The organism is Alishewanella tabrizica (genome assembly GCF_014652375.1).
Lineage (GTDB): Bacteria > Pseudomonadota > Gammaproteobacteria > Enterobacterales > Alteromonadaceae > Alishewanella > Alishewanella tabrizica.
On the sequence record NZ_BMYR01000002.1, the window covers coordinates 230,686 to 288,356 of the forward strand.

The following is a 57,671-nucleotide window of genomic DNA, read 5'->3' on the forward strand; positions in this document are numbered from 1 at the left end:
TGAATAATACCCGCGAATTACTGGCAGGACTTATTCAACATCCAAACGCCGGTGCAGTGTTAATTCTGGGTTTAGGCTGTGAAAACAATCAACTTGCCAAGTTATTACACGCCAGCCCAAATGTGGATCAGCAGCGTATTCGCGCCTTTAATGCCCAGCAAGTTGAAGATGAGGTAGAGCAGGGTTTAGCGGCAGTTGGGGAATTACTCGCGCTCATGGCGCAAGATCAGCGTCGTCCTTGCCCGGTATCCGATTTGGTGATGGGGATGAAATGCGGTGGCTCCGATGGGTTAAGTGGCCTTACCGCTAATGCCTTAGTGGGGCGTATTGCCGATTTAGTGGCCGCGGCAAATGGCAAAGTGGTGCTAACCGAAACCCCAGAAATGTTTGGTGCCGAGCAAGTCTTTATGGCGCGAGCCGAGAACGCGCAGGTGTTCGGTGATTTAGTGACCCTTGTAAATGACTTTAAACAGTATTTTATCGACAACAACCAGCCGGTGTACGAAAACCCCAGCCCGGGCAATAAAGACGGTGGTTTAACCACGCTGGAAGAAAAGTCGCTGGGCGCCATTCAAAAAGGCGGCTCTTCAGCGGTTAAGCAAATAATCCGTTATGGAAAGCAAGCCAGTTTATCTGGCTTAACCTTGTTAGAAGGGCCGGGTAATGACGCGGTTTCGTCAACGGCGCTGACGGCGGCTGGCGCGACGTTAATTTTATTTACCACCGGGCGCGGCACCCCGCTGGGTTTCCCTGCTCCCACCGTAAAAATTTCGTCAAATTCCAATTTGGCTGGGCGTAAGCCGCAATGGATTGACTACGATGCTGGTAGCCTGCTGCGTTTAGGGCAGGATGCCAGCGAATTTACCCATGAATTCTTCCGTTATCTGGTGGCTGTGGCGTCTGGGCAGCAGACACGCAACGAAATCTCGGATAACCGGGAAATCGCCATTTGGAAAAACGGTGTGACACTTTAACGCTGTGCTTTAACTTCACGGCTAAACACTATGGTTTAACCTCACGGTTTAATTTTAAGGCATAGCGCGCAAAGATACAGCACCGACATAACGCATAAATAGGGCTGAACGCAGGTGCGGCAGCTGACTGAATACGAAACAGGATACGATACTATGGCTCAAACATTTCCTCTAGAACTGCATCCAGACCGGCTGTTTCCCGCTGATCCGGTGGTGCGAGCAATTGCCCAGCGTTTATACGCACAAATTAAAGATTTACCCATTGTGAGCCCGCATGGCCATACTGATCCACGCTGGTTTGCGGACGATGCTAATTTTGAAAACGCTACCGCGTTGTTGTTATTACCGGATCACTATGTCTTTCGTATGCTTTACAGCCAGGGCATCACCTTAGAAGCGCTGGGTATTCGCCGCAAAGATGGCGCCGTAGTTGAATCGGACTACCGTAAAATCTTCCATATTTTTGCCAAACACTATTATTTATTCCGTGGTACGCCATCACGTATCTGGTTAGACAGTGTGTTCCACGATGTCTTTGGTTTAAAAGTAACACTAACGGAAGAGACCGCTGATCTGTACTACGACACCATTAACGAACAATTGGCGAAACCAGAATTTAAACCACGCGCCTTGTTAGATCGCTTTAATATCGAATTAATTGCCACCACTGAAGGCGCCTTAAACGATTTAACACACCATGCCAAACTAAAAGGCACTGGCTTTGAACAGCGGGTGATTACCACTTTCCGCCCTGATGATGTGGTTGATGCTGATCGCGCCGACTTTGCTGCTAATGTGGCAAAATTGGGCGAGCTGACGGGCGAGGATACTCATACCTGGCAAGGCTATCTGCAAGCGTTACGCATTCGCCGCGCCTATTTCCGCGAACATGGCGCAACCGCCACCGATCATGGTCACCCGTCTGCTATTACTGCTGATTTAGCGGAAGCCGACGCCGCGGTGTTATTCCAGCGCTGTTTAGCCGGTACGGCCAGCAGCACCGAGACGGAGCTGTTCCGCGGCCAAATGCTGACCGAAATGGCCGGTATGAGCCTGCAAGATGGTATGACCATGCAAATTCACCCTGGTGCGCACCGCAACCATAACCAAGTGATTTTTGAACGCTTTGGCCCGGATAAAGGCGCGGATATTCCTAGCCCAACCGAGTTTGTTAGCAATTTAAAACCGCTGCTGCAAAAATACGGCAACGAAGCCAGCTTAAATATTATCTTGTTTACGCTAGATGAAACCACCTACGCCCGTGAACTGGCGCCGCTGGCAGGCCATTACCCGGCCTTAAAACTCGGCCCAGCTTGGTGGTTCCATGACAGCCCTGAAGGCATGCTGCGCTTTCGCCATCAGGTAACCGAAACCGCCGGTTTCTATAATACCGTAGGTTTTAACGACGATACCCGTGCGTTCTTATCGATCCCGGCACGGCATGATGTAGCACGCCGTATTGACTGCCGCTTCCTAGCTGGTCTGGTAGCAGAGCACCGTCTGACTGAGGCCGAAGCCGCGGAACTGGCTTATGAACTAACGTATGGCCTGGTGAAAAAAGCCTATCAGTTGCAATAATCAATAGGGTGTCGGGACTTATCGGTCTTAGATTAAAAAAACAAAACGTAACAGCGGGGTAGTTTGTTACTAAGCAGAGTGTCTCCAGCATGGATGCTGGAGAGGAGTCTACAGGGAAGTATTCACCACGTCTCTGCGTGTAACAAAGTACCCAAGCCCACACTGCAAGCTAGCAGGATTTTTTATGACGCATTTAAGCAACAGCACGCTCGCCAGCCTACAGGGCAAATTACCGCTACCGGCCTATCGGTTAGCCAGCAGCACACCGCAAATCGGTATCGTGCATTTGGGGCCTGGTGCCTTTTTCCGTGGTCATCAGGCCTTTTACACCGATCAGGCATTACAACATGGCGGCGACTGGGCCATTAGCGCGGTGTCGATGCGCTCCCCTGATGTTAGTCAGGCCTTAACGCCACAAGATGGCTTATATACGCTCGCGGTGCTGGACGCTGAAACCAGTTACCAAGTTATTGGCAGTGTGGCCGAAGTGCTGATTGCCAGCGAGCAATACGCTGCGGTGTTTGCTCGTTTAACGGAAGCCAGCACCCGCTATGTGACCATGACTATTACTGAAAAAGGCTACTGCTTAAATGCTGCCGGTGAGCTGGATTTACAGCACCCGCAAATTCAGCAGGACTTAACCGCAATCAGCCAGCCTGTAACGGCTATTGGTTTACTGGCCAGTGCCTTAGCCGCCCGTTATCACGCCAATATTGCGCCTTTTTGCGTCATAAGCTGCGACAACTTAACCGATAACGGCCATAAATTACGCCGTGCCTTGATTAGTTTCGCTGCGCAAAAAGATCCCGCGCTGGCAAACTGGCTGGAGCAACAACTTATCAGCCCCTGCACCATGGTCGATAGCATTACCCCCGCTACTGACGATGCGCTACGTGCTAATCTAACGGCCGAAATCGGTGTCACCGATAACTGGCCAATTAAACGCGAAGCCTTTGTGCAATGGGTTATTGAAGATATTTTACCCAGCGATCGCCCCGCTTGGCAGCAAGCTGGGGTGATCTACGCGGCGGATGTCAGTGCCTTTGAAAAAGCCAAACTGCGCTTATTAAATGCGCCGCACTCTACGCTGGCCTATACCGGTTATTTACTAGGCTATGAAACGGTATTTGATGCAATGCAAGATCCTACCGTGGTGGCGCAATTACGCCAGATGGTACAGCACGAAATTATGCCGTCTTTTATTGCCCCAGCCGAGCTGGATGTGCAGCAATACAGCACCGATATTTTTGCGCGCTTTCGTAACCCGGCCATCCGCCATTTGTTAGCGCAAATCGCCTGGGATGGCTCGCAAAAAATGCCAATGCGTATTTTACCGGTTATTAGAGATAACCTGGCTACAGGGCGCAGTATTGCTGGACTTAGCAGCTGTTTAGCGGCCTGGTTTCTATTTATTCAGCGCCGGGCCAGCGAAGGCGAAAAACTGGTTGATCCACTCGCTGAACACCTACTGGCGGTCGCGGCAAAGTGCACTGGCGATGCGGCGCATGATGTGGCGTTATTTTTAGGGGTGACGGCGGTATTTACCCCAGAGCTCAGCACCAATACTGCATTTCAGGTAGCCGTTACTGCGGCCTACCAACAATTACACAGTAAACTGGCTACCATGGCCGCAACCAATGGAGTGAAGTAATGTCGGCGTTATCTAAAGTACTGCAAGGCCCAGCCTTATTACCTATTATTCAGGCTGAAACCCCAGCAGAGGCGGTTGCCATCGCGAGCGCCATGTATCAGGGCGGCATTAGTTCGGTAGAGGTGGTATTACGCACGGCGAAAGCGTTAGATTGCATTAGTGCGATTCGCGCTAAGCTTCCCAATTTATTAGTTGGCGCCGGTACCATTTTATCTGAAGCCGATGCGCAAGCAGCCAAAAATGCCGGTTCACAGTTTTTAGTCAGCCCCGCCAGCACGCCTAAGTTGCTGCAAGCGATGCTAGATACTGACTTGCCACTCGCGCCTGGCGTCTCAACCCCCTCGGAAATTGCCATGGCGGTGGAAATGGGCATTACTGAAGTTAAATTCTTTCCGGCCAATTTGTCGGGTGGCACGCCAATGTTAAAAGCCCTGAGCAGTATCTTTCAGCAAGTGCGCTTTTGTCCTACTGGCGGTATTAGCCAGCAGAACTTAGCGGAATACCTGGCACTGAAAAATGTGTTTGTGGTGGGCGGCTCCTGGGTATCACCGGCAAAAGCGGTCGCTGAGCAAGATTGGGCACTTATCACCGAATTGTCACGCCAGGCAACCGCCCTGGCATTGCACCTAAAACAGGCTGCCTGAGGAGTAACAGAATGAGCAAACGTATTGTCATTATGGGCGAGTGCATGGTCGAACTGTTTCAGCTGGTCGAAAATGTCTACCATCAGGCTTTTGCCGGTGATGTGTTTAACACTGCGGTGTATTTAAAGCGCTGCTGTGAGCAACCGGTTGATGTACAGTTTTTTACCGCTGTCGGCACTGATTTAATTAGCGACAAGTTAGTCAGAGCGGTAGAGCGGGAAAAAATTGATACCAGCTTGATCTTTCGTTCCAAAACCGCGCGTCCTGGCCTGTATATGATCAATACCGATGCCTTTGGCGAGCGCAGCTTTGTATACTGGCGCGATACCTCCGCCGCCAAACAGGTGATGCAATTGGCGGCCGCGCAACATGCCTATGAGCAACTTGCTGGCGCCGAGATGTTTTTCTTCTCGGGTATCACTCTGGCCATTTTAAATGAACAAGATCGTGAAGACTTATTCGCCTTGGTGAGCCGTTTAAAAGCCGCCGGCAGCCACATTATTTTTGATCCTAACTACCGTCCAGCACTGTGGCCGAATGCGGAAGCGGCTAAAGCGGCCTTTGTTCGTGCCTATCAGTTAGCCGACGTGGCTATGCCAGGGCTGGATGACCACAAAGTGCTGTTTGCCGCTGAAACTACCGAAGAGGTGGTGGCGCAACTGGCCGACCTGGGTGTCAGCGAGATTATTGTGAAAAACGGCAAAGAGGGCATTAGCGGTCGCTACCAGGGGCAAGATTTTAGTGCCTTGGCCCACCCGGTGAAAAAAGTGGTGGATACCACGGCAGCGGGTGATTCGTTTAACGGCGGCTATTTGGCAGCACGGCTAGGTGGCATAGCCCCGCAGCATGCCGTTAAGTTTGCCGCGCGCTTAGCAGGGTTTGTGGTAGAGCATACCGGCGCTATTGTCGCCAAAGATCACTTTAACGGTTTTTGGGCCAAAAACAGGCCGTCGCAGTTTCAATAAAAATGATTTGGTCCATCAACTTACTATGAAGTTCTGTGTAAAAGGGCGCAAGCCCCAATAAAAGCGCTACAGCATTAACATCATCGTTAGCTTGAGAAGCGATTAGAAGATCTGATTCATCAGACGACCTCCTACAACCAAAGGGTGCCCGTGGCAACGAAAACATAATTGGGAGTAAGGTATGAGTATAACGACATTTTTTCCGCAAGCTACTGATGTTCCTGCTGAGTTTATGCAGCAGCAGGTTATAGAACAGCGCGAATATTTGCTTAATGGTGAGCTGGTCAGTTGGCCGGGGGAGCTTAGCCCGGTGATAAGTCCGGTGCAGTTTCGTTCAGGTGCTGGGGCATCCGCAGCCTTGTCTCCGGTCTTGTTGGGTTATACGCCTTTATTGGATGGCAATGCGGCCTTGCAGGCCTTAGACAGTGCAGTAAAAGCCTATAATCTTGGCCGTGGTGACTGGCCAAGCATGCCAGTATTACAACGCATTGGTCATGTTGAAACATTTTTGGGTTTGATGCAGCAACAACGTGACGAAGTAATACGTTTATTGATGTGGGAAATTGGTAAAAATTATACCGATGCCGCCAAAGAGTTCGACCGCACCTGCGATTATATCCGCGATACTATCGTGGCATTAAAACAGCAGGATCGCGCTGCCAGTCATTTTATTATTGAACAAGGTACCCTTGGCAAAATTCGCCGTGTACCCGTTGGCGTGGCGCTGTGTATGGGGCCCTTTAACTATCCGTTAAATGAAACCTTTACCACCTTAATTCCGGCCTTGATTATGGGGAACACCGTGATCTTTAAACCGGCCAAATACGGCGTGCTGTTAATTCAACCGTTGTTAAACGCCTTTCAGCAAAGCTTCCCATCCGGCGTGATCAATATTATCTATGGTCGCGGCCGCGAAACAGTTGGCGTATTAATGGAAAGCGGCAAAATCGATTTATTTGCTTTTATCGGCACGAACAAAGGTGCCAGTGATTTAAAACGGATGCATCCTAAACCACACCGTTTGCGCGCTGTGCTGGGCTTAGATGCGAAAAATCCCGGCATTATTTTTGCCGATGCCGAGATGAAGCGGACGTTGAGCGAAGTGGTATCAGGCGCGTTATCCTTTAATGGTCAGCGTTGTACCGCCTTAAAAATCCTGTTTGTCGAGCGCAGTATTGCCGATCGCTTTGTTACCGCGCTTTCAGCCGCCGTCGAAAAGTTATCCCTGGGTATGCCGTGGGAAAAAGACGTCGCAATTACCCCTTTACCTGAACCAGGTAAAACCGCGTATTTAACCGAGTTATTGCAAGATGCTATTGCTAAAGGTGCTGCTGTGCAAAATGCCAACGGCGGCGAAACGGCGGGATCGTTATTTAGACCGGCCGTGCTGTATCCAGTAACCAGCCAAATGCGTTTGTATCACGAAGAGCAATTTGGCCCCTTGGTGCCCGTTGTGCCCTTTGATCATATTGAAGACGTTATCGATTATGTGGTGAATTCTAACTTTGGTCAGCAATTGAGTATTTTTGGACAAAACGCCAAACAAGTGGGAGAGCTAGTAGACATTTTCGCTAATCAAGTTGGGCGTATTAATATCAATGCACAGTGTCAGCGTGGTCCGGATAGCTTTCCATTTAATGGTCGTAAAGATTCTGCCGAAGGCACCTTATCGGTAGTCGATGCACTGCGGCAGTTTTCAATTCCAAGCTTGGTTGCAACGAAGTATCAGGCAGGTGATGTGGCTTTTGTGAAGCAGATGATTAGCGAGCGTACATCACATTTTTTAGCGACCGATTTTTTATTTTAACGCCGTAAACGTTTAAATGCTTGCTGTGCCTGCAAGCGTTTAAACGCCCATCTGAGGCAGAAATGAGATTGTCGAAACGGCTGTGAGCTGACAAATAAAATAGACAATGCTAACGCAAGCGGAATGCCTTATTATCGGTAAATCTGTTTCACGTGGTTTTTGCCTGAGGTTTGCATGCATCCACAATTTATTGAAGGCGTAAAACGCTGTGTGCCTGCGGATCGCTATTTTGATGATCCGCTCGCAACGCTTGCCTTTGGTACTGATGCCAGCTTTTACCGTTTAATTCCCAAATTGGTTCTGCGCGTTGAAAGTGAAGCCGAAGTCACACAATTACTGATGTTAGCTAATCAGTACAAGGTCGCTCTCACATTTCGTGCCGCAGGAACCAGTCTATCCGGACAAGCGGTTACCGATTCGGTATTGTTGGTATTGGGTGAGAACTGGCAGCAGCATCAAATAGATGGATTGGGTGATAAAATTCGTTTAGCACCGGGAGTGATTGGTGCCCAAGCCAATAAATGGCTGGCGCCCTATGGCCGGAAAATCGGCCCCGATCCCGCCTCGATTAATACCTGTAAAATTGGCGGCATTGTGGCGAACAATGCCAGTGGTATGTGTTGTGGTACAGCGCAAAATAGTTTTAATACCCTAGCTGCAATGCGGGTAGTGCTTGTTGATGGTACTGTACTCGATACCGAAGATGCCGAAAATGTGGCGGCATTTCGAGAAAGTCATGCTCCCTTACTCTCGCAGCTGGCCAGCCTTGCTAGGCAGTGCCGCGCCAATCCAGAACTTAGCGAGAAAATTCGGCACAAATATCGTTTAAAAAACACGATGGGGTTTTCGCTCAATGCCTTAACCGAATTTACCGATCCGATTGATATTTTGATTCATCTTATGGTGGGTTCTGAAGGCTGTTTGGGTTTCATCAGCCGTGTTACCTACCATACAGTGCCAGAGCATCCCTACAAAGCCACCGCGCTCTGGGTATTTCCAGATATCATCAGTTGTTGTGAGGCTGTGACCTTATTAAAAACCGCGCCTGTGTCAGCGGTTGAGCTGCTTGATAGGCGCAGTTTACGCTCAGTGCAAGCGAAACCAGGTCTACCTGAGTGGGTCGCGAGCTTATCAGACGGTGCTGCCGCGTTATTAATAGAGAGCCGGGCGGCAACTGCTGCGGTATTAGCAGAGCAACTTGGCACGATAACCAGGTTGTTAGCCGGCTTTACTACGGAACAGCGGGTTGATTTCAGTACAGATCCGAAAGTCTACGAGCAATTATGGGCCATTCGCAAAGGCACTTTTCCGGCAGTTGGCGCCGTACGGAAAACGGGTACTACGGTGATAATTGAAGATGTGACCTTTCCATTAGCGCGTTTGGCAGAGGGAGTGCAGGCATTACAGCAGTTATTTGATCGCTATCACTACCACGAGGCCATTATTTTTGGTCATGCTTTAGAGGGCAATCTGCATTTTGTGTTTACCCAAGGCTTTGACGAGCCTGCTCAGATCGCGCGCTATGAGGCTTTTATGCAAGAGGTCGCGCAGCTAGTAGCGGTAGAGTTTGGCGGGGCTTTAAAAGCAGAACATGGTACAGGTCGAAACATGGCGCCTTTTGTTGAGTTAGAATGGGGCTCAGAGGCGTATCTGTTAATGTGGCAGCTAAAAAAGCTGTTAGATCCTAATACCATTCTTAATCCTGATGTGGTGCTAAGCCAGGACAAAAACATTCATTTAAAACATTTAAAAAGCTTACCTGCTACCCACGACTTAGTGGATAAATGTATTGAATGTGGATTTTGTGAGCCGGTTTGCCCATCACGTAAACTAACCTTAACACCGCGCCAACGTATTGTGGTTCAGCGCGAAATTAGTCGGTTAACGGCCAGTAACGAATCAGCAGCCGTGCTTGAAACGTTAAAAGCGGATTATGAATATCAAGGTAATGCCAGTTGTGCGGCGTGCGGTATGTGCAGCACCGCATGCCCAGTAGGGATTAATACCGGGGCTTTAACTCAACAATTACGTGCTATATCGAATAAATCCTATCAAGGGATAGCGGGATTGGCATCTCGGCATTTTCGTTTGCTTACGGCGGTGGCTAAAACCGGGCTTCGAGTCGGGCATTTTAGCCATCGGCTGCTGGGTAAAGTTACTCCTTTCTGGCATCAGGCCATGCCGTTGGCTAACACTACGCCTATTAACACTACAAGGCCCAACCAAGCACCTGGCAATAATGCAGTAACGACAGATCAGAAAGGGAAGCCCGTCATTTACTTTAGTAGCTGCAGTAATCGCGTTATGGGGCCTATGGCGGGAAGTGCCGATAATCGGAGTTTACAGCAGGTAAGCGCTAGCTTACTGGCAAAAGCGGGCTACCAGCTGATTATACCTGAAGGACTCGCGAATCAGTGCTGCGGTATGCCATTTCAATCTAAAGGCCAGTTTGCGGCGCAAGCCACACAGCTGCAACAGCTTAATGCGTGGTTATTACACCATAGCCAGAATGGTGCTATTCCTATTTTTTCTGATGCCAGCCCTTGCAGCCTAACCGTAAAAGGCAAACTGGATCCCCGTTTAAACGTGTATGACAGCATCGACTTTATTCGTGAATATGTGCTACCAACCCTGCGTATTCAAAAACAAATTACGCCAATAGCATTACATATCAGTTGTAGCGCTAGGCAATTGGGACAAGCTGACACCTTGCATGCGTTGGTAGCGGCGTGTACTGAGCACGTGATCTTACCTGAGGGCATAACGTGCTGTGGGTTTGCTGGCGATAAAGGTTTCTTTTTGCCAGAACTCAATGCGTCGGCGCTATCAGGCTTAGCGGCGCAGGTAAGTGAGTGCTCACGGGGGGTGTCCAGCAGTCGTACCTGTGAAATAGGCCTCAGTCGGCATAGTGGTATTGAGTATCAGCATCTACTCTATTTAGTCGATAGCATTAGTTCATCTGGTTAGCCGTTGTAATGAGATTAACGTTCGGGTAGGGGCTGATGAACGCTTGTTGTTAGCGGCTGAGTAAACCACTTACTGCGCAGTAAATCTGCTGCGGATAAGGGTTTACTGAAAAAATACCCCTGAAAGTGTTGGCAGTGTTCTGCACACAATAATTGCAATTGCTCCGCCGTTTCTATGCCTTCTGCGGTGATGTGTAATTGCAGTTCATGTGCTAAATGAATGATCGCTAACGTGAGACGTTTAGCTTTGGCGTTATCTAATTTATTAATAAAACTACGATCAATTTTTAAGATATCCACCGGGTAGTAATCTAAATAGCTTAACGAGGAATAGCCGGTACCAAAGTCATCTAAGGCAATGGTAAAACCGAGCATCTTTAATTGGCGTAATTGCTGATTAAGCCTCGTCGAATTTTCTAACAAAACGCTTTCGGTAATTTCAAGGATCAATGCTTGCGCGGGCAATTGGTTTTCTGTAAGTAATTGCATCAGCTCTGAAGGCAACTCTGGGTTAGTAAAGTCTGATGCACTAAAATTGACACTTAATTTTAAATGCGGTTGCTGTAAACGCCATGTTTGCAAATGTTTAAGTCCCTCTTTCAGCATTTGCCAAGTGAGTTGTTGTATTAAGCCCTCTTCTTCAAGCATCGGTATAAACACCTCGGGGCTTACCGGTCCTTGAAATTTATGCTGCCATCGGCAGAGTAGCTCAACGCTATATAGCTGATTATCTTTTGTAACAATAGGTTGAAATACCGGATAGAATTCGTGCTGCTGCAAAGCCTGTTTAATACTTTGCTGTAATTGATAGCGTTTGCTTAAATCCGTTTGCATGGTGCTATTAAAAAACTGTATTTGGTAACTCTGTTTCTCTTTTGCTTGGTGTAACGCTATGTTGGCTTGTTGAATCATCAGCTCTGAGCTCTCAGAAAAAGCGTCCGAGCTGGTGATACCGACGCTTGCAGACAAATTCAATTCAGAAATTAGGGTACCCGTGCTTTGCGTGAGTGAGATCAGTAGATTTTCAGCCAAGCGTTGGGCCGTAGTTTGCGAGGTGTTTTGTAAAAGAAGCCAAAACTCATCACCGTTTTGACGATAAAGTTGATCTTTCGTATCCAGCTGTTGCATCAGTTTCCATGCCACAGTCTGCAGCAACAAATCACCGGTCTGATGACCATAAACATCATTCACTAAATGAAATTTATTTAAATCGAGTTTAAGTAAATAAAAAGGTATTTTTTGATGTTGCATACTTTCGATATCTTTATGCAGCTGCCATAAAGTAGGTAATGCCGTCAGCGTATCTAGGTGTTGAACAAGTTCAGGTTGGCGCATTAACTTACGTTTTTGCTGATGCAATAAGCGACTACGCTTTACCCGTGCTTCAACAATCATCAGTAAGCGCCAGGGGGCAATAGGTTTGTGGACAAACTCATCACCCGCTAAACGCACGGCAGCCATTTTTTCGTCTAAGCTTTCGTCTGCCGACATAAACACTAAAGGTGTGTCTATTAATTCAACATGTTGGCGAATTATTTGGCCAAGCTCTAAACCATGACAATCGGGCATATGTAAATCAATCAGGACCAATTCCGGTTGATGTTTAAGCATGAGTGTTAAGGCATACTCTGGCTTTTGGCAGCAGAGTACTTTGTAACCTGCCATTTGTAATGTTTGCCGGTAAAACCGCAACACATCATGATCATCATCAATTAACATGACACGATAGGGATCTTGTTCAGATTTTTGATAGAGACTGCCCAGCAATTGACAGAGCTTATCGCTATCAATCGGTTTTGCCAGAAAGTGGCTACTGCCTGCACGAATGGCCGCCAATCGACTGGTAAAATTATCATGTGCTGAAATAAACAACACAGGAAACGTCACGCCTTGTTGTTGCCTCACTTGGATTAAATACTCAGCGCCTGCGGTATCGCCCTCAGGAAATGCCATATCGCAAAGTAAGATTAAGGGATTATGTTTTGCTACCGTATCCGCCAGTAAGCGGATATCTTGCACCGCTATTACCTCATAGCCTGCTTTTTCTAAGGTATCACTGAGAAAGTTAAGTAGATCAGCGTCATCATCGGCAATCACTATTTTTCGTTTTGTGGATGAGGATTCGACAATATCAGCCTGCTGATGACTAATCGAAGACGGTAATGCTTTAACATGCTCAAGCTCAAGCAATAACTCACTTAAGGATAATTTAATCGTCAAAAAAGATGTGTGTTCCGTCGACTTAAGTAAGTTATTCAAGACTTGCGCTAAGCGAGATATTTCCGGAAATCCATAGATGGCGCCTGAACCCGCCAATTGATGACATAATTGACGAAGTTCGTCTAATTGGGTTGATTGGTCTTCGTGGGGAATGTTGTTGTAAAGATTTTGCAAGCGCTCCGCTTTATAGCTGAGATTTTGGCGATATTTTATCTGCATGGCACGCCATTTGTTGCTATCCATAGAGTAATTGCCATCTAAAATTTAACGCTATGAATATTACATTAGCAAAAGAAACACATTTTGCATCCTAAACATTGTATATATTTTTGGTAAAGAACTTGTGCTATGGTAAATAGTATTGGACGCATCTTTTAAAGAATTAATCTGGATTTCTCTGGGTTAATGGCAAGTCATGGAAAGAAAAAATGAAAAAAATACTCAAGAAGCTTTTTATCCATAAGTTTTTTTTCTTACTGGCTTTTGTGGTAGTTTTTATCTTTGTTTTCACCAACATTTACACGCAAACCAATCGAAAACAATATTCGCAGGCCCTGATCGCCGATATTTATCGGGTCCAGCAAACCAAACAGCAATTATTGCAGCAACAAGCCGAACGCCATCTCAAACTGGCTGTTAATTTAATTGCTACTGACCAACAATTAAGCGCGTTAATTTACCAAGCTGCCACGCGTTATCAACAAGCAGGTATTAATGCTGATCTCGTTGAATTGCGTGAAGCAATACAACCTATTTTAAATGCCTATTGGCGACAACTCGAACCATTTGGTGCCAGCCAGCTGCATCTACATTTAGCACCAGATGCCTTTACGTTACTACGAGCGCATCGACCAGACCGGCATAGCGATATCCTCAAAGATATTAGGCCGATGATTGTTACTAGTTTAACTCAGGCGCAACCTATTACTGCGACAGAGCTGGGGCGGCATGGTTTAGGTTTACGTTCTGTTGTGCCCTTGCTTGATCACGCTGGCAACGCTATTGCGGCAATCGAAGTGGGGTTTAATTTACAAAATGTATTTACCCAAAATACAGGGCATGCTTCTGTTAAATTTGGTGCTGACCAAGTTGTTGCAGAACATATCGAATTACTCGTGATGCCTAAGGTAACGGCAGTGTTGCATCAAGATACTCAAGCAAGTTGGTATGTTAGCCAATATTGGCATGCTCCTAAGCCATCCGAGATGTTAATTTTTTGGTTGGAGAATGATCTGATTCCTGCGGAAATCAGCGAAGCGACGCAATTAATACTGCCTTATGAAGATCGAATGTTTGCATTATCACTGCTCCCTTGGCCACTTTGGGGGTCTAACGAACCTAATGCTTTACTGGTGAGTTTAAGTTGGCAAGACATTAGTCAACAAATAAGCGCGCAACATCAAGTAGATCGTACCATAGAATTAACATGGCTAATTACGTTAATTGCCGTTGTTCTTATTAGTCTTTCACTTATGGCTTATTTCCGCCGACAAGCTAAGCAAGAAATGAACGAGCAGCAATTGCTGGTGAAAAAGTCAGAGCAAAAACTATCAGCTTTGTATCAATTATCACCACTGCCTATTTTACTAAATCGGTTTTCTGACGGGGCCTTTGTTGAGGCGAATCCAGCCATGGAAACGTTAATTGGGTACACTCCTGAGGAGTTAAGTCGTCTAAGTTATTGGGATTTAACGCCAGAATGTTATGCACAAGCAGAGCAACTTCAGCTTAAATCACTAACAGATACGGGGCGTTATGGTCCATATTTCAAACAATACAAGCACAAAAATGGCGAACTTATTGATATTGAGCTGAATGGGGTATTGTTTAACGATGGAACAGGTGAAAGTTACATTTGGACCATCATCAAAGATATTCGAGATATTAAGCGCGTTGAACGACTAAAAGATGATTTTGTATCAACAGTGAGCCACGAATTAAGAACCCCATTAACCTCGATTGCAGGATCACTAGGTTTAGTATTGGGAGGTGCTGGGGGAGAGTTAAGCCCGAAGGCCGAAAAATTATTAAGCATTGCGCACAAAAACAGCCAGCGTTTAAATTTATTGATCAATGATTTGCTGGATATCGATAAGCTTATGGCGGGTAAAATGCGGTTTAGTCAGGAGTTGGTCTCTTTGCCTAAGTTGCTGGAAGATACGCTTGAACAAAACCAGCCTTATGCTCGACAGCATCAAGTAACACTCAATCTTATCGCTTCGCCGAGACTGTATTTATGGATAGACAGTGCCCGTATCCAACAAGTGTTAGCAAATTTTATTTCTAATGCCATTAAATTTTCTCCGATAAATGATGTTGTGGTGATTAGTGCAGAACAAATAGATGATCGTGTTCGGATAGCGATAAAAGACAATGGTCCGGGCATTAAGCTACTTGATCAGCATCGCTTATTTAAACGCTTTTCACAGTTAGAACAATATGAACAATCAAAAGGGGGAACAGGGCTTGGCTTAGCCATTAGCCGCGAGATTATTATCCATTCTGGTGGCGATGTTGGCGTAAACTCGGTATGTGGTGAGGGCGCGACGTTTTGGTTTGAATTACCGATTCATCAACTACGCGCTAATAGCTTAACAACCGGAACTATACTGGTTGTGGAAGATGATAAAGATACCGCCGAGTTGTTATGTGATTTACTAAAAGCGCAACAATATGCTGCAGAGTGGGTTGCTGATGGAAAGTCAGCGTGGCAAAAGCTGCAAGTGCAGAAATTTGCGGCCATCACCCTCGATTTAAAACTCAAAGATGAAAGTGGCGCCGATTTTTTTCTTAAATTACGAGATAATCCGGCGACGGCAGATATCCCAGTATTAATTATTTCGGCGTTCATTGAAAAAGGTAAATTACAATTATCGGCTCTGGCGAATGCGCTAGATTGGATTGAGAAACCGGTTTCTGCAGAATTACTGGGGTTAAAATTAAGTCAATTATTAAATCAACTGCCACGGCTTGATCGTTATCATAAAATCTTACATATTGAAGATGATAATGACATAGTTACTATTATGCGGATGCAGCTAGAAGGCCTTTGTGAATATCATGCAGTGGCCAGCTTAAGTGAAGCCAGAATAGCCTTGTCGAAAGATCGATTTGAACTAGTATTGTTAGATCTAGGCTTACCTGATGGTGATGGTATGAGCTTGTTACCCTCCATTGTCGAATGCCAGGGTGAGATCCCGGTGGTGATATTTTCAGCACAGGATGTGAGTTTAGCTGATTGGGCTAAAGTAAACGCAGTATTCAGTAAAAGTCGTATCAATACAGATTTACTTGCGCGGTATCTTCGAAAAATACTTGAAAACAGCACATCCAAATCATAAATGAGAGGTTAACATGACATTAACGCGCATTATGCATGTAGAAGACGACGAATCTATTCGCGCAGTAGCAGAAATTGCGCTGGTGGATGTAGCGGGGTTTGAATTATTAAGTTGTGATGGTGGATATAGTGCATTAGCGCAGGTGGAGGCTTTTAAACCACAGTTAATTTTGTTAGACGTGATGATGCCGCAAATGGATGGTTTGCAAACGTTTGCTGCGATAAAACAAATACCCAGTCAGGCAAAGGTTCCCGTGGTGTTTATGACCGCAAAAATTCAGCAAGCTGAAAAGCAACAGTATGTGGATGCTGGCGCACTGGCGGTAATAGATAAGCCTTTTGATCCTATGTTGTTGGGGGAAACATTGGAAAGTTTGTACGACGCTTTCTTACGCCAGAACCCTACTACCTAGATTTTTCAAACAATGAATAATCCTTCTCGTGAGTTTACAGGCGCTACTAGCCGTTTTGGACAACCACATTCTAAAAGCGTTTGGGTAGGGTTTTTAATACTTTTTTGTATCAGTGCAATAACACTAAATTATATTCGGATCCCGCTTTTTTTTGGGGTTGAATTCATTTTTGGTTCTAGTCTAGCGGTTTTGGCATTGGTTATTTTAGGGTACAAAGGCGCGCTAATTGTTGCCGCCTCGGCTGCTTTATTAACGTGGTTTTTATGGGAGCACCCTTACGCGTTTGTTATTTTTACGTTAGAAATGGTGTGGTTAGGTTGGCGGTGGTCTACACGTAAAAATACCCATCTGGTGATTCAAGATATTATATTTTGGTTACTCATGGGGTTGCCCATGGTGCTTATTTTTTATGTTTATTTTGTCGAGGTAAGTTTTCAGACTGCTAGTAATATATGGTTAAAACAGATGACTAATGGTGTATTTAATACGTTAGTTGCTGCAGTTTTGATTATGCTTATTCAAGCACAACCTGTGTTATCGAAACGTTTTGATTTGCCCCCCCTCGCACTGAAACAAATTTTATTTAATAGTTTAATGGCATTAACGTTTTTAGCCGGTGCGGTACCTTTGTTCTCTAATGCTAGACAATTGCAATCTGAGTATGAGGCAGCTATAGCGCAACGGTTACTGCTTATTGCCGAAATTACTGCAAGACATCTTAACAGCGGCGTTGCTTCTGAAGCACTGATACCAGCCTATTTAACCGCATTACTACCCGACCAAAACAGCGGTATTGCTATTTTTGACGATGCGCAAAATCTTAAATTTTCTGTAGGTACTATTACCAAAAAAAATACCGAAAAAAATACCGAAAAAAATGACGTCATACTCCCAATGCAGTTAGGGTTTAGCCGTTGGCAACCCGAGGAAGCTATTACGCTAGATCGTTTAAAAGCGACCCGTTATTTTTATATTCTGTCAATGGACGCTCTTGAACGTAAATGGTTTATAAAAGTTGAGCAAGGCTCAGCAGAGGCGCTGGCAAAATTACAACGCGATAGTACTGCGCAGTTATCGCTTTTGGTGGGATTTATGTTTTTTGCGGTGCTATTAAGTGTTTTTCTCAGCCGACTGATAAGTGCGCCCTTTCAGCATTTAACGCAAGCCAGTAAAACGTTTAAAAACCTGATCTCAGGCAACGAAACACTGCATATACCTCAAAGTAATTTAGCGGAATATAATGCGCTAGCGGATGTATTACGCAGTGCAAGTATCGATATAAGCCAAGCGTTTAACGAGGGTAAAACGTTACAAGCGGGTTTATCAGAAGAACTGATTCAGCGTAATAATGAGTTACACCATGCGAACAGTCAATTAGAAGCCATATTAACTGCAGCGTCAGACTTTTCTATTATTGCTACCGATCAAGAGGGATTGATTAGTTATTTTAGCCCTGGTGCAGAAAAGCTCACTGGTTATACTGCAGCTGAGATGGTTCAACTACAAACGCCTGCGATCTTACATCTGAACACTGAGGTTGATGCACGCGCGGCTGAGTTAAGTCAGGAATATCAACAATTAATCATTGGTTTTAAAGCGTTTGTTATCGTTGCAGAGCAACAGGGTAGCGAATCTCGAGAGTGGCATTATGTACGAAAAGACAGGCAACAGATTCTCGTATCATTAACTGTTACTCCTATACAAGATAATGCGGGGATGATTCGAGGTTACCTGGGTATCGCTAAAGATATTTCTGAGCGTCATCGTAATGAAAAACTAAAAAATGAATTTATTTCAACGGTCAGCCATGAATTGCGCACACCGCTTACCTCAATCTATGGTGCGTTAAGATTAGTTAATTCAGGTACGTTAGCCGAATTACCCCCTAAAGTGGCTAAGTTGTTGCGGGTAGCTGAAGAAAATAGTCAGCGATTGTCTGTTTTGATTAATGATCTGCTGGACATTGAGAAACTGTTGGCAGGCAAGATGCAGTTATCGCTGCAAGTGATGGCTATTGTTCCAATCGTAGAAGATGCTATTCAAACAATTAGCAGCTATGCAGAGCAGTTTAATGTAAAAATTGAAGCGATTTATCCCACTAAAACACTTTACGCAAACGTGGACAGCATGCGGTTGATGCAAGTTATCCATAATTTGTTATCCAATGCGATTAAGTTTTCTGCCGCGGGTAATCATGTCACCGTGAAAGTCTCTGAAGATCATACTAGTATTAAGCTTGAAGTCATTGATCAAGGGATGGGTATTCCAGAAGAGTTTAAAGCCCGTATTTTTGAACGTTTTACGCAGAGTGATGCTGCGAGCACCCGTAAACAAGGTGGAACTGGTTTAGGCTTAGCGATAAGTAAAGAATTAACCCTGAAAATGGGCGGAGATATTGGTTTTGTTTCTGAACTTCGTCATGGCACTACGTTTTGGTTAACCTTCCCTTTAGTGCTTTCTAAAGATGAAGACCAATAATAGGCTTTATTAATAAAGTTAATAACGGATGTCTCTATGCAGTTACCTGATATACCTAACAGTGAACCCCTTCGTTTAGCTGCTTTAGCGAATACATCGTTAATCGACACAGAAGACGAGCCACGTTTTGACAGCATTACACACTTAGTAAAACAGTGTTTTAACGTGGAAATGGTATTGATCTCACTGGTAGATGACAAACGGCAATGGTTTAAATCTCGTCAAGGAATTGCGGCTTGTGAAACATCAAGAGATATCTCATTTTGCGGTCATGCTATTTTACAAACGGACGTTTTCGAGATTGTTGATGCCTGTAAAGATCCTCGCTTTAATGATAATCCATTAGTTGCTTCTGCGCCTTTTATCCGTTTTTATGCCGGTGTACCACTTCGCTTCGAAGGGCAAAATATCGGGACACTCTGTATTATTGACAAAATGCCGCGTCAATTAACCGAACGTGATCGGCAAATTTTATGTGGCTTTGCTGAGTTGGTTGAACAAGAAATCGAGGATCGGTTACAAGAACACGCTCATCAAAAATTACTGGCTAGTGAATTAATGTATCGCTCAGTATTAGAAGGTACAAGAATTGGTACTTGGCAGTGGAATGTTCAAACAGGTGCTACGCTTTTTAACGCGCGTTGGGCTGAGATGATTGGTTACTCCTTAGAAGAGCTTGAACCAATAGATATTAATACGTGGCTGTCATTTGTGCATCCTGATGATTTAGCCAGTTCAAGTAAATTGTTACAGCAACATTTTTCAGGCGAGTTGCCTTTTTACGATTGTAAATGCCGGATGAAACACAAGGCGGGGCATTGGATTTGGGTACATGATCGAGGGCAAGTGGTAAGTTGGACCGCTGAGGGTAAACCTTTAATGATGTATGGTACCCATGCTGATATCACGGAGCAAATTAAAACCGAACAAAAATTGACAGAACAACGCCAATTGTATGAACAAATACTTGAGCAAAGTATGGCCGGTTACTGGGACTGGTATATTCCGCAGAATACGGAGTATCTAAGTCCTGGCTTTAAAAGTATGTTTGGCTATGCTGATCATGAGATGGAGAACGCACCTGAATCTTGGCAACAAATTATTTTCCAAGAGGATCTGCCCGCAGTACTAGACAGCTTTCGGCAGCATATTTCCTCCAAAGGTTTAATACCTTTTGATAATACAGTGCGATATAACCATAAAAATGGTTCAACGGTGTGGGTGCGCTGTGTAGGTAAGGTTATTGAATGGGATGATGATCAGCAACCGTTGCGAATGGTGGGTTGCCACATAAATTTAACCAAAGAAATGACCATTCGCTCTGAGCTTCAGGATAGTCGTGATCAATTCCAAGCCTTGGTTACCAATATCCCCGGTATTACCTATCGTTGTAAGGCAGACAAAGCTTGGACCATGATTTATATGAGTGGCAGTATCGATCCTTTATCAGGCTATCCAGCAAGTGACTTTATTAATAATAGTGTACGAAGCTATGCGAGTGTTATTCATCCGGGAGATCACGATCGCCTAGAACAAGCCGTTGCTAAAGCGATTAACGAGCACAGTAACTGGTTATTAGAATATCGTATTATTCATAAATCTGGCGAGATTCGATGGGTAGAAGAGCGAGGTCGTGCCGAGTATGCTGATCAGCAGGTGACCTTTTTAGACGGCTTTATTTTAGATATTACCGAAGAAAAAACCTTGAAACAGCAATTGTTAAATTTAACCCGACAATTGCCTGGGATGGTTTATCAATACCAACAATGGCCAGATGGTCGTATTGCCTTTCCTTATGTGAGCGATAACATTAACAAGATTTACGGCGTAACGCCCGAACAAGTTAAAAGTGACGCAAACTTTATTTTTAATAAAATTTATCCTGATGATCTCCCTGATCTGGCAAAAAGTATTGAGGAGTCAGCCGTTAATTTATCCATCTGGCAACACCAGTATCGTGTTTGGTTAGATAAGGAATATCCAATTTGGTTGTCAGGCAGAGCTGCGCCAGAACGTATGCCCGATGGTAGTACATTATGGCACGGTTATCTGGAAGATATTACCAGCAGTAAACTGCATTATTTAGAATTAGAGCGTGTTAACCAAGCGCTAAAACTCAGTCAACAACGCTTGGAGCTAGCCAGCGAAACAGCATTGATCGGTTTCTGGCAGGCATCATTAGTAACAGGGGAGCTACTTTGGTCGCCAGTCATTTATCAGATATTTGGTATAGATGATAATGTGGTTCCCAGTGTTGCTTTGTTTAAAAGTACACTGCATCCAGATGATAGGCATTTAGTCGCTGAAAGCGAGCAACGAGCATTGGCAACGGGATTGCATGATGTCGTGCATCGTATTATTCGACCTGATGGCACTATTCGTTGGGTTCACGAATTAGCGCGTATGCTGCCACTAGAGGATAATCCAGAACAAATTCTCATAGGATCGGTACAAGACGTGACAGATCGTATGGTTTTGCAGCAAATGAAAGATGCTTTTATTTCAACTGTCAGTCATGAATTACGTACACCGGTAACTGCAATTAGTGGCGCACTGGCGTTGCTGAATTCGGGTAAGTTGGGGGATGTACCCGCATTTATGCTTAAGTTGCTTAATGTGGCAGAGAATAATAGTAAGCGCTTAAATCAATTAATTAACGACTTGTTAGATATCGAAAAACTAACTGCTGGCAAAATGCCTTTTGATATTAAACCATTAAATATAGCTACGGAGCTGATGCAGGCGGTTGATAATATTCAACCGTTTGCAAATCAACATCGGGTTTTTATTGAATCCCAAATTGCACCTGGCACGGATATTGTGCTTGCAGATACGCTTAGATTGCAGCAAGTACTCACCAATCTACTTTCTAATGCGATTAAATTTTCTCCAAAGGAGAGTACCGTCTTGTTAACTGCAAAGACAAAGGGTGATAATATTGTCATAGCTGTTTCAGATAGTGGCCAAGGTATTTCAGCAGACTTTCAAAACCGAGTATTTCAGCGTTTTGCCCAAGCTGACAATTCCAATTTGCGCCAAAATGGTGGAACGGGTTTAGGCTTAGCGATTTGTAAAGAGTTGATCGTTCAGATGGGTGGGGATATTTATTTTGAGAGTGAATTAGGTAAAGGCACCACATTTTTTGCCAATTTACCGAGCTTGAAACCCGTTGATAAACATGAATAGGACATTTGTGAAAGAAAAAAACCAGTCTGATTTAAATGCAGCTTTTAGTGGTTTAAGACGCCGATTTGAGCAAAGTATTCCCGAACGGGCAATGCAAATGGTACAGGCTACTGCTGACGGTGATGCATTAGACTTAAGTTATTTATTAGCAGAAGCTCATAAATTGGCTGGTGCATGTGGAACCTTTGGCTATTATGAGCTTGGCGTTGCCGCCAGACAAATTGAACAACTGGTAAAAGATGTCCTTGATAAGCCCACACTAGAACAACAACAAGTTTTGCCTCTCTTAAAGCAAGCTGTAACAGATTTTCAGACAGCAGTGTTATCCGCTGTGCATGAAGGAAAAACCGGCAACATCCAGCGCACTCAGCCCAATGTTAAACCAAGCAGTATTTGGATCCTCTTACCCGATGAAAGCTTTGTCACAGATTTGATAACGCAGCTTGTCGCTTATGGACATCATGTGCTGCGGTTACAAAGCTATCATGAGTGTTTTGAAAAATTACAAACGCAGACACCAGCAATAATATTTAGTGACGTATTGGTTGCAGGCCTCGATTTTTTTAATCAAAGTGCCCTACTAAAACGCATCAGCGAGCAGCAAGTGCGCTTAGTGATGTATTCTGTACAAGATGATTTTTCTCTTAGAATCAAAGCCGCACAGCAGCGCGCTGAAGCTTTTTTTATTTTGCCCATCGTAATACCACAGGTTATTACCACGTTAATTGAACTGATAGATAAAGAAACAAGCAATGTGGGGCGCGTGGCCATTGTTGAAGATGATCAATTGCTAGCAGAACATTATGCGTTGGTGCTTAACAGTGTTGGCATTAAAACGCATATCGTGCAGCATATTACGAATATTGTCAGCGAGTTGATGCAATTTCAACCCGATTTGCTGTTAATGGATTTATATATGCCGGAATATTCAGGTCCTGAAATTGCCGGGTTACTTAGACAATATCAAGCATTTAAACGCTTACCTATTGTGTTTTTGTCATCAGAGATGAATAAAACGCTGCAAATACAGGCGCTTTCGCATGGTGGCGATGATTTTCTAACGAAGCCAATTGATGATGTTTTGCTAGCGCAGTCGGTGAAAGTACGTTTAGCCAGAAGTTTAGAGATTAAAAATCTGATTGAAAAAGACAGCCTGACAAATTTAATCAAGCACAGTGCCATCAAACAAGTCGCCGATCTTGAGTTTGAGCGAGCTCTGCGACATGGAACGCCATTAAGTATCGTAATGCTAGATATCGACTTTTTTAAACGTGTTAACGATAACTATGGGCATGCCACTGGAGATGTTGTGATTACGGCCTTAGCCACTTTACTCAGTAAACGCATTAGAAAAACGGATAAAGCAGGTCGCTATGGTGGTGAGGAGTTTATGCTTGTGTTACCGGATTGCACAGCAGCACAAGCTCGGATATTGGTTAACAGCATCTTAGATAGCTTTAGCCAGTTGCGTTTCAATTTTCAAGATGATCATTTCAGTTGTACTTTTTCGGCTGGGGTTGCTTCAACCAGCGATAATAGTTTTAGCCGTTCTGCACAGTTAGTTGAAACCGCCGATGCAGCGTTGTACAAAGCAAAGCAAGCTGGGCGCAATCAGGTGGTCTAACGACCAAAACACGCCTCTTCCAAACCTATGTTGCTGTCGTGAAAATTGAGGTGATATGTCTCGTAGCGGCTTGAAAGCTGGCGCGGCATAACACGAAACAGGCGCTTAAAAAGAAAAAGGACTTATAATTAGTCCTTTTTCACTATTTCCTGTATCACGCTTATTTTCTATTGTGATGTGAACACCAATTATACGTGATGTATGTCGTGTTCACGGCAGTGTCATAGCGTCTTTAACACTTCTGCGGGTAACGCAAGCTCGTCATTGCGGTTAACGCCAACGCCACGGCTTAAAATGTTTTGGGCAATTTGCTTGGCTTCATCAAGTGAATGCATTTGCGCTGTGCCACATTGATAAATGTTTAGCTCAGGGATATCGTGTTGACTGGCAACGTGCAATACGTCGTCCATTGCTGCTTGCCAAGCTTTAGCCACGCGTTGCTCGTCGGGTGTGCCAATAAGGCTCATGTAAAAACCGGTACGACAGCCCATAGGCGAAATATCAATTATTTCAACATCATTTGCATTTAAATGATCACGCATGAAGCCTGCAAACAAATGCTCTAAAGTATGAATGCCTTTCTCCGATAAAATCTCTTCGTTTGGCACACAAAACCGTAAATCGTAGACAGTAATGGCGTCGCCCTTAGGCGTATTCATCTTTTTAGCGATACGAACGGCAGGGGCTTTCATAATGGTATGGTCTACGGTAAAGCTATCAAGTAATGGCATAACACATCCAGTTAGCGAAAAAAAGATACATTGATTATAACGCTGTCACGGCGAAGAAGTTAATGGCTTTTGCTTTTTAGGTGCAATTAAACACTTTTTAACCACTTAACATAAAAAATTACGGGGTATAACCTTGAATAGATCAGGGCTAATCCCCACTAATCGGTCATCGCAATGTTGTATTGTTCAGAATATTAGGTGGAGAGTAGTTATGGGTAGAATCATTGGTATTGACTTAGGTACAACCAACTCATGTGTGGCCATTTTAGATGGTGACAAGCCAAGAGTATTAGAAAACGCCGAAGGCACGCGTACCACGCCTTCTATTATTGCTTATGCAGAAGATGGCGAAGTATTGGTTGGTCAACCGGCAAAGCGTCAAGCGGTGACAAACCCGAAAAATACGCTGTTTGCAATTAAGCGCTTAATTGGTCGTCGTTTTGAAGACGAAGAAGTACAGCGCGACATTAAAATTATGCCTTACCAAATTGTAAAGGCTGATAATGGTGATGCGTGGGTAGAAGTAAAAGGCAAAAAATTAGCTGCACCGCAAATTTCTGCTGAAGTACTGAAAAAAATGAAGAAAACAGCAGAAGATTATTTGGGTGAGCCCGTTACTGCTGCCGTTATCACCGTACCTGCTTACTTCAACGATGCGCAGCGTCAAGCAACGAAAGATGCTGGCCGTATTGCGGGTTTAGATGTAAAACGTATTATCAACGAACCAACCGCTGCCGCTCTGGCCTATGGTATGGATAAAAAGAAAGGCGACACCAAAGTTGCAGTATATGACTTAGGTGGTGGTACTTTCGATATCTCTATCATTGAAATTGATGATGTAGATGGCGAGCAAACGTTTGAAGTATTAGCGACTAACGGTGATACTCACTTAGGTGGCGAAGACTTTGACAACCGCGTTATCAATTACTTGGTTGACGAGTTTAAGAAAGAGCAAGGCATGGATCTGCGTAACGATCCTTTGGCCATGCAGCGTTTAAAAGAAGCCGGTGAAAAAGCGAAGATTGAATTATCTTCAGCCTCACAAACCGAGGTTAACCTGCCTTATATTACGGCCGATGCTTCAGGTCCTAAGCACCTGAACATCAAGGTAACTCGCGCTAAATTAGAGTCTTTAGTGGACGATTTAGTACAGCGTACCTTAGAACCGCTAAGAAAGGCCTTAGCTGATGCTGATTTAAGCGTGGGGGAAATCGACGAGATCATTATGGTTGGCGGTCAAACCCGTATGCCAAAAGTGCAAGAAGCAGTAACGGCATTCTTTGGCAAAGAGCCACGTAAAGACGTTAACCCAGATGAAGCGGTTGCAGTCGGTGCGGCGATTCAAGGTGCGGTATTATCGGGCGATGTTAAAGACGTTCTGCTGTTAGACGTAACACCATTGTCTCTGGGTATCGAAACTATGGGCAGCGTGATGACAGCGCTAATTGAGAAAAACACCACTATCCCGACGAAAAAGTCGCAAGTGTTCTCAACAGCAGATGATAATCAGGCTGCAGTAACCATTCATGTGTTACAAGGTGAACGTAAACGTGCTTCAGACAACAAATCTCTGGGTCAATTTAACCTAGAAGGGATCCGTCCAGGTCGTCGTGGCGAACCGCAAATTGAAGTAACCTTTGATTTGGATGCCGATGGTATTTTACATGTGTCTGCCAAAGATAAAGACACCGGTAAAGAGCAAAAGATCACCATTAAAGCGTCTTCAGGTTTAAGCGAAGAAGAAATCGCTAAAATGGTTCGTGACGCCGAATTAAATGCGGAAGAAGACAAAAAGTTTGAAGAAATGGTGCAAACCCGTAATCAAGCCGATGCTATGGTGCATGCAACACGCAAGCAACTGGAAGAAGTGGGTTCAGCCTTAGCCGCTAACGATAAAGACGCGGTAGAAGCGGCCATTAGTGAGCTTGAGAAAGCGATCAAAGGTAGCGATAAAGCAGAAATTGAGGCGAAAACGCAGGCCTTGATCCAAGCATCGCAAAAACTGATGGAAGCTGCGCAAGCCAAAGGCCAACAAGGCGGTGCGGATAGCGCTCAACAAGCCGGTGCTGGCGATGATGTTGTCGATGCCGAGTTTGAAGAAGTAAAAGACGATAAGAAGTAATTAACGCTAATATGAGCTGCAGGGTATACTGCAGCTCTTTTACTGAGAAATAAGCACAGATCTATGTCCAAGCGTGACTATTATGAAGTGTTAGGTGTCGCAAAAGGCGCCGACGATAAAGACATCAAAAAGGCTTACAAACGCCTCGCCATGAAGTTTCACCCTGACAGAACGCAGGGTGATAAAGCGATGGAAGAGAAGTTTAAAGAAGTACAGGAAGCCTATGAGGTTTTGTCTGACGAGCAAAAACGTGCTGCCTACGATCGTTTCGGCCATGCCGGGGTAGATCCCAACCGCGGTGGTGGTGGGGGCGCAGGTGGTGCCGATTTTGGCGATATTTTTGGTGATGTATTTGGTGATATCTTTGGTGGTGGCGGCCGTCGTGGCCAATCGCGCGCGCAGCGCGGTTCCGACTTACGCTACAATCTCGAATTAACTCTAGAAGAAGCCGTTAAAGGCAAATCTGTCGACATCAAAGTGCCAACGATGGTTGGCTGTGATAGCTGTGATGGCTCGGGCGCTAAAAAAGGCACCTCAGCAAAAAGCTGTCCTACTTGTAATGGTGCGGGCCAAGTTACGATGCGTCAGGGCTTTTTTGCGGTTCAGCAAACCTGCCCAACGTGTAATGGGCGTGGCAAGATTATTCCTGATCCGTGTACGAAGTGTCATGGCGAAGGTCGCATCGAAAAAACCAAAACCTTGGCGGTTAAAATTCCTGCAGGCGTGGACACCGGTGATCGTATTCGTTTAACCGGTGAAGGCGAAGCGGGCATGCATGGCGCTCCAGCGGGCGATTTATACGTACAGGTAAGCGTGAAAGCGCATCCTATCTTCCAGCGTGATGGTAATAATTTGTACTGCGAAGTGCCGATGAGTTTTGCCACAGCGGCGTTAGGGGGCGAAATAGATGTGCCTACTTTAGATGGCCGCGTGAAGCTGAAAATTCCACCCGAAACGCAAACGGACAAAATGTTCCGATTACGTGGCAAAGGTGTGCAATCGGTTCGTGGTGGTGGTGTAGGTGACTTAGTGTGTAAAGTCGTTATCGAAACCCCAGTGAAGTTATCTGAGCGGCAAAAAGAATTGTTGCGTCAACTAGATGACAGCATGACGGGAGAAAGTGAAGCGACTCACCGGCCTAAATCGAAAGGCTTTTTTGACGGCGTCAAAAAGTTCTTTGATGATTTAACCAGCTAAGCGCGTCTTGCTAACAGAAACCACCCTCAATGGGTGGTTTTTTTATGCCAGCGGGGTACACTAGTTTACTGGGAAAGAAGTTCAAGGAGTTCATATGTTGAAAAAGCTATTAGTTACAGCGGTGTGTTCCGTATTAATTGCCGCGTGTGCGCAGTCGCCTACTGGCAGACGCCAAGTTATGCTGTTTGATAATAATCAGCTTAATACCATGGGTGCGCAAACCTTTGAACAAATGAAAACCGAAGAAAAGATCACGACCAATGCAGCTACCAACCGCTATGTACAATGTGTGGCTAATGCGTTATTGGCGGTGACACCTGATGAGTATCGCAAACAAAACTGGGAAGTCGTGGTATTTGACAGTGAGCAAGTAAACGCCTTCGCCTTACCGGGTGGCAAAATTGGCGTGTATACGGGCTTATTAAATGTGGCGAAAACCCCTGCGCAACTCGCGGCAGTGGTAGGACACGAAATTGGCCATGTAATGGCGGGGCATAGCAACGAACGTTTATCGACTAACCAGTTTTTACAAGCGGGTTTAGCGCTAGCGGATGCCGGTTCAAAAGCTTACGGTGTGCAGTATCAGCAACAATTAATGGCGGCGTTAGGCTTAGGGGCACAAGTCGGCGTGGCTTTACCGTTTAGCCGCACGCACGAAACCGAAGCGGATATTATTGGGTTAGAATTAATGGCGAAAGCGGGCTTTGATCCAGAAGACGCTGTGGTATTATGGCGTAATATGGCAGCGGCAAGTGGTGCCAGTGGCCCGCAGTTTCTCTCTAGCCACCCCGTGCCCGATACGCGTATTCGAACATTGCAGCAAACTATGCCACAAGCTGCTACACTGTTTACGAATCGCAAAGCGCAAGGTGCATTACCAAATTGTCGCAGAAACTAAGCGGTTGCTGTCAGATTTTTTTACAACTGGCCTGATACTTTTGGGCTAGATAAAAGCAAATATTAAGCAGATCAGGCACTCTACGTTAGTGGATCGATTTTTGCATACTTGTAGAAATTAAATGTAGAAGTAAATTTGTTTGTAACCCAAGCATCAAACTCATAACTTGTTGGAAGCGCATTATGCAAGGAAATAACCTGAAAGACCAAGACGCGTCAAAATTAAACCGCCGTAAGTTTTTAACTAAAACCGGCGCGAGTTTTTTTATCGCTTCCATGCCAGCAAAATCCGTGTGGGGTGCTTGTTCTGTTTCGGGAGCCTTATCTGGTAATTTATCTCAAAACAATGACCGTCATGACTGCGAAATGCCAAGAATAGTGGGCGGTCGTTCTCCTGGTGGTTGGAAAAATTATGAGTCTGGTAATAATAGGCCGGGCAAGGTTAAAGCTTTTTTTGCTAATTCTACTGACTTAACATTCACTTGTTATGACAAAGAAGTTAAATTAGTCAAGAGTTTTATCCTACCCCTACCTGCCGATTTAGTGAGTGGTGTTAGAACTATTGAGGATGGTTTAAAATTTAACGGCACTGGTGATAATAATATCTTATGTCACCTATCTGCCGTATACCTAAATGCTTATTTTGGTTTTTATACGGATGTTTCAAAATCTCAAGCTGCTGAGTTAGTAAAAAAAATCTTTACGGCTTGGTATGTTAGGAATATAACTTTGAATATGAACGATAATGTTGATAATTATTTCAAGTATTATGATGAAATTGCGTCCAATTATAGGAGTGTTTGTAAGTAATTATGATTTTTTTTTGTTTTGAAAAGTACGTTTACTTGCATTTTTTTCGTGATAAAAGTGGTTTTGCAGTTTTTAATGGCTGCTCGGGTGATACATTTTTTGTTAAGTCTTTATCATCCGAGACATCGCAACTATACACCTTACAGCACCTGTTACGTTTTACAGCAGCCGAGTTTTCACAAGCTTTAGGTATTGATGACAACGAAGCTGCCCAAACGTTAGATTTTTTATTAGTTAATAAACTGGTTGTCAACGTTAGTGAGATTTGAATGCTTATAAACTGTGGTTTATACAGTTTTTATTTATCTACAAAAATTCCCGCTGTAATTCATAATACCCAATTAATTTATGGTGATTCGAGTTCTGTTGAGGTTGTGGCAGATTTTAATTTGTCGTTAACATCAACGTCATTGCTACGTAGGTTTTTTAAACCTCAAGTCAGCTTTCATTGTGATCAACACTCTCCATTTAAACCGCTACCGCAAAGTCAGGCTTATGCACTTTTGGAGTGGGGAATGAACTGGTGTGTAGCTGCACATGATTTCTCACATTTTTTGTTACATGCGGCTGTGCTTGTAAAAAACAATAAAGCTATTTTGTGCCCTGCTTCCCCTGGTTCTGGCAAAAGCACATTAAGTGCTTTTCTTGGCCTAAGTGGTTGGTTCGTTTACAGTGATGAAATGGCAATTATTGATATTGATAGTCAAAACGTTAAACCTATGTTTCGCCCTGTCTGTTTAAAAAACGACAGTATAGAGTTAATGAAAAACTGGCATCCAAGTGCAATTATCACTCCAGTATGCCGAGACACTCAAAAAGGTGATGTAGCTCATGTAAAGGTCTTGTCGTGGCAGCAATATCAGCAATTAACACCTGTACCAATAACTGCTTTGGTTTTCCCTAAATTCAAAACAGGCTCTGAGTTAAAGCTTTATAAGTTAGATCAGTTAGATGCCTTTAGTCAGCTTAGTAGAAATGCTTTTAATTATAATGTTTTAGGTAAGACGGCATTTACTCTTTCGGCTGACATAGTTAGTAGGGCAGGTATATATCAAGCTGAATATAGTGACTTGACACAATTGGCAACATTTTTTGATGAGTTGGTACAGGCTTAATGTTAACAATATCACCACAGCAGTTGTTACTTTATCTTGCACAGCCTGAGCGTTGTCTGACTTTGTCTTTAAATAATTGGCAGCAAATTATTTTACTATTTCGAGAAGCGAAGTTATTGGCTTCTCTTGCTGCAGTATTAGAGCGACATAATTTGTTAGTTTCGTTGCCTGAGTTTGCAAAACGCCATTTAATATCTTCATTAGTTTACGCCGATAGGCAAGCACAGCAAATTAAGTTTGAGTGTCGGGAACTACAAGACACATTTATAAAAGCGGGTATAGAGCCAATCTACCTTAAAGGAGCTGCTTATACTTTGGCAAATACCCAAAATAGTCGTGGGCGAATTTGCAATGATTTAGATGTATTAGTAGCGAAAGCTGAACTTGGTGCATCAGAAGCTTTACTCAAGCAGCATAGATGGAAGACGGATAAGCTCAACTCCTACGATGAGCGATATTATCGCAAATGGAGCCACGAGATCCCGCCAATGGTGCATTTATTGAGAGGGACGGTTTTAGATTTGCACCACAATTTATATCTGCCGATAAGTGGTCGTGCTGCTGATATGTCAATTTTTTTTAATCTAGTGATTAAAACAACATCTGGAGCAACGGTTTTAAACCCTGAGGCGATGGTACTACACAGTATAATCCATCTTTTTATGAACGAGGAAACACAAAGTGCTATGCGTGACTTGTGGGACCTTCATTTACTTATTTCAGAGTTCAACTCGACAGATTTTTGGCAGAAGTTGCATAAGCTTGCTGATTCAACAGGTTTCAATCTTGAGTTAAAATATTGTTTGGCAGCGTTACATCACTATTTAGGTCCAGCGTTAGATCCAATGTTAAGAAGTTACTACGAGGTAAATGCTTGCAATAAGCTTTGGGTTCGAAACATTTTAATACCTGCACTTATTCCCGATCATCCTCTTGTTTGTAATTGGCAGCATCGTTGGGCGAAACGCCTTATATATTTTCGAGGGCACTGGTTGAAAATGCCCACGCATATTTTGATCAGTCATTTCGTGGTAAAAAGTTTTTTTGGCTGTAGAGATGCGTTATTTGGCAAATATCATTTTAACTCTAAAGGGCCTGATTAGTTGTACGCCGTAACACAACAACCCCTAACGCCACAGCCAATAGCACCATACAATAGTAGTTATGAGTAATGGCTTGCCAAGGGGAAATATCAAAGCTGGCACCCAGTAACAACGCTTGTGCACCATAGGGTACAAGGCCTTGGCTGATACAGGCAAAAATATCGAGTAAGCTGGCGCTGCGTTTTGGGCTTATCTGATGCTGCTGCGCTAAATTACGGCTAACATCACCGGTTAACACTATCGCTACCGTGTTGTTAGCAATACACAAATTGCTGATAAAGGCTAAGGCTGCTATCGCCAATTGCTGCGCTTTATTCCCTGCCAGTTTTAAACGGTTAGTGGCTTGCTGGACTTTTGACGAGATCCAGAGCAGTCCACCTTGTTGTTTTATAAACTCACTCAGCGAGCTGACTAACATGGCCAGTAAGAAAATCTCTTGCACATTAGCAAAACCGGTTGCGATATCTTGCCCAAGATTACGTAAAGCGTAATCAGCAACAAAGCTCCCTTGTAGCGCGGCCAATGCGATACCCAGCAGCAATACCACAAAAACATTCAGTCCCATTACCGCTAATACTAAGATTGCTGCATAAGGTAACACGGCGGTCCAGCTAAAGGCCTCAACGGTTACAGCACTGGTTGGCGTTGTTAACAAACCGTAGAGGATCAGCGTAACAAGTGCAGCTGGCAGCGCGATCTTAATATTTTCTTTAAATTTATCTGACATATTGGCCCCTTGCGTGCGTGTAGCAGCAATGGTTGTGTCAGAAATAATCGATAAGTTATCACCAAACATGGCGCCGCTTAACAATACACCGGCTACCACTGCGGGGTTTAAATCGGCTTGATTGGCCAAGCCCACTGCGATGGGCGCTAAAGCGCCAATGGTGCCCATTGAGGTTCCCATTGCGGTAGACACCAACGCTGCAATGACAAACAGACCCGGTAAAATAAACTGTGCAGGTATTACGCTAAGGCCGGCATTGACCACGGCATCTACGCCGCCTGTGGCAGTCGCCACACTGGCAAACGCGCCTGCCAGTAAGTAGATTAAACACATGGTAATAATATTGCTATTACCCGCGCCTTTTACGATCACGTCTATAGATTGCGTCAGCGGTGCACGATGCAGCCAAACTGCTAATATCAGTGCCGGTAAAATCGCCACATGGCCTGGTAATTGATAAAACGCATAATCTACATTTTGGCTTTGAAAATACAGGCCGCTGCCAAGAAACAGCAACACAAACAGCAATAGCGGAATAAGCGAGCGCCGAGCGCCGCTGGTGACAGCATAATTCATGATAGCAACCTCATAAAATGGCAGCGCACTATATAGATGGCCAGACGTCTTGTCAATTAATGGCCGCTGCTCAGCAGTAATAGGGTCTGCATAATCATCACCCCAACAGGTGAACGTGTTATGGATAAAAATACGCTTACAGGCCGCTATGTTTTTGGCTACTGGAAACTGTGCAACGTTAGTGTACTATGGATAAAAAGTCACATACGTTAATGTAATAACTTATATTCCTATTTTGATATTTCACTGCTGCAGGGAGCCCGTATGGCTACAGGACCTAAACTGATGTCAACACGCTTTATCCCCTTTTTCTTTACTCAAGCTTTGGGGGCCTTTAACGACAACGTGTTCAAAAATTCGCTAATGCTCCTGCTCACCTTTACCGCTGCCAGTGCTATGCCTTGGAGCGTTGATGTGAGTATGAATTTAGCTGCCGGCTTATTTATTCTCCCTTTCCTGTTATTTTCAGCCACCGCAGGTACCTTGGCTGATAGTGTGTGTAAAACCACCCTGATCCAACGTTTAAAGCTAGTAGAAATTGCGTTAATGTTGCTAGCGGCTGCCGCGTTTTTGTTTGAGCAGTATCTGTGTTTATTGCTGTTGTTATTTTTGATGGGAACACAATCTGCGTTTTTTGGGCCGGTAAAATACGCGATTTTGCCGCAACTTTTAACGGATAGACAATTGTTAGCGGGTAATGCGTGGGTAGAGATGGGCACCTTTATCGCCATTTTACTCGGGACCATTGTTGGCGGTTTGTTGGTAGGTATCGATAATGCCTTGCCATGGATTGCCGGGTTAGTCGTCGTATTTGCTGTGTTGGGGTATCTGACGAGTAAAGCGATCCCTAAAGTCGGCGCCGTTGCTGGCGGGCCACGTTTTCAGTTCGCTCCTTGGCGGCAAAGTGTTGAAACCGTCAAAATCAGTTATCAAAATCGTACCTTGTACTTAGCCATTATGGCCATTAGCTGGTTTTGGTTTTTAGGTGCCAGCTATCTCACGCAATTTCCAAATTTCACCAAAACGGTATTGGGTGGTGATAACACGGTCGTCACCGCGTTATTGGTGGCCTTCTCAGTGGGTGTAGGAATCGGTTCTCTTTTGTGCGAGCGCTTATCAGGCGAAAAAGTGGAACTTGGCCTGGTGCCTATAGGCTCTATTGGCTTAACTGTATTTGGTATCAGTTTATATGTGAGTTCTCCCCAGCAGCTTGCCACGGAGTTAATGACGTTACCGGTATTTTTAAGTTCGGCTTTTGGTTGGTGGGTGTTAGTGGATTTGCTGTTAATCGGGGTATTTGGCGGGCTTTTTATTGTGCCATTATATGCCATGTTGCAACAACGGGCACAGCCTGAGCAGCGCGCTAGAATGATTGCCGCCAATAATATTTTTAATGCGCTCTTTATGGTGGTCAGTGCTGCTGCGGGTATTCTGTTTTTAAGTGTATTTGCCTTAAGTATCCCGCAGTATTTTTTGGTGCTGGCACTGATGAATGCCGTTGTGGCCATTTATGTTTATACCCGAGTTCCTGAATTTGTTTTACGGTTCGTTATTTACTTGCTAAGCCACACCTTTTACCGGGTAAATGCCAAGGGCTTAGCCCATATTCCCGACGAGGGGCCGGCAGTATTAGTGGCAAACCATGTTAGTTATGTAGATGCCTTAGTGATTGCAGGCGCGGTGCGCCGTCCGGTAAGGTTTGTTATGTATAAAGGCATTTATGACTTACCCATAGCAAATTGGCTATTTCGTGCTGCCAGAACAATTCCCATTTGTGGTAAGCAACAAGACGAAGCCATTTACGAAGCGGCTTTTGCCGCGATTAAGCGCGAGTTAGCTGATGGCAATTTAGTGTGTATCTTTCCCGAAGGCCGCTTAACACAAACAGGTGACATTGACAGTTTTCGCCCCGGCATCGAGCGTATCATTGCCGAAAGTCCTGTACCGGTAGTGCCGATGGCCTTAAAAGGCCTCTGGGGTTCTTTCTTTAGTCATTATGGCAAAGGGGCATTTCGGTTTAAAGGGCGGTTATGGTCTAAAGTTGCGCTTGAAGCCAGCCCAGCTGTGGCGCCAGAGCTGGTTAGTGCGGTGCAACTAGAGCAGCAAGTACGGCAATTACGAGGTGATGAGCGCTAGTGTATAAATTAACACGCTGTATTATGGTAAAAGACCATCCGTCGCGATTTAGCGACTGTTTAGCGCCGTATGCTTGATCCAAAGATGATGCAGCCCCATAGAGTAGTTAGTGAAACTTAAACGCTTAAGCCTGCGTGTTTATAATCGGTTTTTACGCTTTATTTGCTAAATCCCAATTTGCTTGGCTGCTAAGCTAACGCATTGTGGGGTTTACGTTTTTTTCTATACTGGAGCAGCATAATGTTAAACTTTTCCTACCAAAATCCAACGCGTATTATTTTTGGGCGTGAGCAAATTGCTCAGCTGAGCAGCCTCGTGAAACCAGATCAAAAAGTGTTGTTGATTTATGGTGGTGGCTCAATTAAAAAAAATGGCGTTTATGATCAAGTAACTCAGGCATTAGCGGGCAGTACTTTTATTGAGTTCTCTGGTGTAGAGCCAAATCCAAGCTTTGAAACCTTAATGCGGGCAACGGATATTGTCAGACGCGAAAAAATTGATCTGATTTTGGCCGTTGGTGGAGGCAGTGTTATTGACGGTGCCAAGTTTGTTGCTGCGGCCGCGTTATTTAAAGGTGATGCTTGGGATATTTTGGCTAAAGGTGCCAAAATTACTGAAGCTGTGGCACTTGGCTGTGTATTAACCTTGCCTGCGACAGGCACCGAAAGTAATGGCAACTCTGTGGTGACCCGTTACGAAACGCAAGAGAAATTAGCTTTTTCAAGTCCACTAGTGTATCCGCAGTTTGCTATTTTAGATCCTACGGTAACTTTTAGCTTACCTCCGAAGCAAGCTGCAAACGGCGTTGTTGATGCGTTTGTGCATGTGATGGAACAATATTTAACCTATCCGGTAAATGCGCCAGTACAAGATCGTTTTGCGGAAGGCTTATTGCTGACCTTAATTGAAGAAGGCCCCAAAGTGTTAGCGGAGCCTGATGATTACGAGGTACGTGCTAACGTAATGTGGGCTGCAACGATGGCGTTAAACGGCTTGATTGGTCAAGGCGTACCCCAAGATTGGGCTACACATATGATTGGTCATGAAATTACCGCATTATATGGCTTAGATCACGCGCAAACGTTGGCCATCGTATTGCCTTCATTGATGCAGCAACAGCGGCAACAAAAGCGTGCCAAACTATTGCAGTTTGGTCAGCGGGTTTGGCAATTACAGCACCAAGACGAAGAGCGCTTAATTGATGAAACCATTAGCCATACGCGTCAATTTTTTGAGCGCATGGGCGTACCTACACGGTTAACCGATTATGGATTAAAAGCCGATGTGGTCGATAAGCTGGTAGATAAACTGGTACAGCATAAAATGGTTAAGTTGGGTGAGCATGGTGATATTACGCCAGAGGTAAGCCGTACTATTTTACAACACGCCTTATAACGCTGGGCGCGAGGTAACTGCTTCTAAAGCAGCATAAGCCAGCGTAAAGTTTAGCGCGACTGAGCCAGAACGCATTTGGTATTCTGGCGCGCGTGTCACCTCCTTCAAACAGCCGTTTTTACTTAAAGACGGCTGTTTTGCTTTTTTATCGGCGTTGCTTTTGTTTTAATAGCGCTATTTTTCAATAAGGCAAAATTATGATGACTAGCATTGGGATCTTTGGCGCGAATGGTCGAATGGGACGCGCGCTACTTAATGTTGCTAAAGAGCAGGCATTAACCGTTACCGCCGCCACCGTGCGTTCCGGTTCAACCTTGGTGGGGGTTGACGCGGGCGAGTTGGCTGGCTGTGGCACCTTTGGTTTGCCCCTAGCGGAAACAAGTGTAGATGCCGTGCGTAACGCCGCGGTATGGATTGATTTTACGATGCCAGAACCGATGCTATCGCACTTACAGTTGTGTGTGGCAGAAGGCAAGGCCATGATTATTGGTGTAACGGGGCTTACGGATGCGCAATATGCTGAAATCCAAGCGGCCAGTAAACATATTCCTATTGTATGGGCGCCCAATATGAGTGTGGGTGTAAATTTGATGCTGCATTTAGCCCAAACAGCGGCCAAAGTGATGGGCAATACTGCCGATATTGAAATTATAGAGGCGCATCATCGCTTTAAAAAAGATTCGCCTTCTGGAACGGCGATGGCTATTGGTGCCAGTATTGCGCGAAGCGTAAATCGTGATCTGAATGAGGTTGCGGTTTATGGCCGGGAAGGCATGATTGGCGAGCGGCCACAGCATACTATTGGCTTTGCTACGGTACGTGGCGGCGACATTATTGGCGATCATACAGCGCTTTTTGCCGATCTGGGTGAAAGACTAGAAATCACCCATAAAGCGTCGAGTCGAAACACCTTTGCGCAAGGTGCACTGCGCGCTGCTTTGTGGTTGCAAAATAAACAGCCGGGACTTTATACCATGCAACAAGTGCTGGGTTTACCCGAGTTAGCGTAAACTTTTGCGGCATTTAACTAAAAATCGTGTTAAAGCCGCTATTTATGTAAATAAAGAAAAAAGTCATAGCCAAAAAGACACTAATCACCTAGAATAGTCAGGTTTGCCCGTACGCCGTAACGTTGCCTGGTTTGTTTCACTAAAACCGGGAACTGTTTGCGCACGGCAAATATGGGTATCAGAATTTTAGGTCAAAACGGGTTGTAAAACGCCAATTGTTTTCGCCCGTTTTTTGCTGTTTGGAGGTTATTTTGACTAAGTCCGCCCTGCTCGTACTGGAAGACGGCACCGTATTTCGCGGTACAGCCATTGGCGCCGAGGGAATTTCTGTAGGTGAGGTGGTATTCAACACCTCAATGACCGGGTATCAGGAAATTTTAACTGATCCCTCGTATGCAGAACAAATAGTTACACTTACTTACCCTCATATTGGAAACACCGGAACGAATGAGGAAGATGAGGAATCCGGCAAAATTTGGGCGAAAGGCCTAATAATCCGTGACCTCCCTCTGTTAGCCAGCAATTTCCGTAATCAACTCTCTCTTAGTCAATATCTACAAAACAATCATATTCTCGGCATCGCCGACATCGATACCCGCAAACTTACCCGAATTCTCCGCGAAAAAGGCGCCCAAAATGGCTGCTTAATGGCGGGCGATAATCTTGACGAAGCCAAAGCGTTAGAACTTGCCAAAGGTTTCCCTGGGTTATCGGGTATGGATTTGGCGAAAGAGGTTACGGTTAGCGAAGCTTATCAGTGGACTGAGGGAAGTTGGCAATTGGGCGAAGGCCATCAAGCTGCCCCGGCCTCTCAATTTCACGTAGTGGCTTACGACTTTGGCGTAAAGCGCAATATCTTACGCATGTTAGCAGATCGCGGCTGTAAATTAACGGTAGTGCCAGCGCAAACACCGGCTGCCGAAGTACTAGCCTTAAATCCAGATGGTATTTTTCTTTCCAATGGCCCTGGCGATCCAGCACCTTGTACTTATGCTATCGAAGCCATTAAAGCCTTTTTAGAGACCGATATTCCTATTTTTGGTATCTGTTTAGGTCACCAGTTACTGGCACTGGCCAGTGGCGCTAAGACGGTAAAAATGGCCTTAGGTCATCACGGTGGTAACCATCCGGTGCAAAACTTGGATACCAAGCGCGTATTGATTACGGCGCAAAACCACGGTTTTGCTGTAGAAGAAGCGAGCTTACCGGCTAATTTACGTGCAACTCATAAATCGTTATTCGACGGCACCCTGCAAGGGATCCACCGTACTGATAAACCGGCATTCAGTTTTCAAGGCCATCCAGAAGCGAGCCCCGGCCCGCACGAAGCCTCTGAGCTGTTCGACCATTTTATCGCATTAATGCAAAAGGCCTAAGTCTATACCCAAAATCATTGTAGATACGGGTAGGCGGCAACTGAGCGCCCCCCGTATCTTCAAGGATGAAGGGGATAAGCATAGAAAGAATTACGGAGAGTTACTGCAATGCCAAAACGTACCGACCTTAAAAGTATTCTGATCTTAGGCGCTGGCCCAATTGTTATCGGCCAGGCCTGTGAATTTGACTATTCAGGCGCCCAAGCTTGTAAAGCCTTAAAAGAAGAAGGCTTTCGCGTTATTCTGGTGAACTCTAATCCAGCGACCATTATGACCGATCCAGAAATGGCCGATGCCACCTATATCGAGCCGATTCACTGGCAAGTAGTGGAAAAAATTATTGAAAAAGAGCGGCCGTGTGCCGTGTTGCCTACCATGGGTGGCCAGACCGCACTGAACTGTGCACTAGAGCTGGAACGCCATGGTGTGTTGGCTAAATACAATGTCGAGATGATTGGTGCGACCGCCGATGCTATTGATAAAGCCGAAGATCGCAGCCGCTTTGATAAAGCCATGCGCTCAATTGGTTTGGCTTGTCCACGCGCAGGTTTAGCCCACTCGATGGAAGAAGCCTATCAGGTTTTAGAAAGTATTGGTTTCCCTTGTATTATCCGCCCGTCGTTCACCATGGGTGGCTCAGGCGGCGGTATTGCCTATAACCGTGAAGAGTTTGAAGAGATCTGTACCCGAGGTTTAGATCTGTCGCCAACCAAAGAACTGCTTATCGATGAGTCGTTGATTGGTTGGAAAGAGTACGAGATGGAAGTGGTACGCGATAAAAACGATAACTGTATTATCGTCTGTGCCATTGAAAACTTTGATCCGATGGGTGTGCATACCGGTGACTCTATTACCGTAGCACCTGCGCAAACGCTGACTGACAAAGAATACCAGATTATGCGTAATGCCTCTTTGGCGGTACTGCGTGAAATTGGCGTTGAAACCGGTGGGTCTAACGTGCAGTTTGGTATTAACCCAGAAGATGGCCGTATGGTCATTATCGAAATGAACCCACGGGTATCGCGTTCTTCAGCGCTAGCTTCTAAAGCAACGGGTTTCCCGATCGCCAAGGTTGCGGCAAAGTTAGCGATTGGCTACACCTTAGATGAATTGGCGAATGATATTACTGGCGGCGTAACGCCTGCGTCATTTGAGCCAAGCATCGATTATGTTGTGACCAAAGTGCCGCGCTTTAACTTTGAAAAGTTCGCGGGTGCCAATGATCGTTTAACCACGCAAATGAAGTCGGTAGGCGAGGTGATGGCGATTGGTCGTAACCAGCAAGAGTCGATGCAAAAAGCCCTACGTGGCTTAGAAATTGGCGTATCCGGTTTAGATCCGATCATTGATATCAATGCGCCTGAAGCCAAAGAAAAGATCATTCGTGAATTGCGTGAACCCGGTGCTCATCGTATTTGGTACATTGCTGATGCCTTCCGTTTTGGCATGAGCATGGACGATATCTTTAAGCTAACGAAAGTCGATCCTTGGTTTTTAGTACAAATTGAAGATTTAGTAAAAGAAGAGCAGGCTTTAAGTGTCGATGGCTTTGCGGCTTTAGATGAAGCACGCATTGCGCGTTTAAAACGTAAAGGCTTTGCCGATGCACGTATTGCCGCGGTATTAGGTGTAAGCGAAGCCGAAGTGCGTAAAAAGCGTTACAGCTTTAATATTCACCCTGTCTACAAGCGGGTAGATACCTGTGCGGCAGAATTTGCCTCTAACACCGCTTATATGTACAGCACCTACGACGAAGAGTGTGAAGCCGCACCGACGAACCGCGATAAAATTATGATTATCGGCGGTGGCCCAAACCGCATTGGTCAGGGTATCGAGTTTGATTACTGCTGTGTGCATGCGGCTTTAGCCCTGCGCGAAGACGGTTACGAAACCATAATGGTGAACTGTAACCCAGAAACTGTTTCTACCGATTACGATACCTCGGATCGTTTGTACTTTGAACCCATTACTTTGGAAGATGTACTTGAGATTGTCCGTAAAGAAAAGCCGAAAGGCGTTATCGTACAATACGGTGGCCAGACGCCATTAAAACTGGCTCGCGCCTTAGAAGCAAACGGAGTGCCAATTATTGGTACATCGCCAGATGCGATTGATCGTGCTGAAGATCGTGAGCGCTTCCAACAAGCGGTTACCCGTTTAGGCTTAAAACAGCCGAAAAACGTCACCGTCACTAGCTTTGATGAAGCCTTAGCTAAAGCTCCAGAAATTGGTTACCCGATGGTAGTGCGCCCGTCTTATGTATTAGGCGGCCGTGCCATGGAAATTGTGTACGATGAGCAAGATTTACGTCGTTATATGAACGAAGCGGTAAGCGTATCGAATGATTCACCTGTACTGCTAGATAACTTCTTAGATGATGCCATTGAAGTCGATATCGATGCCATTTGTGATGGCAAAGAGGTGGTGATCGGCGGCATTATGGAGCACATTGAGCAAGCCGGTGTGCACTCAGGTGACTCGGCGTGTTCGCTACCACCGCATAGTTTGTCGCAGCAGATCCAAGATGTGATGCGCGAGCAGGTGAAAAAACTGGCATTAGAGCTAGGTGTTGTTGGCTTAATGAATACCCAGTTTGCGGTGAAAGATGGCGAAGTATACTTAATTGAAGTGAACCCGCGCGCAGCCCGCACCGTACCATTTGTGTCAAAAGCAACGGGTGTGGCAGTGGCTAAAGTTGGCGCGCGCTGTATGGCAGGTCGTAGTTTAGCGGATCAAGGTATAACCAAAGAAATTATCCCGCCTTTCTTCTCGGTGAAAGAAGTGGTGATCCCCTTTAACAAGTTCCCAGGTGTTGATCCTATTCTTGGCCCAGAAATGCGTTCAACCGGTGAAGTAATGGGCGTGGGTGATACCTTTGAAGAGGCCTTTGCCAAAGCCGAATTAGGATGTGGCATCTTAATTCCAACCGGTGGTCGTGCCTTGCTTTCTGTACGCGACAGCGATAAAGTGCGCGTGGTTGAGTTAGCAAAACGCATGGTAGAAACCGGATTTGAACTAGACGCCAGTGGCGGAACTGCAGCGGCTTTAGCAGCAGCAGGGATTACATGTCGTGTAGTTAATAAAGTGTTTGAAGGTCGTCCTAATATGCTTGATCGCATCAAGAACGGCGAGTACAGCTATATTGTGAATACCACCGAAGGTCGACAAGCTATTGAAGATTCAAAAATGCTACGGCGCGGTGCGTTGCAACATAAAGTTAATTACACCACCACATTAAATGCAGCTTTTGCTACGGTAAAAGCCAATGCGGCCAGTGCTTTTGCTAACGTGAATTCAGTTCAGGAATTGCATAAGAGAGTAAACGGATGAGTTTAATCCCCATGACAGTTCAGGGCGCAGAAGCATTGCGTCTTGAACTGAGTGAGTTAAAAAGTGTTAAGCGCCCGGCGGTAATTCAAGCTATCGCTGAAGCGCGCGCGCACGGTGATTTAAAAGAAAACGCTGAATACCATGCTGCACGTGAGCAACAAGGGTTTATTGAAGGGCGTATTCAGGATATCGAAGGAAAATTGTCTAATGCACAAATCATCGATATCACGAAACTGCCAAATAACGGCAAAGTGATCTTCGGCGCGACGGTAACCATTTTGAATCTGGATACAGAGGAAGAAGTGACGTACCGGATCGTGGGCGATGACGAAGCCGATATTAAAAATAACCTAATTTCCGTTAATTCACCGATTGCGCGTGGTTTAATTGGTAAAGAAGCGGATGACGTTGTGAACGTTACTACCCCAAAAGGTGTGGTAGAGTTTGAAATAACCAATGTGCAGTACAAGTAACTGCGCTTCTTACCGTTATCTAAAAACGCCGACTTTATGTCGGCGTTCTTTTTGCTTAAACAACCTTTTTCAAATCTCGTGGTAAGTGTATCGCTATAGATTTTGCTAGGTAGGGGCGCAGCCCGATATCTGTTGAAAGACAATACCTTTAGTTTTTGCCCTGTAACTCATTTCGCACTATGGCGGCGCCTGCGGCCAAGGCATTCAGCTTACCTGTGGCAATAGCGCGAGGCAGTGGCGCCATACCGCAATTAGTACAAGGATAAAGCTTATCCGCATCCACATATTGCAGTGCTTTTCTGAGCGTTGCTGCCACTTCTTCTGGCGTTTCAATGGTATCGGTTGCCACATCAATAGCGCCCACCATCACTTTTTTACCGCGAATAAGCTCTAACAGCTCAATCGGCACATGTGAGTTATGGCATTCCAACGAGATAATATCGATATTCGATTGCTGCAGTTTAGGGAAAATCGCTTCGTATTGCCGCCACTCGTTCCCTAAGGTTTTTTTCCACTCGGTATTGGCTTTAATGCCATAGCCATAGCAAATATGTACTGCGGTTTCGCATTTTAAGCCCTCAATAGCACGCTCTAAGCACTTAATGCCCCAGTCATTCACCTCATCAAAAAACACGTTAAAAGCAGGCTCATCAAACTGAATAATATCCACACCAGCGGCCTCTAATTCTTTCGCTTCTTGGTTGAGGATAATGGCAAATTCCCAGGCCAGTTGTGCTCGGCTTTTATAGTAATCATCATACAGTGTATCGATCATGGTCATTGGCCCTGGCAAGGCCCATTTTATTAGCTGCTTGGTTTGTTTGCGCAAAAATTTCGCATCATCCACAAATACCGGTTTTTGCCGCGAGACGGGGCCAACCACGGTGGGCACACTGGCATCATAACGATCACGAATTCTCACTGTTTTACGATGGATAAAATCAACACCATTTAAATGCTCAATAAAGGTGGTGACAAAGTGTTGGCGACTTTGTTCGCCATCGCTAACAATATCAATACCTGCTTGCTGTTGCTGCTGTAAGGCCAAGCTTAATGCGTCCTGCTTGCCGCTGTTGAGTGCTTCGCCCTGCAATTTCCAGGCAGACCACAGGGTTTCTGGCTCAGCCAGCCAAGCGGGTTTGGGTAAGCTGCCCGCAGTAGAGGTAGGTAATAGGGTATGTTTCATCACAAGGTTATCCGGTTGAGTTAAGTGGCGATTAGTAAAGGCATTTATGCGTAATTGGCCGACCATTGTTCTAACAGCGCCCGATAAGGCTTAATAAAATGTTCTTCGGCAAATTTGCCCTGGGCTTTGGCTAAATTGCTGCGCTCTTCCCGGTCATAAACGATGTGCGTAATAGAATGATCGGCATTTTGTAAATTCGGCTGATAGCACTGGCCTGCAACGGTGTTGGCGTTGTAAATCTCTGGCCGGTAGATCTTCTGAAACGTCTCCATGGTGCTAATGGTGCTGATCAGCTCCAGATTACTGTAATCGTTAAGCAGATCGCCAAAGAAGTAAAAAGCCAAGGGGGCAGCACTGTTGGCTGGCATAAAATAGCGAACTTGTAGCCCCATCTTGTGAAAATACTGCTCGGTTAACGACGCCTCGTTTGGCTGATATTCCACACCTAACACCGGATGCCGGTTTTCCGTGCGCTGATAGGTTTTGTTATCCGATACACTTAAACAGATCACCGGCGGCTTGTTAAAGTGCTGTTTGTAAGCTGCTGAGCTAACGAAATATTTAAACAGCTTGCCATGCAACTCACCAAAGTTATCTGGAATACTAAACTGGCTTTGCTGTTGGTTATGCTCCAGCAAGCGCACGCTAAAGTCGTAATCGCGTACATAAGACGAAAAATTGTTACCCACAATCCCTTCGAACCGCTCATGGGTTTTGTTATCTACAATATGGGTTTGCAATATTTCAATGGACGGGAAGCTATTGCCATTGCCCGCGACATCGACATCGACCGAAATAATATCCAGCTCAATGCTATAGCGATCGCCTTTCGGGTTATCCCAATTAGCTAAAGCATTAAATCGGTTGTTAATCATGGTTAAGGCATTGCGCAAATTCTGTTGGCGACGCTCACCTCTGGCCAGATTGGCAAAGTTAGTGGTAAGGCGGGTACTGTCCGACGGCTGATAATGTTCATCGAAACGAATACGTTTAATGGTAAAAGTGAAATCGTTTTTTTTCATGTCTGGCTATCCATTTTACTCATTTGCTGCAATAAAACCGGCATCTCTTGTTGGCATGTATTAGCGTTTCAAGCGTGCTAGCGGTTTTGCTCTTCAGGTATCTGCATTCTTATTACTGCATGTGTCTAGCGGCGCTCTTGATAAGCTGTAAAACCGTCTAGACGTCTAAAGTAAATGCTGTGAGTACGTTATACGCCCAAAAAAGCATGAGTAAAAATGATATTATTTCATTGAAGTATGATTTTAATTCATCATTAGGATATTAGCTGCCAGGTAAGTCAAACGGTGGGCTTATCCCAAAAACCAGCGGCCATTTTTGATCAGGCCAGCAATCAAGCCGGCAAAGCCGGCAGTCGCACCACCGAGCATACCAAACCAACACCAGAACAGGTTATTTCGATATTGCCGTTTGGCCTCTGAACCCTGTACTGCTTTTGCCAACAAGCGCGGTTTGATCGTTTGCCATACCCGAACTTGCAGATAAGCCACGCCCGCCATAAAAAGGCCAAAGGCCATTAGTGGGGCTATTGCACCGGCGGTAAATTCGTATGCTGCAGCGAGTAGTAAGCCTGAGAGGCCAACCCAAACCAAAGCCTGATTGCGATAACGCAATAAGCAACTGCGCTCGTTATCACTGGTCGCATTTTTCAGCGGGCCGCGCATCCCCAGTACTACACCGAGCATGCCGCCGAGCGCGCCAAGTAGCGCCCCACTCAATAACCAGCCAAATTTTGCCAGTCCGCTGCTCTGTGCTGCCATGACACTGGCAGTCGCGGCAGCGGCGGGTGGGCTAGCGATCAGTAAGGCGCTAAGCACTGCACTGCTAAGGCCTACCCCTGGCGCAGTGCTTAAAATCAGCTTGCCGTATCTGGCTAATAGCTGCTCTTTTAGCAATTCCCTGACCCGCTGCAGTTTTTTCCGTACATTCGCTTCAGTCAGCCCTAATAAACTGGCGACCTGTTGGCTATTTTGCTCTTCACGATAAAACAGCAGAACGATTTCCCGGCTCTCAGGCGGCAGCTCATCCAACAGGTTACGGATCAGCGTACCCTGCTCGCTGCGCAGTAATTCGTCAGGTGGGTTGCTGTCGCTGGCAAACGTCTCCAGCAAGGCTTCAGCGTCAGTACCGCGCTCGGTCTGTGCATTCCGTTGTTCACGCAGATAGCTATAGGCGCGATAACGAGTAATTTGCCGCACCCAAGGCAGAAAGCTGGCCGGATTTTGCAGGCTGCTAAGTTGCTGCCAGGCGGCAATAAATACCTGCTGGCAAACCTCTTCGCTGGCATCTAAGTCTTTTACAATGGCCAAGGCAATGCTGCTAACGCTATTTTGGCAGCGGCGGATCAAGCGGCCAAAGGCTTGCACATCGCCAGCAATAGCCGCGGTAACGTCGGGCTGCAATTGCTGTTCTAGGGGCAGTGGTAGAGTGAGTGCTGTGTTAAGGTTGGCGTTTGGCATGCTGCGGTTACTCCTGTAAGGCCAAACGGAGCTGGGCAATAAACCACTCAGGTTCATCCAGCATCATAAAATGGCGACTGTTAGTATTCATCAGTAAAGTTGCGTTAGCAATAGTGGCAAGTTGCTGCTGATAAATAGCCTCAGCCCCTGCTTGTTGTGCCTCTGGTAGCGCACCGCTGGCACCCAGCAGCCATACTTTACTTTGGATAGTGCTTACTTTTGGCCGCAAATCGGTGGTAAGTAACTCATACATGGCTTGTCCAACAGTGCGGCTGTCGGACGTACTGGCCATCTCTAACACTAGCTGTTGATGCGCTGCTGACCGAGCCTGAATAAACAAGCCCTGTTTTACGCCGGCAGTTAACTGCTCTGCGGTCATATTTTGATAGTAGTGCTTAATCTGTTCAGCTTGTGCTTGCATATCGGCAACCTGAGTAGCGGGGTTGCGGCTAAAAATAGGCGCAATATAGGGTAGGCCATCTACTGCTACCACGGTGCCAATTTGCTCGGGTGCGCTACTTGCTAGCGCAAAGGCCAAAAAAGCGCCCAGACTGTGGCCAATTACCGCCGGTTTAAGCATTTGCTGCTGTTTGATATAGGCTAATAAATCTTGCTGTACTTGGGGTAAGAACTCACCAGCTATAGCGGGCGTGCCAGCAAAACCTGCCAGGCTAATCAGGTGTAATTGGAAATCATTTTTTAAGCTTTTTACGGTGTCTTGCCAAATGCGGCTATCCGACATCAAGCCCGGAATAAGTAATACCGGTTTACCCTCGCCAATCACCTCCACCTGAAAACTGGGCACGGCTGCCACTTCAGCGGCTTTCAATTGGGGGACTATGACGCCGCCGATAAGTGTCATAATAATGGCGAAAAACGTCCAAAACCCTGGTTTTGCTTTAGCGGGTTGATTGTTTACTTGGGTATTATGGGGGTGTTGCGTGGTGTTTTGCATGGCGATATCCTTAGTTAAGTATGGGTTACCTTACTAAGTCGCAGTAGCTGGCCTGGGTGTGACAAATATTTTTAATTATTTTTAAAATAAAAAGGGTGGGAAAATAATTGTCGCAATGCGCAGAGTGGTAATTAACGAACCCCATCGAATGCGATGGGGTTAGATATCCGCAGTGTTAAATGTAAAAGCCCTCGAACTCGAGGGCTTTAGCAGCAAAACAGCAACTGATAGTAATTAACTGGATATAAAAATAAGGGGCAGGTTAGTACCGGGAATACCGCTGTCGGCCATAATGACTGATAACCAAAGCAAAATGGCCATTAAGCCTACATAGCTAAACAGGGTCACTAATATACCGGTATCGGTCATAGGCACGATATCTTTTTCGTGCTCCTCTCTATCGGATAGCAAATCAAACGTGCCTAAAATGCCAAACAGCATTAACAGATAAAAACCAAAATACCAGGCGGCCAACGTCAGGCTACCCGTTACCAACAATAATGCCGTTTTGGCTGCTTTGCCCTTACGGCTAAACGCCGCTGCTTGCATGATTCGACCGCCGTCCAATGGCACCATCGGCAACAAATTAAACAAGTTTAATAGCAAACTTATGGCTGCAAAAAGCGCCAGAGTGGAATGCTGGGTTTCCAACCACAGCAGATAAGCAATAATCGCACCCACAGTACCAAAGGCTGGGCCAGCTATGGCTATTTTAAAATCCTGCCAGCGGCTGGTTGCGCGCTCACTGACAGCAGCACCACCAATAAACGGCAATAAGTAAACCCCTTTTACTTTAAGACCAGCGCGCTTCATGGCGTACACATGACCATACTCGTGGATCAATATGGCGGCAATTAAGCCAATAGCAACCTCTAGGTTAAATAACCAGGCCCAACCAGCTAACGCGGTACCTGCCAAGGCGGCTTTAATGGCACCAGCACTTTTCGACAGTTTTAAGGCGATAACACCTAGCACTAATAAAGGTTTAAACCACTGTTTTAATAAGGAGGGAGCAGACGTCGCCGTGTCGGAAGTTTGCTGAGTAAGTGGTGGCTGATGTAGCATTTCGGTATCCTGCTGTGCAGGGGATGCCGTTTGAGCAGATTCTGCCTCAGGCGATAGCTTTTGCTCTAATTTACTAAGCCACTTTGGTGGTTTAGCGGCAGTAATACCTTCACAAAGTAAGGTATTTCCCGCTTCCAATCGATAACTGACATCGGCATTTTTTAACGACACTTTAAAGTACAACCGCAGAGGCCCATGTTTTGGGCAAAAAAAGCGGTGATCATTACTGGTACTAAAAAACGCCCGCCCTTGCGACACCAATTCGCCGTTGCGAAATAACATTTCTTTACCCAAGTTATTGGCTTTGAGCTGATAAAACACTTGGTCGTGATAAAACTCAAACAAGGTTTGCATAGTAAATGTTGATAAATAGTTAACAGTGCAAACAGTGTAACAAATTTTGAGCAAAAGTTAAGCGTGAAATAGCGGGGAAAATGACAGAGATTGGAGCGGGTGACGGGAATCGAACCCGTATCTCGAGCTTGGGAAGCTGGCATTCTACCACTGAACTACACCCGCGAGCAGACGTGCGCTACATTAAAGCAAACATTGCCACGCTGCAAGTCACTCATTCGAAAATCATAGAAAAAAACAGATATAAAGAAAAATACAAAAATTACTCATACTAATGCCTATTACGTCAAGATAAGTAAATTCCATAGCGTTAGCCGAGCTGTTCCTAAAAAAGTTTAAATCCTCAAATAATACTTTATTCCTTTCGCCAGCAAAGGTAAGGTGATTAGCAGGGATGCTAAAGTTAACAGGATGTTTAAGGTTGCACAACAATATAGAAAAACGACTTTGGTTTATTGAATTGCTGGCTTGGTGGGAAGGAAAAATTAACGCCAGCACGTTGATGAGGCAATTTTTGTTAAGTCGAGTGCAAGCGCAGCACGATATAAAACGCTATATGCATCTGCAACCAAACAATCTAACCTATTGCGCAAGCAGTAAAGGCTTTATTCCAGCAGTAAATTTTATACCACAGTTTATTAGCGGCGATGTCGTTGAATATTTAAATTGGCTGGGACAATCCGAACATGCAGATCAAACTGCCCAAGTACCCCATCATGCATTGAGCTTGCCTGCCAGAGAAGTCTCAGCCCCAGTTATTCGTATGTTGGTTAACGCTATGCGACAACAACGCAGGCTAGATGTCGACTACATTTCACTCAGCCATCCAGATAATCAGGGTCGAATTATTACGCCCCATCATTTTGTTAAAACCGGTTTACGCTGGCATCTTCGTGCTTACTGCGAAAAATCTGCAGGATATCGAGATTTTGTACTAAGCCGATTTCGAGGCATACCTGACTTACTCGATAAATCCCAACACAACACACTACAAGATCATGCGTGGAACACCGAAATTACGCTCATTTTACAACCTGATCCCCGACTAAGCCTCGCGCAGCAAAAGGTTATTGCTCAAGACTACACTATGCAAAATAACCAATTGCACATAAATACCCGCGCGTGTTTAGCCCAATATTTACTACAAGAGCTACAGGTAAACGTGCGAGAGCAATCAATAAGCCCCGAAGCACAGCAATTAGTGCTGGTAAATATTGAGGACATTAAACCTTGGTTATTTGATTATAAAACATAGGGTTACAACCAACCTATAAAGTAGCTTTGCAGGTTTTATGTACAGTGTTGTTATTTTGGGGATATGGGGTAGAGTAGACAGAGTAAACAGGAGGTTAAAGCATGGATGATTTTTCACCATCAGATCTAAAAAGCATTCTGCACTCCAAACGGGCGAATATGTACTACCTGCAGCACTGTCGCGTTTTGGTTAAAGGTGGTCGGGTTGAATATGTAACCGATGAAGGAAAGCAGTCGTTGTACTGGAATATTCCTATTGCCAATACGACATGTTTATTACTTGGAACCGGTACTTCAGTGACTCAGGCTGCAATGAGGGAGTTGGCTCGGGCAGGTGTTTTAGTTGGATTCTGCGGTGGTGGTGGCACGCCATTGTTCAGCGTAAATGATGTTGAAGTTGAAGTGGCTTGGTTTAATCCGCAAAGTGAGTACCGCCCCTGCGAATATTTGCAACAATGGTTGAAGTTTTGGCCCGACGACAACAAAAGGTTGCAGGCAGCTAAAGCCATTCAGCAGTCCAGAATTGATTTCACGTTGAAGCACTGGCTCAAAAATAAGTCGTTTATCGATAATGGCTATGTGGTCAGTGAAAGCCAATTAGATTCAGCATTGTCACGCTTTAAACAAGATGTAGATGCTGCAAATGGCACCCAGCCACTTATGTTGGCGGAAGCTCGATTGACCAAGTTACTGTATAAAATTGCCTGCAATACCTTAGCGCATGACGATAGCTTTACGCGCGCCAAAGGCGGAAGCGGTATTGACCCAGCTAATCGCTTTTTAGATCACGGTAACTATTTAGCCTACGGTTTGGGAGCAACAGCTACCTGGGTTTTAGGTTTACCGCATGGCTTTTCGGTACTACATGGTAAAACCCGCCGTGGCGGTTTGGTATTTGATGCGGCAGATCTCATTAAAGATGCGTTGGTGCTGCCACAAGCTTTTATCAGTGCGATGAATGGCGATGACGACCAAGAATTCCGGCAAAACTGTATTACCAATTTTCAGCAAGCTGAAGCGCTGGATTTCATCATCGATAGCCTGAAAGGTATCGCTGCCCTGCATGGTGGCGAACTATGAACATTATGCTGGTATCGCAGTGCTCGAAAAATGCTCTTATTGAAACACGACGGATCATAGATCAGTTCGCTGAACGGCGTGGTGACAGAACCTGGCAAACGGCAATCACTTTGCAAGGGCTTGATGTGCTGCGCAAGCTGTTGAAAAAGTCGGCACGGCGCAATACTGCTGTGGCCTGCCATTGGATCCGCAGTAAAAATCATACCGAGTTGTTATGGGTAGTGGGTAATCAGCGTAAATTCAACGTTGATGGTGCCACACCAACCAACATGACATTGCGCAATATTCTGCGTAGTGAGGATGAAAACAGCTGGCACAACGCCGAGGTTATCGCTTTATTGGCTGGTATTGCCGGTTTGTTTCATGATTTTGGTAAAGCCAATTTTCTGTTTCAGCAAAAAATAAATCCCAAAGTAAAAACGCCGGGTTATGAACCTTATCGCCATGAATGGGTATCGCTACGGCTATTTCAGGCATTTACTGCCGGTAAAACAGATAAGCAATGGCTTACTGAATTAGCCAATATTACGGCTCAGTTTGAACACAGTGTTTTAGCAAAGCTACATAAAGATGCGCCGGAACAGGGGCATCTGGAGCCATTTGCCGGTTTAGCACCAGTTGCCAGAGTAGTGGCATGGCTAATCGTATCGCATCATCGGTTACCGGTCTTTTCGCCGAAAAACTCAAATATATCGCCGTCCTTAAACACTATTACAGGTTGGCTGTCAGATAATTTTGATGTGTTATGGAATTCCGTAAACAGTGCTGAGAGTTGTGAGCAACAGCGGCGTGAGCAAAACTGGTTTTTTGTATATGGTTCGCCTTTGCTCAGTGCAACCTGGCGGCAAAAAGCCGGTGAAATTGCAACTAGAGCGCTAAATTGCAGTAGGTTATTTGAGCAAGATTGGTTTGAGCAGCGTTTTACCAGTCATACCGCACGGATGGTACTGATGTTGGCCGACCATTATTATTCGGCGCAAGAGCCTAAAACAAAATGGCAAGATGCAAGCTACAAAGCCTTTGCTAACTCTGACCCTAAAACCAAAGCGCTTAAGCAAAAGTTAGATGAGCATAATATAGGTGTTAGCCATAATGCCTATTTATTGGCCAGAAGTTTACCGACGTTAAAAAATACCTTGCCGGCCATTACCCGGCATAAAGGTTTTAAACAACGGGCCAAATTGGATAAGTTTCGCTGGCAGGATAAGGCCTATGATTTGGCTTGTTCGGTGCGGGAAAACAGTGTTGCTCAAGGTTTCTTTGGTATTAACATGGCCAGTACCGGCAAAGGTAAAACCTTTGCCAATGCCCGTATTATGTATGGTTTAGCTGACGAAAAGCTGGGATGCCGTTTTAGTGTGGCACTGGGGCTAAGAACGCTAACCTTACAAACAGGTGATGCGCTAAAACAGCGTTTGCATCTGACTGATGATGACTTGGCGGTATTAATTGGCTCAGCAGCAGTCCAGCAATTACATGACATCAGTAAGCAAGCTTTACAAGCTGAGCTGGCCGTCAGCAATAGCGCGACCGGCAGTGAGTCGCTAGCCGATCCTATCGCAGAACACCTTTACGTAAGTTACGAGGGCAGCTTGTATGATGGCCGCTTAAAAGACTGGTTAAACAGTAGCCCGAAGCTAAACCAACTGCTGAGTGCACCGGTACTGGTAAGTACTATTGATCATTTGATGCCAGCAACTGAAGGTGTGCGTGGCGGTAAGCAAATCGCGCCTATGCTGCGGTTGCTAACGGCTGATTTGGTGCTGGATGAACCCGATGATTTCGACACTGCCGATTTACCCGCGCTGTGCAGGCTGGTGAACTGGGCCGGCATGTTGGGCGCCAGAGTGTTGTTTTCATCCGCCACTTTACCGCCAGTGCTGGTGTGCGCCTTGTTTGAGGCCTACCGCACTGGCAGAGAGCACTTCAATGCAGTGAATGCTGATGGTCGGTCACAGTTGCCTGTTATCTGCGCTTGGTTTGATGAATTTACCGCAGTAAAAGCTGAGTGTGCAGATAAAAAGCATTTAATGCAGCAGCACACGTTATTTGTTGAAAAACGGGTTAAGGCGCTGGCAACTCAGCCTGTGCTGCGTAAAGCCAGTTTACTGGGGGTAACCGCCAGCAGTAAAAAATCAGATCTGATTATCAGCCAACTGGCTAGCCTGATCCAGCAGAGTATTTGTCAGTTACATAGTCAGCATCATCAAGTAGCACCTACAGGTCAAAAAGTATCAATCGGCCTGGTACGTATGGCCAATATTGATCCAATGGTCACTGTGGCTAAGCAGTTGCTACAAATGGCAGTACCTGCCGATTGCCATATTCATTATTGTGTTTATCACAGCCAGTACCCATTAGCGGTGCGCTCTGCTATCGAGCAAAAGTTGGATGCAGCACTGACCCGCTACAATACGTCAGTGCTTTGGCAGCAAGCTGAAATCAGTCACGCACTCGCGCAATATCCACAATGCAATCATCTGTTTGTGGTATTAGCGACCTCTGTCGCTGAGGTCGGCAGGGATCATGATTATGACTGGGCAATTGCCGAGCCCAGTTCTATGCGCTCACTGATCCAGTTGGCCGGGCGTATTCAACGGCACCGCCAGCAACCAGCAAGTAGCGATAACTTGTTAATTCTGTCGCAAAATTTTAAAGCATTAAAAGCGGTAACAAATAGGGATGGAAAGCGCAAACCAGCCTATTGTCAGCCGGGGTTTGAGCGGGATGATTTATTATTAAAACATCATGATCTTCAACAGATCTTGCCGGTAGAGTATTTTCAGCATATCAGTGCATTACCGCGTATCAGTCAGCCAAAACTAGTTGAGTCGAAACTGTACTCTGATCTTGTTGTATTTGAGCATTTGGCGCTATTACAAAGTGTTTTTCCTCAACCAGAAAATTGGCCATCCGGTAGCGGCGACTGGCCAACAGATTATGCCGCAAGGTGGTGGCAGCATGACGCAACCTGGAGCGCTGAATTACAAAGGCGCAAGCCGTTTCGTAAGTCATCGCCTGATGAACCTTACTGCCTGATGTTATCGGAAGAAGATGACGAGCCGGTATTTACGCGGATTAATGATGCCGTCTGGCCACTTGAATATATCGAAGCAGAAAACTTTGTTACTGAAAGCTGGCAGCCAACGCAGGGCAATCATGCCTGGTTTACGCTGGATGCGTTGTCGGTGTATCAGCAGCGCGCAGAACAAATGGGGTTCACACTGGAAGAGGTAAGCAAGCAATTCGGTGAGATCCGCTTAAGAGTAAAACAGAATGCTGAAAAGTGGCATTACCACCCGGTTTTGGGCATTTTTCAAAATTTATAGCCGCAAGGAGGTGTTATGCAATATGAAGGGTTAGCAGCAGTAATAGCTGATTATATCGACCAACGCAGGTTGCAGAAGCTGGAGCCAATAGAAAAAGCATTGGAGAAAGCGCTAAAAGGTGTTGACGATGATGTTAAGCAAGCGCAGATCAACACTGAGTTTTCGCCTCAGATCCTACAAATCAACCAACAGTTTGATGTGAGGCATTGGTTAGATGATGCGGCGAAGCGTGCAAAACAAATCAGTCTTGTTACTCATGCGTTGAAGTTTACTCATGGCGATGCCAAAGGCAGCAGCGTGTTGTCACTCGAATATATGGAGGATGCCGACTATCTCGTCACGGCCAGTTTAGCCAACTTGGCTATTGATGCCGTTGGTAACGCGGCAGCATTAGATGTCGCCAAGCTACTGCAATTAGAATTTGAAGGGCAGAGTCTTGCACAGGCCCTAACAGATGGCGATTTCAGCGCTCTTGCGGTTTTTAGCGAAGATCACATGCAACTCACTGAATGGGTTGAAGGTTTCAAGTTGGCTCTGGCAGATAAAGCCTTGTCATCTCATACCTTAGCCAAACAACTGTATTTCCCCACCGCTGATGGTCAGTATCACTTGCTTAGCCCCGTATTTGCCTCGTCTCTTGCGCATCAATTTAACAGCAAAATAACTGCCGTGCGCTATGGTGATGAACCCAAAGCTATTCGGGAAGCGCGCAGGGCTGGTAAATATCATGACAAGCCAGATATTCGGTTTTTAGATACTGCAATACAAAGCTTTGGTGGCTCTAAACCACAAAATATTTCTCAGTTGAATAGTCAGCGGGGCGGTAAAACCAATTTGCTCAACTGTGCACCGCCATCCTGGCAATCGACGTTAAAGCCACCGTTAAATGACCGATCTATATTTTCTGGCCGTGAATTTAACCGCAGGGTATGGCGTGATTTACAAGAACTACAACGTTACTTACTTAGCATAAAAGGGCGCGACAGTACTTTAGAAATTCGGCGTAATATCGCCGCTTATGTAAATGATCTTATTGATGGCTTGCTAAATTATGCGGCTGAAGTGCAGGGGTTAAGCGAGTACGCTGGTTGGAGTTTGCAAAATTGCGAGTTAAAACTGGCGGAACAACTGTGGTTGGATGTCTGGTGTGAGGATCTGCTGTTCCAGCAAAAAAGGGCGAACCACAATTGGCAGCAAGATATTTGTCTGGCCTTTGCCGGTTGGTTAAATAGTAAGCTGAACAAAGCCCTGAAGAATGATGGGTTAGTGTTTGGTACTGTGCAATATCAGCATTGGGCGAAGTTGTTGTCGCCCCGGCTACGCGATTACGAGCTTGGGACAATGGTGTTTTCTGCAGCTACGGCACAAGCGGAGGCTGCAGTATGAGCAATTATATTTTGCTGGAACATATCAAAGTCCAAAATGCCAATTGTATTGCCGGTTTTACTTATGGCTTTCCGGCCATTACCCATTTCCTCGGTTATACCCACGCACTATCGCGTAAGTTACAGCAACAGTTTGGTATTGAACTAACTGGCTGTTCAGTGGTTTGCCATCAGCATCAGATACAGGCCTATCAGCCTAGTGGTTGGGGCGATTATGTTTTTGCGCTTACCCGCAACCCATTAACCAAAGATGGTAATACTGCGCCTATTGTTGAAGAAGGACGGATGCACCTTACCGTTTCATTGATTCTGGAATCAAGCAAAGCATTCAGTAGCAGCCAGCAACAACAGTTAGTTGAAACACTTACTGTGCTAGCGCAACGACAAAAGCTGGCTGGTGGCCAGGTTATTTGCCTCAAAGGTGTTAGTCTTTATAGTGATGTCGACGAGCAGGCGTTAAGCCGTAAATTGCTGCGAAAAGTGCTGCCGGGTTTTGTATTAACCGATCGCTCAGAGCTATTAAAGCAGCATTATCAGCAGTTAACCGCGACTCAGCCTAATGCCACTATGCTGGATGCCTGGCTGGATTTTGCTGCATTAACTTATCAGGCTGTCACACCGGAGAATGTTGACTCATCAACAGAACAGCATGCTGTTGAATGGGTTCGAGTACCTAAACCGGATAAAGGTTACCTAGTGCCGATAACCACCGGCTATAAAGCGATTTCAGCGCTTCATCCTGCTGGCGCTGTTGCCAATAGCCGTGATCCACAATATCCGTTTTGTTTCGTTGAATCTACTTATGGCGTTGGGCAGTGGTTAAGCCCGCACCGTGTCCCTGATTTACGGGATGTTGTCTGGCGTTATCGACAGCAGGGCCCCTGGTATTTATGTACAACAAACACCTCAAAAAATGTATTAAAGCTGGATCCGGAGCAGGAAGCCGCTTTAGCTGAACTTACAGAAACCGAAATTACTTTCTACTAAAAAGGAACTTACTTATGAATACTACTTTAAAAACAGCATCGGTACTGGCTTTTGAAGCCAAACTGGCAAATTCAGACGCTATTATGGCCAGTGGCAACTGGGAAGAGCGCGCAAATGCCAACAGTTTTTTGCCTGTCACGGTTAAAGAAAAAGCGGTACGTGGCACTATTTCAAACCGGTTAAAGTCGGCTTTGGCCAGCGATCCTGCAAAGGTTGATGCTGAAGTGCAAAAAGCTAATCTACAAACCGTTGATAATGCCGCACTGCCGTTTGAGCACGATACGCTTAAAGTTAGTTTCACTTTAAGAGTCATTGGCGATTTAGCGACACCTTCTACTTGTAATGATCCTGAATACCAGCAGGCATTAGCCAGTCTTATTAACGGCTATGCAGAACAAACCCAATTTACTGAGTTAGCTAATCGTTATGCAGCCAATATTGCTAATGGCCGTTTTTTGTGGCGCAACCGGGTAGGCGCTGAAGCAGTAGAAGTGCAGGTAACTCATGGTAACGAGCCCTGGGTGTTTGATAGTCAGCAGTTTGATTTACGCAGTTTTGCAGAGCCAAAAGGCGATTTAGCAAAATTAGCGCAAGTAATTAAACAGGGTCTGACAGGTGAAAGTTTTGCGTTACTTAAAGTAAATGCCTTTGTAAAACTGGGCGCTGGTCAGGCAGTTTATCCATCACAAGAGTTGGTTATGGGGGGCGGCAAAGGTGATAAAAGCAAGTTCTTATACCAGTTGGATGGTGTA

The 57,671-nt window shown here is 45.3% G+C and carries 38 protein-coding genes and 1 tRNA gene (2 of these 39 only partly in view); 30 read left to right on the forward strand and 9 right to left on the reverse strand.

The genetic code is table 11. The annotated features are described in order from the left end of the window. From IE070_RS03455 to IE070_RS03485, 7 genes are all read left to right on the forward strand, one after another. Positions 1–974, forward strand: the 3' portion of a protein-coding gene (locus IE070_RS03455; protein ID WP_189480493.1) for a UxaA family hydrolase. 595 nt of this gene lie to the left of the window's left edge; the window shows 974 of its 1,569 coding nt (coding positions 596–1,569); its start codon lies off the left edge, out of view; the stop codon is at positions 972–974. A 153-nt stretch (positions 975–1,127) separates the two neighbouring features. Continuing rightward, positions 1,128–2,552, forward strand: a complete 1,425-nt coding sequence (gene uxaC, locus IE070_RS03460) for a glucuronate isomerase (protein ID WP_189480495.1) — start codon at positions 1,128–1,130, stop codon at positions 2,550–2,552. 184 nt (positions 2,553–2,736) lie between these two features. Next, a complete protein-coding gene (locus IE070_RS03465; RefSeq protein WP_189480497.1) occupies positions 2,737–4,203 on the forward strand; it encodes a mannitol dehydrogenase family protein in 1,467 nt (488 codons plus the stop codon). Then, entirely contained in the window at positions 4,203–4,847 is a 645-nt protein-coding gene (gene eda, locus IE070_RS03470) for a bifunctional 4-hydroxy-2-oxoglutarate aldolase/2-dehydro-3-deoxy-phosphogluconate aldolase (RefSeq protein WP_189480499.1), read from the forward strand. The genes IE070_RS03465 and eda overlap by 1 nt, the downstream gene beginning before the upstream one ends. Positions 4,848–4,858: 11 nt before the next feature. Then, positions 4,859–5,812 carry a sugar kinase gene (locus IE070_RS03475; RefSeq protein ID WP_189480500.1) on the forward strand — a complete coding sequence of 318 codons (954 nt, stop codon included), beginning with the start codon at positions 4,859–4,861 and terminating at the stop codon, positions 5,810–5,812. 181 nt (positions 5,813–5,993) lie between these two features. Further along, entirely contained in the window at positions 5,994–7,619 is a 1,626-nt protein-coding gene (locus IE070_RS03480) for an NADP-dependent glyceraldehyde-3-phosphate dehydrogenase (protein WP_189480502.1), read from the forward strand. Between the two features lie 174 nt (positions 7,620–7,793). After that, positions 7,794–10,586, forward strand: coding sequence for an FAD-binding and (Fe-S)-binding domain-containing protein (locus IE070_RS03485; RefSeq protein WP_189480504.1), 2,793 nt, complete (start codon positions 7,794–7,796; stop codon positions 10,584–10,586). Between the two features lie 14 nt (positions 10,587–10,600). Here IE070_RS03485 and IE070_RS03490 read toward each other — a convergent pair whose 3' ends face one another. After that, entirely contained in the window at positions 10,601–13,048 is a 2,448-nt protein-coding gene (locus IE070_RS03490) for an EAL domain-containing protein (RefSeq protein ID WP_189480506.1), read from the reverse strand. A gap of 185 nt (positions 13,049–13,233) precedes the next feature. Here IE070_RS03490 and IE070_RS03495 point away from each other — a divergent pair, with 185 nt between their 5' ends. From IE070_RS03495 to IE070_RS03515, 5 genes are all read left to right on the forward strand, one after another. Then, on the forward strand, positions 13,234–16,146 hold the full coding sequence (locus IE070_RS03495; protein ID WP_189480508.1) for an ATP-binding protein: 2,913 nt from the start codon (positions 13,234–13,236) through the stop codon (positions 16,144–16,146). 13 nt (positions 16,147–16,159) lie between these two features. After that, positions 16,160–16,558 carry a response regulator gene (locus IE070_RS03500; RefSeq protein WP_189480510.1) on the forward strand — a complete coding sequence of 133 codons (399 nt, stop codon included), beginning with the start codon at positions 16,160–16,162 and terminating at the stop codon, positions 16,556–16,558. A 12-nt stretch (positions 16,559–16,570) separates the two neighbouring features. Next, positions 16,571–19,036, forward strand: coding sequence for a sensor histidine kinase (locus IE070_RS03505; RefSeq protein ID WP_189480512.1), 2,466 nt, complete (start codon positions 16,571–16,573; stop codon positions 19,034–19,036). Between the two features lie 36 nt (positions 19,037–19,072). Then, the gene (locus IE070_RS03510; RefSeq protein ID WP_189480513.1) at positions 19,073–22,222 is read left to right on the forward strand and encodes a PAS domain-containing protein; all 3,150 of its coding nucleotides are present in this window, start codon (positions 19,073–19,075) and stop codon (positions 22,220–22,222) included. 97 nt (positions 22,223–22,319) lie between these two features. Continuing rightward, complete coding sequence (locus IE070_RS03515; RefSeq protein ID WP_373296906.1) at positions 22,320–23,846, forward strand: diguanylate cyclase; 1,527 nt, start codon at positions 22,320–22,322, stop codon at positions 23,844–23,846. A 221-nt stretch (positions 23,847–24,067) separates the two neighbouring features. Here the strand turns inward: IE070_RS03515 and luxS are convergent, their stop codons facing one another. Then, positions 24,068–24,577, reverse strand: a complete 510-nt coding sequence (gene luxS, locus IE070_RS03520) for an S-ribosylhomocysteine lyase (protein ID WP_189480517.1) — start codon at positions 24,575–24,577, stop codon at positions 24,068–24,070. Between the two features lie 211 nt (positions 24,578–24,788). Between luxS and dnaK the strand changes: the two genes are divergently transcribed. The 6 genes from dnaK to IE070_RS03550 all read left to right on the forward strand — a co-directional run bounded on the left by dnaK (position 24,789) and on the right by IE070_RS03550 (position 31,821). Further along, positions 24,789–26,699 carry a molecular chaperone DnaK gene (gene dnaK, locus IE070_RS03525; protein WP_189480519.1) on the forward strand — a complete coding sequence of 637 codons (1,911 nt, stop codon included), beginning with the start codon at positions 24,789–24,791 and terminating at the stop codon, positions 26,697–26,699. 63 nt (positions 26,700–26,762) lie between these two features. Continuing rightward, positions 26,763–27,896, forward strand: coding sequence for a molecular chaperone DnaJ (gene dnaJ / locus IE070_RS03530; RefSeq protein WP_189480521.1), 1,134 nt, complete (start codon positions 26,763–26,765; stop codon positions 27,894–27,896). 94 nt (positions 27,897–27,990) lie between these two features. After that, a complete protein-coding gene (locus IE070_RS03535) occupies positions 27,991–28,794 on the forward strand; it encodes a M48 family metallopeptidase (protein ID WP_189480524.1) in 804 nt (267 codons plus the stop codon). A gap of 182 nt (positions 28,795–28,976) precedes the next feature. Continuing rightward, positions 28,977–29,603, forward strand: coding sequence for a hypothetical protein (locus tag IE070_RS03540; RefSeq protein ID WP_189480526.1), 627 nt, complete (start codon positions 28,977–28,979; stop codon positions 29,601–29,603). A 269-nt stretch (positions 29,604–29,872) separates the two neighbouring features. Continuing rightward, positions 29,873–30,718, forward strand: coding sequence for an HprK-related kinase A (locus tag IE070_RS03545; protein WP_189480527.1), 846 nt, complete (start codon positions 29,873–29,875; stop codon positions 30,716–30,718). Continuing rightward, a complete protein-coding gene (locus IE070_RS03550) occupies positions 30,718–31,821 on the forward strand; it encodes a nucleotidyltransferase family protein (protein WP_189480529.1) in 1,104 nt (367 codons plus the stop codon). Before IE070_RS03545 ends, IE070_RS03550 begins: the two co-directional genes overlap by 1 nt. On the opposite strand, the gene IE070_RS03555 is transcribed toward IE070_RS03550, so the two are convergent. Continuing rightward, positions 31,805–33,124: a Na+/H+ antiporter NhaC family protein gene (locus IE070_RS03555; RefSeq protein WP_189480530.1), complete on the reverse strand. Its 1,320-nt coding sequence runs from the start codon at positions 33,122–33,124 to the stop codon at positions 31,805–31,807. The genes IE070_RS03550 and IE070_RS03555 overlap by 17 nt on opposite strands. A 264-nt stretch (positions 33,125–33,388) precedes the next feature. On the opposite strand from IE070_RS03555, the gene IE070_RS03560 reads away from it, so the two are divergent. From IE070_RS03560 to greA, 6 genes are all read left to right on the forward strand, one after another. Further along, complete coding sequence (locus IE070_RS03560; RefSeq protein ID WP_189480532.1) at positions 33,389–35,260, forward strand: MFS transporter; 1,872 nt, start codon at positions 33,389–33,391, stop codon at positions 35,258–35,260. 240 nt (positions 35,261–35,500) lie between these two features. Continuing rightward, positions 35,501–36,655: an iron-containing alcohol dehydrogenase gene (locus tag IE070_RS03565; RefSeq protein WP_189480534.1), complete on the forward strand. Its 1,155-nt coding sequence runs from the start codon at positions 35,501–35,503 to the stop codon at positions 36,653–36,655. Between the two features lie 200 nt (positions 36,656–36,855). Continuing rightward, positions 36,856–37,665: a 4-hydroxy-tetrahydrodipicolinate reductase gene (gene dapB, locus IE070_RS03570; RefSeq protein ID WP_189480762.1), complete on the forward strand. Its 810-nt coding sequence runs from the start codon at positions 36,856–36,858 to the stop codon at positions 37,663–37,665. Between the two features lie 251 nt (positions 37,666–37,916). Continuing rightward, the gene (gene carA / locus IE070_RS03575) at positions 37,917–39,041 is read left to right on the forward strand and encodes a glutamine-hydrolyzing carbamoyl-phosphate synthase small subunit (protein ID WP_189480536.1); all 1,125 of its coding nucleotides are present in this window, start codon (positions 37,917–37,919) and stop codon (positions 39,039–39,041) included. A gap of 108 nt (positions 39,042–39,149) precedes the next feature. Then, positions 39,150–42,371 carry a carbamoyl-phosphate synthase large subunit gene (gene carB / locus IE070_RS03580; protein WP_189480538.1) on the forward strand — a complete coding sequence of 1,074 codons (3,222 nt, stop codon included), beginning with the start codon at positions 39,150–39,152 and terminating at the stop codon, positions 42,369–42,371. Beyond that, positions 42,368–42,844 carry a transcription elongation factor GreA gene (greA, locus tag IE070_RS03585; protein WP_189480540.1) on the forward strand — a complete coding sequence of 159 codons (477 nt, stop codon included), beginning with the start codon at positions 42,368–42,370 and terminating at the stop codon, positions 42,842–42,844. Before carB ends, greA begins: the two co-directional genes overlap by 4 nt. 148 nt (positions 42,845–42,992) lie before the next feature. Here greA and IE070_RS03590 read toward each other — a convergent pair whose 3' ends face one another. The 6 genes from IE070_RS03590 to IE070_RS03615 form a co-directional block, all read right to left on the reverse strand. Beyond that, the gene (locus IE070_RS03590; RefSeq protein WP_189480764.1) at positions 42,993–44,030 is read right to left on the reverse strand and encodes a methionine synthase; all 1,038 of its coding nucleotides are present in this window, start codon (positions 44,028–44,030) and stop codon (positions 42,993–42,995) included. 44 nt (positions 44,031–44,074) lie between these two features. After that, positions 44,075–45,052, reverse strand: a complete 978-nt coding sequence (locus IE070_RS03595; protein ID WP_189480542.1) for a DUF1852 domain-containing protein — start codon at positions 45,050–45,052, stop codon at positions 44,075–44,077. 291 nt (positions 45,053–45,343) lie between these two features. Continuing rightward, positions 45,344–46,510, reverse strand: coding sequence for an RNA polymerase sigma factor (locus IE070_RS03600; RefSeq protein ID WP_189480544.1), 1,167 nt, complete (start codon positions 46,508–46,510; stop codon positions 45,344–45,346). A 7-nt stretch (positions 46,511–46,517) separates the two neighbouring features. Then, complete coding sequence (locus tag IE070_RS03605; protein WP_189480546.1) at positions 46,518–47,465, reverse strand: alpha/beta fold hydrolase; 948 nt, start codon at positions 47,463–47,465, stop codon at positions 46,518–46,520. A gap of 234 nt (positions 47,466–47,699) precedes the next feature. Beyond that, positions 47,700–48,884, reverse strand: coding sequence for a metalloprotease (locus tag IE070_RS03610; protein WP_189480548.1), 1,185 nt, complete (start codon positions 48,882–48,884; stop codon positions 47,700–47,702). Between the two features lie 91 nt (positions 48,885–48,975). Continuing rightward, positions 48,976–49,049 (reverse strand) — tRNA-Gly (locus IE070_RS03615). Between the two features lie 256 nt (positions 49,050–49,305). Here IE070_RS03615 and IE070_RS03620 point away from each other — a divergent pair. From IE070_RS03620 to csy3, 6 genes are all read left to right on the forward strand, one after another. Next, positions 49,306–50,139: a BrxR family helix-turn-helix transcriptional regulator gene (locus tag IE070_RS03620; protein ID WP_229796907.1), complete on the forward strand. Its 834-nt coding sequence runs from the start codon at positions 49,306–49,308 to the stop codon at positions 50,137–50,139. 101 nt (positions 50,140–50,240) lie between these two features. Beyond that, entirely contained in the window at positions 50,241–51,218 is a 978-nt protein-coding gene (gene cas1f, locus IE070_RS03625) for a type I-F CRISPR-associated endonuclease Cas1f (RefSeq protein ID WP_189480552.1), read from the forward strand. Further along, positions 51,215–54,547 carry a type I-F CRISPR-associated helicase Cas3f gene (cas3f, locus tag IE070_RS03630; RefSeq protein WP_189480554.1) on the forward strand — a complete coding sequence of 1,111 codons (3,333 nt, stop codon included), beginning with the start codon at positions 51,215–51,217 and terminating at the stop codon, positions 54,545–54,547. The genes cas1f and cas3f overlap by 4 nt, the downstream gene beginning before the upstream one ends. Positions 54,548–54,562: 15 nt before the next feature. After that, a complete protein-coding gene (gene csy1, locus IE070_RS03635) occupies positions 54,563–55,933 on the forward strand; it encodes a type I-F CRISPR-associated protein Csy1 (protein ID WP_189480556.1) in 1,371 nt (456 codons plus the stop codon). After that, positions 55,930–56,919: a type I-F CRISPR-associated protein Csy2 gene (gene csy2 / locus IE070_RS03640; protein WP_189480558.1), complete on the forward strand. Its 990-nt coding sequence runs from the start codon at positions 55,930–55,932 to the stop codon at positions 56,917–56,919. Before csy1 ends, csy2 begins: the two co-directional genes overlap by 4 nt. Before the next feature lie 14 nt (positions 56,920–56,933). Continuing rightward, positions 56,934–57,671 carry the 5' portion of a type I-F CRISPR-associated protein Csy3 gene (csy3, locus tag IE070_RS03645; RefSeq protein WP_189480560.1) on the forward strand. The gene runs 267 nt beyond the window's last position, so the window shows 738 of its 1,005 coding nt (coding positions 1–738); the start codon lies at positions 56,934–56,936; its stop codon lies off the right edge, out of view.

Coding starts and splice junctions, on each gene's coding strand:
- IE070_RS03590 (WP_189480764.1), bottom strand. CDS start 44,030: ATGAAACATACCCTATTACCTACCTCTACTGCGGGCAGCTTACCCAAA.
- IE070_RS03535 (WP_189480524.1), top strand. CDS start 27,991: ATGTTGAAAAAGCTATTAGTTACAGCGGTGTGTTCCGTATTAATTGCC.
- dnaJ (WP_189480521.1), top strand. CDS start 26,763: ATGTCCAAGCGTGACTATTATGAAGTGTTAGGTGTCGCAAAAGGCGCC.
- IE070_RS03560 (WP_189480532.1), top strand. CDS start 33,389: ATGGCTACAGGACCTAAACTGATGTCAACACGCTTTATCCCCTTTTTC.
- cas3f (WP_189480554.1), top strand. CDS start 51,215: ATGAACATTATGCTGGTATCGCAGTGCTCGAAAAATGCTCTTATTGAA.
- eda (WP_189480499.1), top strand. CDS start 4,203: ATGTCGGCGTTATCTAAAGTACTGCAAGGCCCAGCCTTATTACCTATT.
- IE070_RS03540 (WP_189480526.1), top strand. CDS start 28,977: ATGCAAGGAAATAACCTGAAAGACCAAGACGCGTCAAAATTAAACCGC.
- IE070_RS03505 (WP_189480512.1), top strand. CDS start 16,571: ATGAATAATCCTTCTCGTGAGTTTACAGGCGCTACTAGCCGTTTTGGA.
- IE070_RS03555 (WP_189480530.1), bottom strand. CDS start 33,124: ATGAATTATGCTGTCACCAGCGGCGCTCGGCGCTCGCTTATTCCGCTA.
- greA (WP_189480540.1), top strand. CDS start 42,368: ATGAGTTTAATCCCCATGACAGTTCAGGGCGCAGAAGCATTGCGTCTT.
- IE070_RS03565 (WP_189480534.1), top strand. CDS start 35,501: ATGTTAAACTTTTCCTACCAAAATCCAACGCGTATTATTTTTGGGCGT.
- IE070_RS03495 (WP_189480508.1), top strand. CDS start 13,234: ATGAAAAAAATACTCAAGAAGCTTTTTATCCATAAGTTTTTTTTCTTA.
- IE070_RS03510 (WP_189480513.1), top strand. CDS start 19,073: ATGCAGTTACCTGATATACCTAACAGTGAACCCCTTCGTTTAGCTGCT.
- IE070_RS03490 (WP_189480506.1), bottom strand. CDS start 13,048: ATGGATAGCAACAAATGGCGTGCCATGCAGATAAAATATCGCCAAAAT.
- IE070_RS03600 (WP_189480544.1), bottom strand. CDS start 46,510: ATGCCAAACGCCAACCTTAACACAGCACTCACTCTACCACTGCCCCTA.
- IE070_RS03465 (WP_189480497.1), top strand. CDS start 2,737: ATGACGCATTTAAGCAACAGCACGCTCGCCAGCCTACAGGGCAAATTA.
- IE070_RS03595 (WP_189480542.1), bottom strand. CDS start 45,052: ATGAAAAAAAACGATTTCACTTTTACCATTAAACGTATTCGTTTCGAT.
- IE070_RS03515 (WP_373296906.1), top strand. CDS start 22,320: ATGGTACAGGCTACTGCTGACGGTGATGCATTAGACTTAAGTTATTTA.
- csy1 (WP_189480556.1), top strand. CDS start 54,563: ATGCAATATGAAGGGTTAGCAGCAGTAATAGCTGATTATATCGACCAA.
- carB (WP_189480538.1), top strand. CDS start 39,150: ATGCCAAAACGTACCGACCTTAAAAGTATTCTGATCTTAGGCGCTGGC.
- IE070_RS03485 (WP_189480504.1), top strand. CDS start 7,794: ATGCATCCACAATTTATTGAAGGCGTAAAACGCTGTGTGCCTGCGGAT.
- dnaK (WP_189480519.1), top strand. CDS start 24,789: ATGGGTAGAATCATTGGTATTGACTTAGGTACAACCAACTCATGTGTG.
- IE070_RS03605 (WP_189480546.1), bottom strand. CDS start 47,465: ATGCAAAACACCACGCAACACCCCCATAATACCCAAGTAAACAATCAA.
- IE070_RS03500 (WP_189480510.1), top strand. CDS start 16,160: ATGACATTAACGCGCATTATGCATGTAGAAGACGACGAATCTATTCGC.
- cas1f (WP_189480552.1), top strand. CDS start 50,241: ATGGATGATTTTTCACCATCAGATCTAAAAAGCATTCTGCACTCCAAA.
- dapB (WP_189480762.1), top strand. CDS start 36,856: ATGACTAGCATTGGGATCTTTGGCGCGAATGGTCGAATGGGACGCGCG.
- luxS (WP_189480517.1), bottom strand. CDS start 24,577: ATGCCATTACTTGATAGCTTTACCGTAGACCATACCATTATGAAAGCC.
- IE070_RS03475 (WP_189480500.1), top strand. CDS start 4,859: ATGAGCAAACGTATTGTCATTATGGGCGAGTGCATGGTCGAACTGTTT.
- csy2 (WP_189480558.1), top strand. CDS start 55,930: ATGAGCAATTATATTTTGCTGGAACATATCAAAGTCCAAAATGCCAAT.
- IE070_RS03550 (WP_189480529.1), top strand. CDS start 30,718: ATGTTAACAATATCACCACAGCAGTTGTTACTTTATCTTGCACAGCCT.
- uxaC (WP_189480495.1), top strand. CDS start 1,128: ATGGCTCAAACATTTCCTCTAGAACTGCATCCAGACCGGCTGTTTCCC.
- IE070_RS03610 (WP_189480548.1), bottom strand. CDS start 48,884: ATGCAAACCTTGTTTGAGTTTTATCACGACCAAGTGTTTTATCAGCTC.
- IE070_RS03480 (WP_189480502.1), top strand. CDS start 5,994: ATGAGTATAACGACATTTTTTCCGCAAGCTACTGATGTTCCTGCTGAG.
- IE070_RS03545 (WP_189480527.1), top strand. CDS start 29,873: ATGCTTATAAACTGTGGTTTATACAGTTTTTATTTATCTACAAAAATT.